This window comes from Streptomyces sp. NPDC041068 (assembly GCF_040647455.1).
In the GTDB taxonomy this organism is placed as follows: Bacteria; Actinomycetota; Actinomycetes; order Streptomycetales; family Streptomycetaceae; genus Streptomyces.
Genome location: NZ_JBEZCG010000006.1, coordinates 453603 through 511273, shown reverse-complemented (window position 1 = coordinate 511273; position 57671 = coordinate 453603). Strand labels below are relative to the sequence as shown.

48 protein-coding genes and 1 riboswitch (2 of these 49 cut by a window edge) are annotated in these 57671 nt (G+C 71.1%); of the genes, 18 read left to right on the top strand and 30 right to left on the bottom strand.

The genetic code is table 11. The features are described from left to right. The 5 genes from AB0B50_RS17040 to AB0B50_RS17020 all read right to left on the bottom strand — a co-directional run. Window positions 1-87, bottom strand: partial view of a hypothetical protein gene (locus AB0B50_RS17040; protein ID WP_362331555.1) — the 5' end (the start) only. The gene continues 1116 nt to the left of window position 1, outside the view; 87 of the gene's 1203 nt are visible here — the first part of the coding sequence; it begins with the start codon at window positions 85-87; the stop codon falls past the left edge of the window. A gap of 37 nt (window positions 88-124) precedes the next feature. Further along, a complete protein-coding gene (locus AB0B50_RS17035) occupies window positions 125-1162 on the bottom strand; it encodes an NlpC/P60 family protein (RefSeq protein ID WP_362331552.1) in 1038 nt (345 codons plus the stop codon). A 227-nt stretch (window positions 1163-1389) separates the two neighbouring features. Then, window positions 1390-2421 carry an NlpC/P60 family protein gene (locus AB0B50_RS17030; RefSeq protein WP_362331549.1) on the bottom strand — a complete coding sequence of 344 codons (1032 nt, stop codon included), beginning with the start codon at window positions 2419-2421 and terminating at the stop codon, window positions 1390-1392. A 431-nt stretch (window positions 2422-2852) separates the two neighbouring features. Further along, on the bottom strand, window positions 2853-4202 hold the full coding sequence (locus AB0B50_RS17025; RefSeq protein WP_362331546.1) for an NYN domain-containing protein: 1350 nt from the start codon (window positions 4200-4202) through the stop codon (window positions 2853-2855). 34 nt (window positions 4203-4236) lie between these two features. After that, complete coding sequence (locus tag AB0B50_RS17020; RefSeq protein WP_362331544.1) at window positions 4237-4476, bottom strand: hypothetical protein; 240 nt, start codon at window positions 4474-4476, stop codon at window positions 4237-4239. A 192-nt stretch (window positions 4477-4668) separates the two neighbouring features. Here AB0B50_RS17020 and AB0B50_RS17015 point away from each other — a divergent pair, with 192 nt between their 5' ends. The 7 genes from AB0B50_RS17015 to AB0B50_RS16985 all read left to right on the top strand — a co-directional run bounded on the left by AB0B50_RS17015 (window position 4669) and on the right by AB0B50_RS16985 (window position 11058). After that, window positions 4669-5400 carry a rhomboid family intramembrane serine protease gene (locus AB0B50_RS17015; protein ID WP_362331541.1) on the top strand — a complete coding sequence of 244 codons (732 nt, stop codon included), beginning with the start codon at window positions 4669-4671 and terminating at the stop codon, window positions 5398-5400. After that, window positions 5397-5678, top strand: a complete 282-nt coding sequence (locus tag AB0B50_RS17010; RefSeq protein ID WP_125512351.1) for an Lrp/AsnC ligand binding domain-containing protein — start codon at window positions 5397-5399, stop codon at window positions 5676-5678. The genes AB0B50_RS17015 and AB0B50_RS17010 overlap by 4 nt, the downstream gene beginning before the upstream one ends. A gap of 186 nt (window positions 5679-5864) precedes the next feature. Then, window positions 5865-6158 (top strand): small secreted hydrophilic protein, encoded by a 294-nt coding sequence (locus AB0B50_RS17005; RefSeq protein WP_362331538.1) that lies wholly within the window; start codon window positions 5865-5867, stop codon window positions 6156-6158. Beyond that, the gene (locus tag AB0B50_RS17000) at window positions 6145-7605 is read left to right on the top strand and encodes an ATP-binding protein (RefSeq protein WP_362331535.1); all 1461 of its coding nucleotides are present in this window, start codon (window positions 6145-6147) and stop codon (window positions 7603-7605) included. The genes AB0B50_RS17005 and AB0B50_RS17000 overlap by 14 nt, the downstream gene beginning before the upstream one ends. Next, window positions 7602-8264, top strand: coding sequence for a response regulator transcription factor (locus AB0B50_RS16995; RefSeq protein WP_362331532.1), 663 nt, complete (start codon window positions 7602-7604; stop codon window positions 8262-8264). The genes AB0B50_RS17000 and AB0B50_RS16995 overlap by 4 nt, the downstream gene beginning before the upstream one ends. Window positions 8265-8388: 124 nt before the next feature. Beyond that, window positions 8389-9801: an SLC13 family permease gene (locus tag AB0B50_RS16990; RefSeq protein ID WP_362331530.1), complete on the top strand. Its 1413-nt coding sequence runs from the start codon at window positions 8389-8391 to the stop codon at window positions 9799-9801. A 51-nt stretch (window positions 9802-9852) separates the two neighbouring features. Next, window positions 9853-11058, top strand: a complete 1206-nt coding sequence (locus AB0B50_RS16985; RefSeq protein ID WP_362331527.1) for a glycerate kinase — start codon at window positions 9853-9855, stop codon at window positions 11056-11058. On the opposite strand, the gene AB0B50_RS16980 is transcribed toward AB0B50_RS16985, so the two are convergent. From AB0B50_RS16980 to AB0B50_RS16955, 6 genes are all read right to left on the bottom strand, one after another. Further along, window positions 11010-12380, bottom strand: a complete 1371-nt coding sequence (locus AB0B50_RS16980; protein ID WP_362331525.1) for an aminotransferase class V-fold PLP-dependent enzyme — start codon at window positions 12378-12380, stop codon at window positions 11010-11012. The two genes, AB0B50_RS16985 and AB0B50_RS16980, sit on opposite strands and share 49 nt — an antisense overlap. Before the next feature lie 175 nt (window positions 12381-12555). Further along, a riboswitch (SAM riboswitch) is annotated at window positions 12556-12673 on the bottom strand. Window positions 12674-12766: 93 nt separating this feature from the next. Further along, a complete protein-coding gene (gene trpD, locus AB0B50_RS16975; RefSeq protein WP_362331522.1) occupies window positions 12767-13831 on the bottom strand; it encodes an anthranilate phosphoribosyltransferase in 1065 nt (354 codons plus the stop codon). 182 nt (window positions 13832-14013) lie between these two features. Beyond that, window positions 14014-15648: a cytochrome bc complex cytochrome b subunit gene (locus AB0B50_RS16970; protein ID WP_362331519.1), complete on the bottom strand. Its 1635-nt coding sequence runs from the start codon at window positions 15646-15648 to the stop codon at window positions 14014-14016. Continuing rightward, complete coding sequence (locus tag AB0B50_RS16965; protein ID WP_362331516.1) at window positions 15645-16739, bottom strand: Rieske 2Fe-2S domain-containing protein; 1095 nt, start codon at window positions 16737-16739, stop codon at window positions 15645-15647. Before AB0B50_RS16965 ends, AB0B50_RS16970 begins: the two co-directional genes overlap by 4 nt. Next, a complete protein-coding gene (locus AB0B50_RS16960) occupies window positions 16736-17545 on the bottom strand; it encodes a cytochrome c (protein ID WP_362331513.1) in 810 nt (269 codons plus the stop codon). The genes AB0B50_RS16965 and AB0B50_RS16960 overlap by 4 nt, the downstream gene beginning before the upstream one ends. 76 nt (window positions 17546-17621) lie before the next feature. Next, entirely contained in the window at window positions 17622-18242 is a 621-nt protein-coding gene (locus AB0B50_RS16955) for a heme-copper oxidase subunit III (RefSeq protein WP_362331510.1), read from the bottom strand. 195 nt (window positions 18243-18437) lie between these two features. Here AB0B50_RS16955 and AB0B50_RS16950 point away from each other — a divergent pair, with 195 nt between their 5' ends. Next, window positions 18438-18839 (top strand): hypothetical protein, encoded by a 402-nt coding sequence (locus AB0B50_RS16950; protein ID WP_362331507.1) that lies wholly within the window; start codon window positions 18438-18440, stop codon window positions 18837-18839. A gap of 83 nt (window positions 18840-18922) precedes the next feature. Here AB0B50_RS16950 and AB0B50_RS16945 read toward each other — a convergent pair whose 3' ends face one another. The 4 genes from AB0B50_RS16945 to coxB form a co-directional block, all read right to left on the bottom strand. Then, window positions 18923-20182 carry an Ig-like domain-containing protein gene (locus tag AB0B50_RS16945; protein ID WP_362331504.1) on the bottom strand — a complete coding sequence of 420 codons (1260 nt, stop codon included), beginning with the start codon at window positions 20180-20182 and terminating at the stop codon, window positions 18923-18925. Between the two features lie 138 nt (window positions 20183-20320). After that, a complete protein-coding gene (locus AB0B50_RS16940) occupies window positions 20321-20719 on the bottom strand; it encodes a cytochrome c oxidase subunit 4 (protein ID WP_362331502.1) in 399 nt (132 codons plus the stop codon). Continuing rightward, complete coding sequence (ctaD, locus tag AB0B50_RS16935) at window positions 20716-22452, bottom strand: cytochrome c oxidase subunit I (RefSeq protein ID WP_362331499.1); 1737 nt, start codon at window positions 22450-22452, stop codon at window positions 20716-20718. Before ctaD ends, AB0B50_RS16940 begins: the two co-directional genes overlap by 4 nt. Beyond that, a complete protein-coding gene (coxB, locus tag AB0B50_RS16930; protein ID WP_362331496.1) occupies window positions 22449-23411 on the bottom strand; it encodes a cytochrome c oxidase subunit II in 963 nt (320 codons plus the stop codon). The genes ctaD and coxB overlap by 4 nt, the downstream gene beginning before the upstream one ends. 346 nt (window positions 23412-23757) lie before the next feature. Between coxB and AB0B50_RS16925 the strand changes: the two genes are divergently transcribed. Next, window positions 23758-25134 (top strand): aminotransferase class V-fold PLP-dependent enzyme, encoded by a 1377-nt coding sequence (locus tag AB0B50_RS16925; RefSeq protein ID WP_362331494.1) that lies wholly within the window; start codon window positions 23758-23760, stop codon window positions 25132-25134. Window positions 25135-25137: 3 nt separating this feature from the next. Here the strand turns inward: AB0B50_RS16925 and AB0B50_RS16920 are convergent, their stop codons facing one another. Continuing rightward, entirely contained in the window at window positions 25138-26112 is a 975-nt protein-coding gene (locus tag AB0B50_RS16920; RefSeq protein WP_362331491.1) for a carbohydrate kinase family protein, read from the bottom strand. A 160-nt stretch (window positions 26113-26272) separates the two neighbouring features. Between AB0B50_RS16920 and AB0B50_RS16915 the strand changes: the two genes are divergently transcribed. After that, on the top strand, window positions 26273-26473 hold the full coding sequence (locus tag AB0B50_RS16915) for a hypothetical protein (protein WP_362331488.1): 201 nt from the start codon (window positions 26273-26275) through the stop codon (window positions 26471-26473). 150 nt (window positions 26474-26623) lie between these two features. Then, entirely contained in the window at window positions 26624-28120 is a 1497-nt protein-coding gene (locus AB0B50_RS16910) for a hypothetical protein (protein ID WP_362331485.1), read from the top strand. A 93-nt stretch (window positions 28121-28213) separates the two neighbouring features. Here AB0B50_RS16910 and AB0B50_RS16905 read toward each other — a convergent pair whose 3' ends face one another. Next, window positions 28214-28570: an iron-sulfur cluster assembly accessory protein gene (locus AB0B50_RS16905; protein ID WP_030933606.1), complete on the bottom strand. Its 357-nt coding sequence runs from the start codon at window positions 28568-28570 to the stop codon at window positions 28214-28216. Between the two features lie 256 nt (window positions 28571-28826). Between AB0B50_RS16905 and nadA the strand changes: the two genes are divergently transcribed. Together nadA and AB0B50_RS16895 are read left to right on the top strand one after the other, a co-directional pair. Beyond that, window positions 28827-30029, top strand: coding sequence for a quinolinate synthase NadA (gene nadA / locus AB0B50_RS16900; protein WP_362331482.1), 1203 nt, complete (start codon window positions 28827-28829; stop codon window positions 30027-30029). A gap of 168 nt (window positions 30030-30197) precedes the next feature. Then, window positions 30198-31406 (top strand): multidrug effflux MFS transporter, encoded by a 1209-nt coding sequence (locus tag AB0B50_RS16895; RefSeq protein ID WP_362331479.1) that lies wholly within the window; start codon window positions 30198-30200, stop codon window positions 31404-31406. A gap of 111 nt (window positions 31407-31517) precedes the next feature. Here the strand turns inward: AB0B50_RS16895 and AB0B50_RS16890 are convergent, their stop codons facing one another. The 5 genes from AB0B50_RS16890 to AB0B50_RS16870 all read right to left on the bottom strand — a co-directional run bounded on the left by AB0B50_RS16890 (window position 31518) and on the right by AB0B50_RS16870 (window position 38088). Continuing rightward, entirely contained in the window at window positions 31518-34673 is a 3156-nt protein-coding gene (locus AB0B50_RS16890; RefSeq protein ID WP_362331476.1) for an efflux RND transporter permease subunit, read from the bottom strand. 185 nt (window positions 34674-34858) lie between these two features. Continuing rightward, window positions 34859-35539 carry a response regulator transcription factor gene (locus AB0B50_RS16885; protein WP_362331473.1) on the bottom strand — a complete coding sequence of 227 codons (681 nt, stop codon included), beginning with the start codon at window positions 35537-35539 and terminating at the stop codon, window positions 34859-34861. Then, entirely contained in the window at window positions 35536-36804 is a 1269-nt protein-coding gene (locus AB0B50_RS16880; RefSeq protein WP_362331470.1) for a histidine kinase, read from the bottom strand. The genes AB0B50_RS16885 and AB0B50_RS16880 overlap by 4 nt, the downstream gene beginning before the upstream one ends. Window positions 36805-36984: 180 nt before the next feature. Continuing rightward, window positions 36985-37263, bottom strand: coding sequence for a hypothetical protein (locus tag AB0B50_RS16875; protein ID WP_362331467.1), 279 nt, complete (start codon window positions 37261-37263; stop codon window positions 36985-36987). A 27-nt stretch (window positions 37264-37290) separates the two neighbouring features. Continuing rightward, on the bottom strand, window positions 37291-38088 hold the full coding sequence (locus AB0B50_RS16870; protein WP_362331464.1) for a PspA/IM30 family protein: 798 nt from the start codon (window positions 38086-38088) through the stop codon (window positions 37291-37293). A 291-nt stretch (window positions 38089-38379) separates the two neighbouring features. Between AB0B50_RS16870 and AB0B50_RS16865 the strand changes: the two genes are divergently transcribed. The 3 genes from AB0B50_RS16865 (at window position 38380) to AB0B50_RS16855 (ending at window position 40942) form a co-directional block, all read left to right on the top strand. Beyond that, on the top strand, window positions 38380-39006 hold the full coding sequence (locus tag AB0B50_RS16865) for a DUF3043 domain-containing protein (RefSeq protein ID WP_362331461.1): 627 nt from the start codon (window positions 38380-38382) through the stop codon (window positions 39004-39006). Between the two features lie 74 nt (window positions 39007-39080). After that, on the top strand, window positions 39081-39788 hold the full coding sequence (locus AB0B50_RS16860) for a methyltransferase domain-containing protein (RefSeq protein WP_362331458.1): 708 nt from the start codon (window positions 39081-39083) through the stop codon (window positions 39786-39788). A gap of 89 nt (window positions 39789-39877) precedes the next feature. Then, window positions 39878-40942 carry a trypsin-like peptidase domain-containing protein gene (locus AB0B50_RS16855; RefSeq protein ID WP_362331455.1) on the top strand — a complete coding sequence of 355 codons (1065 nt, stop codon included), beginning with the start codon at window positions 39878-39880 and terminating at the stop codon, window positions 40940-40942. Between the two features lie 72 nt (window positions 40943-41014). Here the strand turns inward: AB0B50_RS16855 and AB0B50_RS16850 are convergent, their stop codons facing one another. Further along, complete coding sequence (locus AB0B50_RS16850) at window positions 41015-41239, bottom strand: hypothetical protein (protein ID WP_362331453.1); 225 nt, start codon at window positions 41237-41239, stop codon at window positions 41015-41017. Window positions 41240-41340: 101 nt separating this feature from the next. Between AB0B50_RS16850 and AB0B50_RS16845 the strand changes: the two genes are divergently transcribed. Continuing rightward, entirely contained in the window at window positions 41341-42555 is a 1215-nt protein-coding gene (locus AB0B50_RS16845) for a bifunctional adenosylcobinamide kinase/adenosylcobinamide-phosphate guanylyltransferase (protein ID WP_362331451.1), read from the top strand. Window positions 42556-42679: 124 nt separating this feature from the next. Next, window positions 42680-43471, top strand: a complete 792-nt coding sequence (locus tag AB0B50_RS16840; protein ID WP_362331448.1) for a class I SAM-dependent methyltransferase — start codon at window positions 42680-42682, stop codon at window positions 43469-43471. Window positions 43472-43543: 72 nt separating this feature from the next. Here the strand turns inward: AB0B50_RS16840 and AB0B50_RS16835 are convergent, their stop codons facing one another. The 7 genes from AB0B50_RS16835 to AB0B50_RS16805 form a co-directional block, all read right to left on the bottom strand. Beyond that, window positions 43544-44305: an SDR family NAD(P)-dependent oxidoreductase gene (locus AB0B50_RS16835; protein WP_362331445.1), complete on the bottom strand. Its 762-nt coding sequence runs from the start codon at window positions 44303-44305 to the stop codon at window positions 43544-43546. Then, window positions 44302-45372 carry a class I SAM-dependent methyltransferase gene (locus AB0B50_RS16830; RefSeq protein ID WP_362331442.1) on the bottom strand — a complete coding sequence of 357 codons (1071 nt, stop codon included), beginning with the start codon at window positions 45370-45372 and terminating at the stop codon, window positions 44302-44304. Before AB0B50_RS16830 ends, AB0B50_RS16835 begins: the two co-directional genes overlap by 4 nt. 69 nt (window positions 45373-45441) lie before the next feature. Then, entirely contained in the window at window positions 45442-46584 is a 1143-nt protein-coding gene (locus AB0B50_RS16825) for a glycosyltransferase (protein ID WP_362331439.1), read from the bottom strand. Continuing rightward, complete coding sequence (locus AB0B50_RS16820; protein ID WP_362331436.1) at window positions 46581-47393, bottom strand: alpha/beta hydrolase; 813 nt, start codon at window positions 47391-47393, stop codon at window positions 46581-46583. The genes AB0B50_RS16825 and AB0B50_RS16820 overlap by 4 nt, the downstream gene beginning before the upstream one ends. Next, the gene (locus tag AB0B50_RS16815) at window positions 47390-47728 is read right to left on the bottom strand and encodes a phosphopantetheine-binding protein (protein ID WP_362331433.1); all 339 of its coding nucleotides are present in this window, start codon (window positions 47726-47728) and stop codon (window positions 47390-47392) included. Before AB0B50_RS16815 ends, AB0B50_RS16820 begins: the two co-directional genes overlap by 4 nt. Continuing rightward, window positions 47725-52476 (bottom strand): beta-ketoacyl synthase N-terminal-like domain-containing protein, encoded by a 4752-nt coding sequence (locus tag AB0B50_RS16810; protein ID WP_362331430.1) that lies wholly within the window; start codon window positions 52474-52476, stop codon window positions 47725-47727. Before AB0B50_RS16810 ends, AB0B50_RS16815 begins: the two co-directional genes overlap by 4 nt. A gap of 5 nt (window positions 52477-52481) precedes the next feature. Continuing rightward, a protein-coding gene (locus tag AB0B50_RS16805; protein WP_362331427.1) for an SDR family NAD(P)-dependent oxidoreductase crosses the window boundary here: on the bottom strand, window positions 52482-57671 show its 3' portion. The gene runs 2193 nt beyond the window's last position; the window shows 5190 of its 7383 coding nt (coding positions 2194-7383); its start codon lies beyond the right edge, outside the window; it ends in the stop codon at window positions 52482-52484.

Sequence of the window (57671 nt, the reverse complement as noted above, 5' to 3'; positions counted from 1 at the left end):
CGGATCGCCGCCGCATCCGGCAAGCACGGCGAGGCAGAGCGCGAAGCACAGCGCCACCACCCACGACCCACGCCTGTGACCAGCCACGTTCCCGATCGTACGGGGAGCCGTGCGCCGGGGCTGCTCAGATCCGCGTCACGGATGACACCGGCATCATGCCGACGGGGTCGTAGCGCACGGGAGCTCCAGGGTACGGGGCGTGCACCACCTGGCCGTTGCCCATGTACATCCCGATGTGGCTGGCGTCGTCGCGGTAGGTCACGAGGTCGCCGGGCTGCGCCTCGGCCAGGGGCACCTGCCGCCCGGCGTAGCGCTGGGCCTGCGAGGTGCGCGGCAGTCCGACCCCCGCCTGGGCGTACGACCACTGGGTCAGGCCCGAACAGTCGAAGCCGGAGGGGCCGTTGGCGCCCCAGACGTAGGGGCGGCCGACGGCGGAGCGCGCGGCGGCGATGGCCGCGGCGGCCCGCGAGGAGGACGGAGCCGCGCTCCCGAGGTCCGGCATCTCGGTGCGCCCGGCGGCGCCGGAGCGGGACGACCTGTCGTACGCCTCGCGCTCCTCGCTCGGCAGCGAGTTCAGCAGCCGCCTGGCCTTGGCGAGCTTGTGCTCGACGGTGCGCTTGTGACGGGCGACGGTGGTGCGGCTCTTCTCCAGCTCGGCGAGCTTGCGGCCCGCCTCCGCGCGCTCCTGGGCGAGGCCGCGCTGGGCCCGCTGCAGATCGGCGAGTTCGCCCGCCTGGCGGCTGCTGATGCGGTCCAGGGCCGCGGCCTTGTCGAGGTAGCCGTCCGGGTCCGAGGAGAGCATCAGCTCCAGCGAGGGGTCGATGCCGCCGGAGCGGTACTGCGCGCCGGCCAGGGAACCGAGCGCGCCGCGCATGTGGTTGATCCGCTCCTGGCCGCGCGCGACGCTGTCCTTGGCCCGCTCGACCTGCGCGCGCAGCTTGTCCGCGCGCTCATCGGCCTTGTTGTAGGCCTCGGTTGCCTTCTCGGCCTGTTCGTACAGCCGGTCCACCTTGGCCCGGGTGTCGGACGGCTTGTCCTGCGGCGCGGCACCTGCGGGCGCGGCACCGAAGGCCGCCGCCGCGGTGGCCGCTGCCGCTGAAAGGACGGTCACGCGCGTGCTCCGGTCGAGGCCGGGCTGTGCGGGACGGCGATGGGACCCCACGGGAAGCCGCTCTCCCTTCCGCTGACGAACCCCCGGGCCGTCCCGGGGGAATGCGGGCCGACAGTAGCCGTGCGACTACGGAGGGACCAAAGACCCGACGGAGTGCGGAACGTGCGCGGAAAGACCGAAGCCCCGTCTCAGACGCAGGTCATCAACGGGGCGTGGGGTCAGCGGGAGTTGCCGGAATTCGCCCGTTTGGGCGGTGTCGGCAGCGCGTTGACGCGGGGTCAGGCGACGCGGACGCCGAACTGGAAGTTGCCGAGGTACTCCATCGCCTCGTAGCGCACCACGGCGCCGGGCTTGGGGGCGTGCAGCACCTGACCGTTGCCCGCGTAGAAGCCGACGTGCGCGAGGTTGTTGAAGAACACCAGGTCGCCGGGCTTGAGCTGGCTACGGCCGATCTTCGTGCCGTCGTTCTGCTGCGTGTACGTGGTCCGGGTTATGGAGACGTCGGCCTGGGCGTACGCCCACTGGGTGAGCCCGGAGCAGTCGTAGGAGTTGGGGCCCGAGCCGCCGGAGACGTACGGCTTGCCGAGCTGGGTGGCGGCGGCGGACAGGGCGGCGGCACCGCGGTTCGAGGCCGGGGCCTCCTTGCCGAGCTCCACGCGGTCGCCCGCGGCACGGCTCGCGCGCTTCTCCTTGGCGGCCAGCTCCTGCTTCTCCTTGGCGGTCAGCGTGTTGAGGAGCTTCTGCGCCTCGCCGAGCTTGCCCTGGACTTCCTTCTTCTTCCTGCCGAGCTCCTTGCGGGTGTCGGCGAGGTCGTCCAGCTTGCCCGCGGCCTCCTTGCGCTGCTGCGCGAGGTCCCGCTGCTTCTTCTGGATCTTCTTGAGCGCCTCGACCTGCTTGCCGCTCAACTGGTCCAGGGTGGACGCCTTGTCGAGGTAGCTGTCCGGGTCGGAGGAGAGGAAGAGCTGCAGAGAGGGGTCGATGCCACCGGAGCGGTACTGGGCGCTGGCCAGCGAACCGAGGCCGTCGCGCAGGTCGTTGAGCTCCTCCTGGCCGCGGGCGACCTTGTCCTGGAGGTCGTCGATCTGCTTCTCGAGCTTCTCCTGCTTCTCCTTGGCACCGTTGTACTTGTCGGTGGCAAGGCCGGCGTCCTCGTAGAGCTTGTCGACCTTGGACTTGACCTCGTCCTTGCTCGGCTTCGGCGCGGCCTGGGCGGCGCCCTGCGAGGTGAGCGCCACGGCAGCGGCGGCGGTCGCGGTGAGCACGGTCACGCGGGTGCGGCTCGGCTGCTTGGGTCGACGGTGGGACGCCACGAAGGCGGCTCCTTCTTCCTCCAGCCGCCTACCGAGACCCGGTGGGCGGGTACCGCCGCCGTCACCCCGGATGGGCGATCAACCGAGCGGAGGTTCGGGCGTGACCCTAGTGACCTTCTTGTGATCAGTTCAAATCCCATCGGCAAAAAACCGGCCGCCGAGCGCATTCTTTACCGATAACACACAGTCAGTGATGATCTTTTGACGCTACGTCGCGTGAGGGATCTCTCAATTCGGGCATAGGGCGCAGGAGTTGTCGAGTACCCCGTTAACCCCACGGAAGCGGCAGGCTTCAGCCCGCGCGAGATGCGCTGCGTCAGCCGCGCGAAGGGGTCTGGGGCAGCCTCGCGAAGGGGTCTGGGGCAGCCTCGCGAAGGGCTCTGGGGCAGCCTCGCGAAGGGCTCTGCGTCAGCCGCGCGTAAGGCTCTGGGTCAGCCGCGCGAGAGCCTCTTCAGGAGCACCGCCGACGCCACAGGGCGGGCGCCCGCCTTCGCGATGCCGTCGGCCACTTCTCGGTCGGTCGAGACGACGACCACGGGCCGACCCGGCGGCTCCGCGCGCACCAGCTGGCGGATCAATTCGTCAGCGGTGACACCGGGCTTGGAGAACAGCACGCGCACACCGCGCGGCGGCGCGAGGAGCACCGGGGCCGCCAGTTCCGCGCCGTCGAAGACACAGGTGACCTCGGCGCCCGACTGCAGGGCAAGCTGCGAGAGCGAGCCGAGCAGGCGCAGCCGCTGCTTCTCCAGCGGCATGGTGGGGTAGCCGGTCTTGGTGACGTTGTAGCCGTCGACGACCAGGTGCGCCTGCGGCAGCGCGAGCAGCTGGTCCAGGATGGCCGGATCGTTCTCGGACAGTGCCCGGGTAGCGATGTCCTTGGGCGACATCCGGCCCGGCTCGACGGCGTCCACGGTCTCCGCGGGCCGCACCGAGACGGGCGGCAGGGCCAGTTCGCGCCGCAGCCCCTGGGCCGCGTCGAGCACCGTGTCGAGCAGCAGCCGCACCCGCATGTCCTCGACGCTGCGACCCTCGCGCGCCGCTCTGCGGCTGGCCTCCAGGGCGGCCTCGGTCTCGCCGAGCCGCGCCTTGATCCGCCGCGTCTCGCTCTCGGCGGCGGACACCTGCGCCTGCCCCTCGGCACGCACGCTCTCCATCTCGGCGGCGGCCTTGCGCAGCGCGGCCTCGCCCCGCTTGACGTCACTGAGGGCCCCGCGCAGCTTGCGGTGCATCGATTCGGCTTCCCTGCGCGCCGATTCGAGCTCCGTGCGCAGCCGCTCGGTCTCGGCCTTGGTCTGGCCCCGGGCCGCGGCGAGCTCCTCGCGCAGCCGCTCCAGCTCGACCCTGGTCTCCTCGTCCGCGCGCTCGGCGTCGGCCCGCTGGGCCTCCTCGCCCGCGGCGGTGACCAGCTTGACCCAGCCCGCGGGGCGCAGGACATAAGCCGCGGCCGCCACGTCCAGCGGGTCGGCGGCCGGCGGCGGCGAGCCCGCGTCCAGGGCGCCCGCGAGCTCGGGCTGGGCCTCTCTGAGCCGTTCGCCGATGCGCTGGCGGAAGAGGGTGTCGCCCTCCAGCGCGGCCGCCATGGCGTTGCCCGCGAACTTCGCCCGCCGGGTGGGCGTGAAGCGGGCGTACTGCCGCAGCTGGGCGGGCAGTTCAGCCAGGGTGAGGCCGCCGAAGCCGTCCGAGACGATCTGGACGACCCGCCGGCGCACCCCGTCGGGCAGCGGACGGTCGAGCACCTCAGCGGCGCCGTCGTCCGGCTCCCCGCCTGCGCTCTCCACCATCCGTCACCCCACTAGCTGTGCGGGCACCACTCCCTCAGGAGTCGGCGCCCGGCCTGTCCACGAGTTCCACCTGATCCACTGCGTTGCACCAGCGGCAGCGCACCGACTCGATGGTCTCACTGACCACCTCTCGTTCCTCGACCTTCGACTCACCGGCCAGGTCGAGATGGACATACTCGACGACCTTCGAGGTGCGGGTCACGTCGAAACGCGTGAGATTGCCGCAGAGCGTGCAGCGCCACCGGGTGGTGGCGGTCGGCAGGGGAACCGTCATCGTGGCTGTTCGCTTTCTTCGGTGACTTGTTCGGTGCTTCATCGGCGACGTCTTCGGCGACCGTGGTGTCACCACGAGTTTCCGCGGTGCGCATTGCCCGTAACCCTAAGGCCTGTAAGGGGCGCGATGCGGCGGCCTCCGGAGCGGCATGGCGGTCTGGGCAGGTAGCACCCGTTACGTCATGCTCTGTTCATGATCAACACATGGGGTACGAAGGCGGGCCGACTGCTCAGGGGCCAGTCCGCCCCGGTGACGTACGCGCTGATCGCCGTCTGCTGCGTGGTCTTCGTGATCTCCCCGGTGTCCGGGCTCAACCCGGTCCACGGCAGCGGCGAGCAGCTGCTCGCCGCGCAGCAGACCTACTTCGAGCGGTGGGGCGTGGTGCCCGTCGAGCTCTTCGACGGTGTCCCCCGTGCCGCTCTCGGTCCGTTCACCGCTCTTTTCGTGCACGGAAGCTGGCTTCATCTGCTCGGAAACATGCTGTTCTTGTACGTATTCGGGGTCATGGTCGAGGAACGCATGGGGCACCTCCAGTACGCGTTCTTCTACGTCGGCTGCGGATACCTCGCCCTGTTCGCGTACGCCGCCGCGCACGCCGGCTCCGACAAGACCCTCGTGGGAGCCTCCGGCGCCATCTCCGCCGTCCTCGGTGCTTTTCTCTATCTCTTCCCGAAGGCGCGGGTCACCAGCCTCTTCCCGTTCCTCTTCTTCCTGCCGCTGCGGTTTCCGGCGTGGGTGGTGCTGCCGTTCTGGGTGGCGCTGCAGTGGCTGGCGGCGGGGCAGGGGGGCAATGGCACGGGAGTGGCGTACCTGGCGCACCTCGTCGGCTTCTCGCTCGGCTTTCTCTACGCGTGGGGCGTGTATGGGTGGAGGGCTAGAGTGAAAGGCACAGCACCGGCCACCGAGGGAGACAGTCAGCCGTGATCACCGCGATCGTGCTCATCAAGACCAGCGTGGACCGGATTCCGGAGATCGCCGAGTCGATCGCCGCGCTCGACTCCGTCAGCGAGGTCTTCTCCGTGACCGGCACGTACGACCTGATCGCGATGGTGCGCGTGCCGCGCCACGACGACCTGGCGGACGTGATCCCCGGCCGGATCAGCAAGATCCCCGGCGTCGAGGCGACGGACACGCACGTCGCGTTCCGCACCTACTCGCAGCACGACCTGGAGGCCGCGTTCGCGATCGGCCTCGACTCCTAGGCCGGTCCCGCGGGCGCAGGCCCGTTCCGCGGGCCCAGGCCTGTTTCCCAGGCGCAGGCCCGTTCCGCAAGGCGCAGGCGCGTTACGCAGGCGCAGGCCCGTTCCGCAGGCGGCCGTGAGCCGGATGAGCGTTTCTTCATCTTCGCCTCATCCTGCCGACGCGGTACGCCCACCACCCTCGCTGTCATGGTCTTCTCCCACCGCATGGCGGCCCTCGCGGCCGTCGTGGCGATCCCGCTCGGCATCGCCGCGACCAGCTACGCCCTCACCGACAACCCCGAGCCGCCCAAGTCCCCGCCGAAGGTGGAACTGGAGAGCGGCTCACCGTCCTCGACGCCGACCTCGCCCCGGCCCACGCCGAGCGACGAGAAGGTGTCACCGCCGCCGGTGAGCGAGAATCCCTCGGGCGATGACAACGACGACGACGGCAACGAAGGCCGGGGCGACAACGACGACGACGGCCCCGGTGACGACGGCTGAACCCCCGCGCCGCTGGATATCCGCCCGGGTCCGCATCCTGCTGTGGCTGCTCGTGGTGATGACCGTCGCGCTCGCCGCGGTCGCGGCCACCACACGCTCGGTTCTCCTGCGCGACGTCGACCACCGCATCGACCGGCTCCTGTCCCAGGAGACCGGGGAGTTCACCAACCTCGCGCGCGAAGGAGTCGACCCGCACACGGGCGAGCGGTTCACCGATCCCGACCCCCTGCTGCGGCTCTTCCTGTCACGGCAGTACGCCGACCCCGACGAGGAGCTCCTCGGCCTGATCGGCCGCGACGGCAGGGGGCCCGCCAAGAAGGAGCAGTCCCGCGAGCCGCGGATCGACCATCCGCTGGCCGAGGACCCCGCCTCGCTGCGGGCCGTCTTCGAGTCCCCCGACGCGACCGGCACGCTCTACCGCGACCGGGGCGAGGTCCGCTGGGCGAAGGTGGAGATCGGGGCGAGCGCGGGCCATCCGGCCGCGGCGTTCGTCGTGGCCTTCCACCCGGCCGGCGAACAGGCCAAGGCCGGCGACGTGTTCACCATGCTGCTTGCCATCTCCGGCGTCGCGCTCCTGTTGACGACGGGCATCGGCTGGGCGGTCGCCGGGCGCATCCTCAAACCGGTGCGCCTGGTGCGGACGACCGCCGCGCAGCTCACCGAGCAGGACCTGACCCGGCGGATCCCGGTGCAGGGCAGGGACGACGTCGCGGCCCTCGCCGAGACCTTCAACGGCATGCTGGACCGCCTGGAGCGGGCCTTCGCGGCCCAGCGCGAGTTCGTCGACGACGCGGGCCACGAGCTGCGCACCCCCATCACCATCGTCCGGGGTCACCTGGAGCTGATGGGCGACGAACCGGGCGAGCGCGAGGAGACGGTCCGCATCGTCATGGAGGAGCTGGACCGGATGAGCCGCATCGTCGAGGACCTGCTGCTGCTCGCCAAGGCCGAGCGCCCCGACTTCGTCACCCCCGGGCCGGTGCAGCTCGCCGAGCTGACCGCGGACGTCTTCGTCAAGGCGAGGGCGCTCGGCGAGCGCGACTGGAAGCTCGCCGAAGTCGCCGACGCCGAGGCCGAGTTGGACCCCCAGCGCATCACCCAGGCGATGGTGCAGCTGGCGCAGAACGCCGTCCAGCACACCCAGCCCGGACAGCGCGTCAGCATCGGCTCGCGGCTGCGCGAGGGACACATCGAGCTGTACGTCGCCGACAGCGGACCCGGGGTGCAGCCGCAGGACGCCGCGGTGATCTTCGAGCGGTTCCGCCGCGGCACCGCGCGGCGCGGCTCCCGCGCCACCGGGGCGGGCCTCGGGCTCGCCATCGTGAAGGCCATCGCCGAGGGCCACGGCGGGCGCGTCGAACTGCGCCCCACGGAGGGCGGCGGCGCCACCTTCGTCCTCGTACACGCACACGTACACACGCACTCGGAAGGGGCGGCGCAGCAGTGAACCGGCTACTGATCGTCGAGGACGAGGAGCGCATCGCCTCCTTCGTCGAGAAGGGGCTGCGCGCCAACGGCTTCACGACCACCGTGGTCGCCGACGGGGACACCGCCCACGACTACGCCCTGACCGGCGGCTTCGACCTGATCGTCCTGGACATCGGGCTGCCCGGCAAGGACGGCTTCACGGTCCTGCGCCAGCTGCGCGAGGCCCGTGTGACCACGCCTGTCATCGTGCTGACCGCACGGGACTCGGTGCGCGACACGGTGGCGGGCCTCGAGGGCGGCGCCGACGACTGGATGACCAAGCCCTTCCGCTTCGAGGAGCTCCTCGCCCGGGTGCGGCTGCGGCTGCGCACGGCGGCGCGGGCCCCCGAGGTGACGGTGCTGCGCAGCGGCGAGCTCACCCTCGACCTGCGGACCCGCAGGGCTCGTTCGGGCGAGCGGACGGTGGATCTGACGGCGCGCGAGTTCGTCCTCCTTGAGCTGTTCTTGCGCCACCCCGGGCAGGTGCTCTCGCGGGAGCAGATCCTCTCCCATGTGTGGGGATACGACTTCGACCCGGGGTCCAACATCGTGGACGTGTACGTCAGGGCGCTGCGCAAGAAGCTGGGCTCGGAGCGGGTGGAGACGGTGCGCGGCATGGGATACAGGCTGCCCGAGTGACGCGGTCGGGCCCGCGCTGCCGCCCCCTGCGCACGGCGCGCCCCGACCTCCTGCGCGCACTCGGTGAACTTCCTTTCATCTACGGCTCATTGAGGGCTCACGGCGCCGCACCACGCTGAACCGCGTGACCTTGAACCTGCGGCAAGCCGTGACCCTCTGCACCGCGCTCAGCATCTGCGCCCTGCTGCTGGTCCCCGGGAACTTCCCTGGCCTCGGCAGCGACGCCCGCCTCACGCTCGGCATCTTCGCCCTGGCGACGTGCGCCTGGATCGGCACCCCGATCGACGACACGTACATCGCGCTCGGCGCGGGTCTCGCCCTCACCGCGACCGGCGTGATCAGCAGCGACACACTGTTCGGCACCCTCGGCGACGAGACGGTGTGGCTGCTGATCTGCGCCTTCGTGCTCGCGGCCGCCGTGGCGCGCAGCGGGCTCTCGGGCCGGGCGGCGGCCTTCCTCGTCAGCGGGGCGCGCAGCGTACGGCAGTTGACGCATCTGACGACCGCGGCCCTCGTCGTGACGGCCTTCGCGGTGCCCGCCACCTCGGGGCGCGCCGCGCTCGCGCTGCCCGTCTTCCTCGCCCTCGCCAAGGTCCTCGCCGACCGGAAGCGACTGGTCGTGATGCTCGCGCTGCTCTTCCCGACCGTAATCCTTCTGTCCGCGGTCGCGACATTGATCGGCGCGGGAGCACATCTGATCACGGTGTCGGTCCTGTGGGAGGCGACGGGCGAGCGGATCGGCTTCACGCAGTGGCTGCTGCTCGGCCTGCCGCTCGCCATGGCGTCCTCCCATCTGGCGGCGGAGGCCGTCCTGTTGACGACCACGCGGCGCGCCGACCGCACGGGCCCGGTCCGCATCACCCTCGACCAGCTCCAGGAGCACAGCGAGCAGCCCGTCACCGGCCCCTGGGAGCCCGGCGAGACGCGCTGCGCCCTGCTGCTCGCCACGGTCGTCGCGCTGTGGTGCAGCGAGCCGCTGCACCAAGTCCCGCCCGCCGTCGTCGCGTTGATCGGCGCGGTCGTCGCCGCCTCCCCCGCCCTTGGCACCGTGCGTCTCAAGGATGCCCTCAAGACCGTCCCCTGGTCGCTGCTCCTGTTCATGGCCGCGACGATGGCGATGGGCGTCGCGCTCGCCGACTCGGGGGCGGCGAAGTGGCTGGTGTCCGGGCTGCCCCTGGACCTGTCGCCCTGGGTGTTCCTCACCGTCGTCGTCGCGGTCAGCACCGCCGCGCACCTCGTCCTGCAGTCCCGCTCGGCCCGCTCCTCGGTGCTCGTCCCGCTGGTCGTCGCTGCGGCCGTCGGGGCGGGCGTCAACCCGGTCGCCGCCGCCCTCGCCTCCACGGCCGCCGCCGGCTTCTGCCACACGCTGCCCGCCTCCGCGAAGCCGGTCACCCTCTTCGCCGAGATCCCCGGCACCCCCACCTACACCCCGCGCGACCTGCTGCGCCTCTCCGCGGTCCTGGCACCGCTGAGCGCCGCGCTCGTCCTGCTCTTCGCCGTGACGCTGTGGCCGCTGCTCGGCGTCCCCGTCCGCTGAACCGGAAGACCGCTGAACCGGAAGACCGCTGAACCACCCGAGGAGACCCTCATGCTGACCCGCTTCGCCATCGCCCCCAGCGGCTTCAAGGAGTCCCTGTCCGCGAGCTCCGCGGCCGACGCCATCGCCGCGGGCGTACGCCGCGTCGTCCCGCACGCCGAGACCGATCTGATCCCGCTGGTCGACGGCGGCGAGGGCACGGCCCGCGCGCTGGCGGCCGCGGACGGCGGACGCCTCGTCGCCCTCCCCGCGACAGGACCCGTCGGCCAGCGCATCGGCACGCACTTCGCCCTGCTCCGCGACGGCACGGCGGTCGTGGAGATGGCGGCCGTGGCCGGGCTCTCCCTGGTCCCCCGCGATCTGCGCGACCCGGGCACCACCACGACGTACGGAGTCGGCGAGCTGATCCGCGCCGCGCTCGACACCGGGGCGCGGCGCGTCCTGGTCGGCTGCGGCGACTCGGGCACCTCCGACGGCGGCGCGGGCGCCCTGCAGGCCCTCGGCGCCCGCCTCCTGGACGCCGACGGCTGGGAACTCCAGCGCGGCGGAAGGGAGTTGAAACGTCTGAGCCGCATCGACACCAGCGACCTCGACCCCCGCCTCGCGGACACCGAGATCCGTGTCGCCTGCAACCCCTTCAACGTCCTGTGCGGCGAGCGCGGCGTCGCCCGCGTCTTCGGCCCCCAGAAGGGCGCGACCCCCACGCAGGTCGAGGAGCTGTCGGGGGCCCTGGAGCGCTGGGCGGCCGTCCTCACCCGCGACCTGCACGTGCGGACCGACCTCTTCAAGGGCCCCGGCACCGGCGCGTCCGGCGGCCTCGGCGCCGGACTCGCCGCGCTCGGCGCCGCCCTGCTCCCCCGCTTCGACGTGCTGCTCGGCCAGCTCGACCTCGACGCCCGCCTGGCCCGCGCCGACCTCGTCATCACCGCGGAGGGCGCCCTGGACCACCAGACGCCGCGCGGCAAGGTCCCCGCCGAAGTGGCCCGCCGCGCCAAGCGGTTCGACCGCCCGGTCCTGGTGCTCGCGGGCACCATCGGCCACGGCGCCCACCAGGTGCGGGCGGCGGGCGTCGACGCCTACAGTGCGATCCTGCCCGCCCCCGTCTCGCTGACAGAGGCGCTCGGCCGGGGCGGCGAGTTCCTCACCGACGCGACCGAACGGGCCCTGCGGATGATCCAGCTCGGCTCACGGCTGCCGTCGCCGCGCACTCACGCGGCGGTGGTGTCGGGCACGCAACGCCCGTCCTCGGTGCGGTAGTTCCAGCGCGCGCCGTCCGCGACAAGCTCCTTGACGGCGCGCACGAAACGCTCGACGTGCTCGTCGGGGGTGCCCGCGCCGAAGCTCACGCGGATCGCGTTCAGGGACTTCTCGCCCGGCTCGGCCTCGGGGGCGCCGCACTCGCCGGGCTCGTCGGGCTCGCTGCCCAGCAGGGTGCGCACCAGCGGGTGGGCGCAGAACAGGCCGTCGCGCACGCCGATCCCGTACTCGGCGGAGAGCGCGGCGGCGAAGTGCGAGCTGTTCCAGCCCTCCACCACGAAGGAGATGACGCCCACGCGCGGCGCGTCGTCCCCGAAGAGCGAGAGGACCCGCACCTGCGGCACCTCGGCGAGGCCCTCGCGCACCTTGCCGATCAGGTACTGCTCCCGGGCCACGAGCTCGTCGAAGCCCGCGTCGGTGAGCGCCTTGCAGGCGGAGGCGATGGAGTAGACGCCGATGACGTTCGGGGAGCCGGCCTCGTGCCGCGCGGCGCTCTCGTGCCACTCCACGTCCACGCCGCCGTCGGCGCGCCGCGCCACCTTCCGCGACGCCCCGCCGCCCGCGAGGTAGGGCTCGGCGTCGCGCAGCCAGTCGGAGCGGCCCGCGAGCACGCCCGAGCCGAAGGGCGCGTACAGCTTGTGCCCGGAGAAGGCGACCCAGTCGACGTCCAACTCGGCGATGGAGACGGGGTGGTGGGGCGCGAGCTGGGCGGCGTCGAGCACGATGCGGGCACCGTGCGCGTGAGCGGCGGCCGCCAGTTCGCGCACCGGCCAGAGCTCTCCGGTGACGTTGGAGGCGCCGGTGACGCAGACCAGGGCGGGCCCGTAGGGGTCCCGGTCGGCGAGCGCACGCTCCAGCGTCCGCACCGCCTCTTCGGGGGTGCGCGGCGCGTTCAGGTAGGTCACCCGCGCGTCCCGCCACGGCAGCAGCGAGGCGTGGTGCTCGGTCTCGTAGACGAAGACCTGGCAGTCGGCGGGCAGCACGGCGGCGAGCAGGTTCAGCGAGTCGGTGGTGGACCGGGTGAAGACGACCTGGTCGCCCTCGCGGCAGCCGAGGAACTCGGCGACGGCCTTACGGGAGTTCTCGAAGAGGTCGGTCGACAGCTGCGACAGATAACCGGCCCCGCGGTGCACGCTGCCGTAGTACGGCGCGTACGCGGCCACGTCGTCCCAGACCCGCTGCAGCGCCGGCGCGCTCGCCGCGTAGTCGAGCGCGGCGTAGGTGACTTCGCCACCGGTGACCAGCGGAACGGTGACGTCCCTGCCGAGGACCGGCAGCGGGGCACAGACGGAGGCGTCGACGGCAACGGCGGAAACAGACATGGCGAACTCCCGTGAGAGGCAGGTGAATTCACCGCGCCGGAGCTGCTTCGAGAGCTGCTTCGACGGCGCGGGAGAAAGGTGAAAAGGGTGTGCGGAGGCGGGGCGTGGAAGCCCTGTCACATTCGCTTGCTCACGAGACTGCTCCCTTGAGGACCAGGACCCCAGGGTTGCGAGGGGTCCGCGCTTGCCATACGCCTTGCTGCGTACGGCCTGGTCTTCACCCGGGGCACCCCGCCACGGACGGAGGGTTGCCGGACAGCGGGCCGGGGCCGTAGTCGCTGTCACTCATGACCTGTGCAGCATCCTGCCACACGATCTTCGACGCGCAAGGCGCAGTCCGAAATCTGGACTGCGCCGTGCGTCACACTCGTCGCCCTTCGGCGGAGTCAGCGGTTGCTTGCCGCCACCCACCGCTCCAGGGCCTTCTTCGCCGCGCCGGAGTCGATCGACTCCGCGGCCCGGTCCATGCCGGCCCGGATCTGCTCCACGACGCTCCCCTCCCCCTGCGCGAGGGCCGCGAGCGCCGCCGCCGAGTTCAGCAGCACGGCATCCCGCACCGGCCCGGTCTCGCCGTCGAGGAGTCGCAGCGCCACCTCGGCGTTGTACGAGGCGTCGGCGCCCCGCAGCGCCTCGACGGGCACCAGGTCGATGCCCACGTCGCGGGGGTCGAAGGCCTCCTCGCGCACGACGCCGTCGCGCACCGCCCAGATCCGCGAGGTCGACGTCGTGGTCAGCTCGTCGAGCCCGTCGTCACCGCGGAAGACGAGGGAGGAGTTGCCGCGCTCGGCGAAGACACCGGCGACGACGGGCGCCATCCGCGCGTCGGCGACACCGACCGCCTGCGACCGCACCTGGGCCGGATTGGTCAGCGGGCCCAGCAGGTTGAAGACGGTCCTGATGCCCAACTGGCCGCGCGCGGCGCCCGCGTGCCGCAGCGCCGGGTGGAACTTCACCGCGAAGCAGAAGGTGATCCCGGCCTCCTCCGCGACCTCGACGACCCGCGCCGGGGTGAGCTGGAGGTTCACGCCGAGCTTCTCCAGGACGTCGGAGGCCCCGCTGGCCGAGGACGCGGCGCGGTTGCCGTGCTTGACGACCTTGGCGCCCGCGCCGGCGACGACGATCGCGGACATCGTGGAGATGTTGACGGTCTTGGCGCCGTCGCCGCCGGTGCCGACGATGTCGACGGTCTGGCCCGGCACCTCGATCACATTGGCGTGCTCGTACATCGCGCGCACCAGACCGGAGATCTCCTCAACGGTCTCGCCCTTGGCCCGCAGCGCCACGACGAAGCCCGCGATCTGCGCGTCGGTCGCCTCGCCGCGCATGATGCGGTCCATCGCCCAGGCGGTGTCGTCGGCGCTCTGGTCGCGCCCGTCGAGCAGGCCGTTCAGTACGTCGGGCCAGGACCGGCCCGCCGCGGTGTCGCCTCCTGCGGGGGTCACAGCGCTCATGGCCGCTCCTGGTGTTCGTCGATTTTTCGTCGATGTGGGTCGGTGTAGGAAGGAAACACCCCTACACACGGGGATGGCACCACCCTATCCAGCCCTGGGGACGGCAAAGAGCCCCGTCCATGCAATGGACGGGGCTCTCGCCGTGGCGACCTTGTGGTCAGAGCTCGATGAGCTTCAAGTGATCAGTGGTGGCCGTGGCCGCTGGTGATCTCCTTGTACTCCTCGACCGTGGGCTTGGGGATCTGGTTGTCCTCCCCGTAGTAGCCCTTGGAGAGCTTGGCCCGGAGCTTCTGCGAACCGGACACCTTGCGCTCGACACCGTTCTCGTCGACCGTCGGGCCGATCTCGAGCGGCTTGTACTGCTCGTGCGCGGTGAGGGTGTGCAGCTGCTCCTGGCTGAGCGGCTCGTGGACCTCGATGAACTCGCCGTGCGGCAGGCGCTTGATGATGCCGGACTCGCGTCCGTGCAGCACCTTGTCCTTGTCGCGCCGCTGCAGACCCAGGCAGATCCGCTTGGTGACGATGAAGGCGATGACCGGTCCGGCGAAGAAGAAGATCCGGACGAACCAGGTGATCGCGTTGATCGACAGGTGGAAGTGCGTGGCCCAGAGGTCGTTTCCACCACCGACGAGCATGATCATGTACGCCGTGATCCACGCGACACCGAAGGCCGTACGGGTCGGGGCGTTGCGCGGGCGGTCCAGGATGTGGTGCTCGCGCTTGTCCCCGGTGACCCAGGACTCGATGAACGGGTAGACCGCGATCGCCGCGAGGACCACCGGGAAGATGATCAGCGGGATGAACACGCCCAGGACCAGCGTGTGGCCCCAGAGGTTGATCTCCCAGCCCGGCATGACACGGATCAGACCCTCGGCGAAGCCCATGTACCAGTCGGGCTGGGCGCCGGTGGACACCTGGTCCGGACGGTAGGGGCCAAGAGCCCAGATCGGGTTGATCGAGGCGATCGCCGCGATGGCCGCGATGACACCGAAGACCAGGAAGAAGAAGCCTCCGGCCTTGGCCATGTAGACCGGAAGGAGCGGCATGCCGACGACGTTCTTGTTGGTCTTCCCGGGGCCCGCGAACTGCGTGTGCTTGTGGTAGAAGACCAGGATCAGGTGCGCCACCATCAGGCCGAGCATGATGCCCGGCAGCAGCAGGATGTGCACCGAGTAGAACCGCGCCACGAAGTCGCCGCCCGGGAACTCCCCGCCGAACAGGAACATCGACAGGTACGTGCCGATGACCGGGACGGACAGGATCGCGCCCTGCATGAAGCGGACACCGGTGCCGGAGAGCAGGTCGTCCGGGAGCGAGTAACCGGTGAAGCCGGTGAACATGCCGAGGACGAACAGCAGGAAGCCGAACAGCCAGTTGACCTCGCGCGGCTTGCGGAACGCACCCGTGAAGAAGACGCGCATCATGTGCACGAACATCGCCGCGAGGAAGATCAGCGCCGCCCAGTGGTGGATCTGCCGGATCAGCAGACCACCGCGCACATCGAAGGAGATGTGCATGGTCGAGTTGAACGCCTCGGACATCAGCTGTCCCTGCAGCGGGACGTAGCTGCCGTGGTACTCCACCTCGTTCATCGACGGGTGGAAGAACAGCGTCAGATACACACCCGTGAGGATGATGATGATGAAGCTGTACATGCAGATCTCGCCGAGCATGAAGGACCAGTGGTCCGGAAAGATCTTGCGCATGTTGGCCTTGGCCAGGGAGTAGATCCCAAGGCGGCCGTCGGCCCAGTCGGCCACCCGCTCACCGGCGGGTGCTTTCTGCCGCTTGTCGTTCGAAGAATTCGAGGTGCTCATCCGCGCTCCCAGAAGGCAGGACCGACGGGCTCTTCGAAGTCGCCGAGCGCCTCGAGGTAGCCCTCCTCGTTCACACCGATGCGCAGCTGCGGCAGGGCGTGACCGGCCGGGCCGAAGATCACTCGGGCACCGTCGGAGAGGTCGAAGGTGGACTGGTGGCACGGGCAGAGGACGTGGTGCGTCTGCTGCTCGTACAGAGAGATCGGGCAGCCCACGTGGGTGCAGATCTTGGAGTACGCCACGACGCCCTCGTGCGACCACTCGAGCTCGCGCTTGTCCTTGATGTTCTCCGGCTGAATCCGGACGATCATCAGGGCGGCCTTGGCGATCTGGGTCTGGAAGTCGTGGTCGTGCTCCGACATGCCCTCGGGCATCGCGAACGTCAGCGAACCGACCTGCACGTCCGAGGGACGCAGCGGCTCGTGCGTGTTCATGTTCACGAGCATCTTGCCCTTGGCCCACTTGGTGTGCCGGAGCTTGTCCTCGGGCAGCGGCCCGAGGTCACGCAGCAGGACGACACCGGAGAGCGGGACCAGGGCGAGCGCGCCGAACATCGTGTTGCGGATCAGCTTGCGCCGACCGAACTGCGACTCCTCGGCACCCGCCTTGAAGTCGGCCATGACCTTGGCCTTGACCTCGGGCTCGGCCTCGATGGCGTGACGGTCGTCGGCGACCTCCACGTCGGACATCAGGGTGCGGGCCCAGTGGACCGCGCCCGCGCCGATGCAGAAGAGGGCCAGGCCCAGGGTCAGACCCAGGGCGAAGTTCAGGCCGCTGATGTGACCGATCGGCCAGATGAACACGCTCTTGTCCGCCGGGATGGCGACGAACGAGGCGATGAAGCCGACCGTCGCCAGCATCGAGAGCGTGAACAGGAAGGCGATCGCGCGCTCGGAGCGCTTGGCCGCCCGCTCGTCGATGTCCTGGATGCGGTGCTCGTGGGGCGGAAGGCCCGGGTCGGCGAACGGGTTCTCGTCCGCGACCTCCCCCCCTCTCACCTTCGTTCGAGCGGGGGCGCCCCCCTCCGAGCCGTGCTCGGCGTCCTGCTCGCTGGGCAGGTTCTTCTCTTCTGGAATCTCTTGGCTACTCATGACTTCTTGGCCTTTGCGGTCCGAGCGGCGACCCACACGGCGACCGCGATCAGCGAACCGAGACCGAAGATCCAGGCGAAGAGGCCTTCACTGACCGGCCCCAGACCACCCAGCTTGAGACCGCCAGGGCTCTCGGTCTTCTCACCGTTGACCGCGTCGAGGTACGCGATGATGTCCTTCTTCTCCTTCTCCGGCATCGTCGTGTCGGGGAAGGACGGCATGTTCTGCGGGCCGGTCTGCATGGCCTCGTAGATGTGCTTCGGGGAGACATCCTCCAACGAAGGCGCGAACTTGCCGTGCGTCAACGCGCCACCTTCACCGGTGAAGTTGTGGCACTGGGCGCAGTTGGTACGGAACAGCTCGCCACCCTTGGCGATGTCAGCTCCGTCCGGGCTGTACTGCTTCTCGGTCGGAACCGAAGGACCGGCACCCAGCGACGAGATGTACGCCGCCAGCTGGTCGATCTGGGTCTGGTTGTAGATGACCTTCTTCTTGGGCGCCTGGGCGCCCTGCTGCTGGAGCGGCATACGGCCGGTGCCGACCTGGAAGTCGACAGCGGCGGCGCCCACGCCCACCAGACTCGGACCGTCGGACGAGCCCTGACCGCCGGTTCCGTGGCAGCTGGAGCAGCCCACGGCGTAGAGCTTCTTGCCCTCGTCGATGGCGAGGGACTGGGCGGTGTCATCGGCCTGCGCCTTGTCCGCCGGCGCGAACGCGGCGTACAGCCCCCCGGTGGCCGCCAGCGCGAGGAGTAGGACGACGACCGCCGCCAGCGGATGGCGTCGTCGTGCGGAGAGCTTTTTCACGGATTACCCCGGTGTCAGGATCTTCTGCGTCGATGCTTCTGGAATGAGTCGGTATGTCGCCGTAGCGACCCGCCGATTACTTGATCATGTAGATCGTGGCGAAGAGGCCGATCCAGACCACATCGACGAAGTGCCAGTAGTAGGACACGACGATGGCTGCGGTCGCCTGCTCGTGGGTGAACCTCCGGGCCGCATAGGTGCGGCCGAGGACCAGCAGGAAGGCGATCAGGCCGCCTGTCACGTGCAGTCCGTGGAAGCCGGTGGTCAGGTAGAAGACCGAGCCGTAGGGGTCCGACGAGAGCGAGAGGCCCTCGTGCTTGACCAGCTCGGTGTACTCGTACACCTGACCGCCGATGAAGATCGCACCCATGACGAACGTGACGATGAACCACATCCTGAGCTTCTTCACGTCACCGCGCTCGGCGGCGAAGACGCCGAGCTGGCAGGTGAGTGAGGAGAGCACCAGGATCGTGGTGTTCGTCGCCGAGAACGGGAAGTTCAGGGCCGAAGCCATTTCCTTCCAGTGATCGGGACCCGTCACCGATCGCAGGGTGAAGTACATCGCGAAGAGGGCCGCGAAGAACATCAGCTCGGAACTCAGCCAGATGATGGTTCCGACGCTGGTGAGGTTCGGTCGATTGACCGGCGGGTGCGCGTGCCCGGTATCTACTGTCGTTGCTGTCGCCACGACCGACATTATGTCGGTCGCTTATCCCGCCCTCACCCCGGGGGGTGCCGTTCGGAGTGTCTACGGGGTGTGTCCTGCCCGGATGGCCCATCGGAGGCCTGTCCGAACCGGTGTTGACGGGGTGTCGGGAGGAGTAGCATCCGCGCATCGGTTCCCGATTCCATGACGGCACAGCACAGCTCCGCTCGATGTTCTGGAGGAACAATGCAGCCGACCGCCACGGTGCTGGTCTACAGCGACAACGCGAGCACCCGCGAGCAAGTCCGGCTGGCTACCGGCCGCAGGCCAGCGACCGACGTGCCCGTCGTCGAGTTCGTCGAGTGCGCGACGCTGCCCGCGGTCCTCAAGGAGCTGGACAGGGGCGGCATCGACGTCTGCGTCCTGGACGGCGAGGCGGTGCCCGCGGGCGGCATGGGCGTGTGCCGCCAGATCAAGGACGAGATCTTCCAGGCACCGCCGGTGCTGCTGCTCATCGGGCGCCCGCAGGACGCCTGGCTGGCCACCTGGAGCCGCGCGGAAGCGGCGGTGACCCTTCCGGTCGAGCCGGTGGAGTTCGCGGACGCACTGGCCGCCCTGCTGCGCTCCAGGCTCGCCGTGGAGGCCTGACGGCGTACGGATCACGCGAAGAGGGGCCCGCGCCACCGCGCGGGCCCCTCTCTCGTGCCTCTGTGTGCCTCTGTGACGGGCCGCTAGACCTGCGGTCGCAGTCTGGCCGCGTCGACCGCCGCGGGGCCCTCCTCGGTCCCGGAGAGCAACGCGCTGCCCTCCCTCCACTTCTTCCAGCTCATGTTCCAGTCGCCGAGGCCGTTGCCGAACGTCGGCATGTCCTCGCCGTAGCTGTTGACGGTCCGGGTGATGTCGCCCTGGCGTACGGTCTCGAAGAACCAGGCGGCGTTGCCCGTGCTCATGCCGACGCAGCCGTGGCTGACGTTGGCGTAGCCCTGCGAGCCCACCGACCAGGGCGCCGCGTGCACGTATTCACCCGTGTCGGTGAGCCGCGTCGCGTAGTAGACCGGCAGGTTGTACGAGTCCCTGCTGCCCGCGGGGATGCCGATGCTGGTGCCGCGCATCCGTACGAAGTACTCCTTGCCCAGCACCACCTTGACGCCGTTGCGGGTGGAGTAGCCGGGCTTTCCGGTGGTCACCGGGATGGAGTTGATCTCCTCGCCGTTGCGGTAGACCGTCATCCAGTGCGACGAGGCGTCCGTCACAGCCTCGATGCGGTCGCCGATGGTGAGCCTGAGCGGCTTCGCGTCGCCGCCCCACAGCTTGTCGTCGACCTTGATGCCCTCGAGGTTGCTGGAGACGTTCACGGTCGCGCCCGCGGGCCAGTACTCCTTGGGGCGGTAGTGCAGCGTCTCGCTGTCCACCCAGTACCAGGCGCCCTCCGTGGCGGGCACCGTGCGGACCTTCAGGGCGCGTTCGACGATCGCCCTGGCCTCCTTGCCCTTCACCGGGGTGCTGAGCGAGGCCGTGACGGGCTGTCCGACGCCGTACTTGCCCTCCTCGGGCCCGAAGGTGACCTTCAGCTGCTTCTTCTTGGCGGCCGGAGTCGTGTCGAAGGTCATGACCTTGCGGCCGGGTGACCCCTCCTCGTCCTCGGTGCTCACCCGCACCGTGTAGTGGGCACCTGCCGCCAGTGGCGCGGTGCTGTGCCACCGGGCGCCGTCGGCGGAGAGTTCGCCCGCCACGTACCGCCCCATCACGTCGGTGGCCGTCACATCGGTGATGCGCCCCTCCTTGCCCTGGGCCGTGACTTCCAGGGGCTTGTCGGGGTCCGCCTTCTGGCTGCCCACGGGGCCGTTGAAGGCGATCTGGCCGGCCGCGTCGTACGGCTTCGCCGAGAGCGGGTGGCCGTCGGAGCTGCCGCATGCCGTGGCCCCCGCACCGAGGGCGGCCACCAGCATCGTGCAGCTCAGTACCGTGCGGATTCGCGGTGAGTGGCTCATACATCACACGGTATGAAGGTTCATCAGGTCCGGCGCGGCGGGTGACCCGTCCGAGGGGCACCCCCGACACGCCGAGGGGCCCGGACACTCCGTCAGGAGCGTCCGGGCCCCTCGGGCACGGGTTCGTGAACTACAGACTCACTGGGTCTGGTTCTCGCCGCGGTAGTACTCGAAGACCCAGCCCCACAGGCCGATCAGGATGATCGGGGCCGAGAAGTACAGCAGCCACCAGCCGAAGACGACGCCCAGGAAGGCGAGCGCGCCACCGACGGCCAGGGAGAGCGGCTGCCAGCTGTGCGGGCTGAAGAAGCCCACCTCGCCGGCCTCGTCCGCGACGTCGGCCTCCTTGTTGTCCTGTGCGGACGCGTCGACACGCCGGGCCGTGAAGGCCAGGTAATAGCCGATCATGATGCACAGGCCGAAGGCCAGGAAGAGCGCCGTGGTACCGGCCGGCTCCTTCGACCACACGCCATAGACGATCGCCATGGCGAGGACGAAGACGCTCAGCCAGATGAACATCTTGCCCTGGATCTTCACTTGCCGGCCTCCTTGCCGCCCGCGAGCGCCTTGTCCTCGTGACCGTGGGCCTCGAGGTGGTCGAGGGCCGCGATCTCAGGGTGGTGCAGGTCGAACGCCGGCGATTCCGAGCGGATGCGCGGCAGGGTGAGGAAGTTGTGCCGCGGCGGCGGGCAGGACGTCGCCCACTCCAGCGAACGGCCGTAGCCCCACGGGTCGTCGACCTCGATCTTCTTGCCGTACTTGGCCGTCTTCCAGATGTTGTAGAAGAACGGCAGGATCGACAGACCGAGCACGAACGAGCAGATCGTCGAGATCGTGTTCAGCGCGGTGAAGCCGTCGGCGGCGAGGTAGTCCGCGTAACGACGCGGCATGCCCTCGGCACCCAGCCAGTGCTGGACGAGGAAGGTGCCGTGGAAGCCGACGAACAGCGTCCAGAAGGTGATCTTGCCCAGGCGCTCGTCGAGCATCTTGCCCGTGAACTTCGGCCACCAGAAGTGGAATCCGGAGAACATCGCGAAGACCACGGTGCCAAAGACCACGTAGTGGAAGTGCGCGACGACGAAGTACGAGTCCGAGACGTGGAAGTCCATCGGCGGCGAGGCCAGGATGACACCCGTCAGACCACCGAAGGTGAAGGTGATCAGGAAGCCGACCGCCCACAGCATCGGGGTCTCGAAGGACAAGGACCCCTTCCACATCGTTCCGATCCAGTTGAAGAACTTCACACCGGTCGGGACCGCGATGAGGAACGTCATGAAGGAGAAGAACGGGAGTAGCACGCCGCCTGTGACGTACATGTGGTGCGCCCACACCGTCACCGACAGACCGGCGATCGCGATGGTCGCGCCGATCAGGCCCATGTAGCCGAACATCGGCTTGCGGGAGAAGACCGGGATGACCTCGGAAATGATGCCGAAGAACGGCAGGGCGATGATGTACACCTCTGGATGGCCGAAGAACCAGAAGAGGTGTTGCCACAACAAGGCGCCGCCGTTGGCCGCGTCGAAGATGTGGGCACCGAACTTGCGGTCCGCCTCCAGGGCGAACAGCGCGGCGGCCAGGACCGGGAAGGCCAGCAGAACGAGGACCGCGGTCAGCAGCACGTTCCACACGAAGATCGGCATGCGGAACATCGTCATGCCAGGCGCGCGCATGCAGATGATGGTGGTGATGAAGTTGACCGAGCCGAGGATCGTGCCGAAGCCGGAGAAGGCCAGACCCATGATCCACATGTCGGCGCCGATGCCCGGGGACCGGACCGCGTCCGAGAGCGGGCTGTAGGCGAACCAGCCGAAGTCGGCCGCGCCGTTCGGCGTGAGGAAACCGCCGACCGCGATGAGCGAGCCGAACAGGTACAGCCAGTAGGCGAACATGTTCAGCCGCGGGAACGCCACGTCGGGCGCGCCGATCTGCAGCGGCATGATCCAGTTCGCGAAGCCGGCGAACAGCGGCGTCGCGAACATCAGCAGCATGATCGTGCCGTGCATCGTGAACGCCTGGTTGAACTGCTCGTTCGACATGATCTGCGTGCCGGGCCGGGCGAGTTCGGCGCGCATGAAGAGCGCCATGACGCCGCCGATGCAGAAGAACGCGAACGACGTGACCAGATACAGCGTGCCGATCGTCTTGTGGTCAGTGGTGGTCAACCACTTGATGACGACGTTTCCCGGCTGCTTGCGCCTGACCGGCAGCTCGTTCTCGTACGAGTCTTCTGCTGCCGCGGCACCCTGGGGTTCGTTGAGGATGCTCACAGGTTGTTCGTCTCCCGGTTCTTCTCGTGGGGCGTCTGCTCGATGCCGGCCGGGATGTAACCGGTCTGGTTCTTCTTCGCCAGGTCCTCGAGGTGCTGCTTGTAGCGCTCGGGAGAGACGACCTTGACGTTGAAGAGCATCCGGGAGTGGTCGACGCCGCAGAGCTCGGCGCACTTGCCCATGAAGGTGCCCTCCTTGTTCGGAGTCACCTCGAAGGCGTTGGTGTGGCCGGGGATGACGTCCTGCTTCATGAGGAACGGCACCACCCAGAAGGAGTGGATGACGTCACGCGAAGTCAGAACGAAGCGGACCTTCTCGCCCTTGGGGAGCCAGAGGGTCGGGCCGGGGTTGCCGTTCTGGGGGTTCCGCTCGCCGGGCGTACCGACTTCGTAGACACCGTTGGCGTTCGCCGGGAAGTCCTTGCGGAACCTCTCCGGGATGGCCTCCAGGTCCTTGGACGTCTTGGCGTTCTCCTTGCCGGCGCCCGGGACGTTCTCGACGTAGTTGAAGCCCCAGCTCCACTGGTAGCCGACCACGTTGATCGTGTGGGCCGGCTTGTCCTCGAGAGCGAGGAGCTTCGACTCGTCACGAGCCGTGAAGTAGAAGAGCACCGAGACGATGATGAGGGGAACCACCGTGTACAGCGCCTCGATGGGCATGTTGTAACGCGTCTGCGCCGGTACTTCCACCTTGGTGCGGCTGCGCCGGTGGAAGATGACGCTCCACAGGATCAGACCCCAGACCAGCACGCCCGTGGCGAGCGCTGCCGCCCACGAGCCCTGCCAGAGGGAGAGAATCCGCGGAGCCTCTTCCGTTACCGGGGTGGGCATTCCAAGGCGGGGGAAATCCTTGTATGTGCAACCGGTGGCGGTTACCAGGATCAGGCCCGCAGTCAGCACCTGCGGCAGCTTCCGCCGCATCGGGCGCCGCGACGAGCGGTCGGAGCCGTTGGGACTCACGTAGCGCCTTCCCGAGAGTCTCGCCCGCGCGGTCGGCTGCGGCCTTCACGCTGGTCGGTCGCCGCCCTGCGGCGGGCAGGGGTTTGGATGTTTATGCGGACCAAACCCTACTGGACGCTATTTGGGGTCGCGCGGGGAGGGTGCCTAACGCGCCGCGGGTCACTCCGAAGGGTGGGCGCCCTGCCGTCCGTGGCTTTCTGACGGGGGGTCGGAACGCCCCAGGACTCGGCGGAATCTGCCGGTCCGCGACTGCGGGTTCGTCGTGGCTTGTCGCGCAGTTCCCCGCGCCCCTTCGGGGCACGCTCCCGCGGGGCGAGTCGGGACGTGGACGGCTTAGCGTTGGCGCGTGTCCTACTTCGATGTCGCTTCCTCCGCCCCCCTTCATCCCGTTGCCCGGCAGGCGCTGCAGGCCTCGCTCGATGAGGGGTGGGCCGATCCCGCGCGGCTGTACCGCGAGGGGCGGCGGGCCCGGCTGTTGCTCGACGCCGCGCGGGAGGCGGCCGCCGACGCGGTGGGGTGCAGGGCCGACGAGCTCGTGTTCACCTCGTCCGGGACGCGTGCCGTGCACTCCGGAATCGGCGGGGCACTGGCCGGGCGGCGGCGCGTCGGACGCCACCTGATCGTGTCAGCGGTCGAACACTCGTCGGTGCTCCATTCGGCCGAGGCCCACGAGGCGGACGGCGGGACGGTGACCGACGTGGCGGTGGACCGGGGCGGGGCGGTGGCCCCTCAGGCGTACGCGGACGCGCTGCGCGAGGACACCGCGCTCGCCTGTCTGCAGTCCGCCAACCACGAGGTGGGCACCGAGCAGCCGGTCGCCGAGGTGGCCGCGGTCTGCCGTGCCGCGGGGGTGCCGCTCCTCGTGGACGCCGCGCAGTCGCTGGCCTGGGGGCCGGTCGACGGGGACTGGTCGCTGCTGACGGGAAGTGCCCACAAATGGGGCGGTCCCGCGGGAGTCGGACTTCTTGTCGTACGTAAGGGAGTGCGCTTCGCCGTTCAAGGTCCCGTCGACGAGCGGGAGTCCGGGCGGGCCGCCGGCTTCGAGAACATTCCGGCGGTCGTCGCGGCGGCCGCATCCCTGCGGGCGGTGCGGGCCGAGGCCGCCGCGGAGGGCGCGCGGCTGCGGGAGCTGACGGAGCGGATCAGGGCGCGGGTGCCCGGACTCGTGCCGGACGTGGAGGTGGTGGGCGATCCGGTGCGGCGGCTGCCGCATCTGGTCACCTTCTCCTGTCTCTATGTCGACGGGGAGACGGTGCTGCACGAGCTGGACCGGGCGGGGTTCTCCGTCTCGTCCGGCTCGTCGTGCACCAGCTCGACGCTGACGCCCAGCCATGTGCTGCGCGCCATGGGGGTGGTGAGCGAGGGGAACGTACGGGTCTCGCTGCCCATGGGGGCCGAGGAGGCGGAGGTCGAGCGGTTCCTCGACGTGCTGCCGGGGATCGTGCGGGGCGTGCGGGAGACCCTGGGGGCGCCGGTCGCGGGCGGGGGCGGGCAGGCCGATGCCGTGACCGTCGACGCGCTCGGGATGAGCTGCCCGCTGCCGGTCATCGAGCTGGCCAAGGCGATCGGGAGGGTGCGCGTGGGCGGCACCGTCACCGTGCTCGCCGACGACGAGGTGGCGGCGGTGGACATCCCCGCGTGGTGCTGGACGCAGCAGCACGAGTACGTGGGTGAGCGGCCGGCGGACCACGGCGTTGCTCATGTGGTCCGCCGGAGCTCGTGACCCCTAGGACAGGTGCGGCCGCACCTCGCCGGCGGCCTCGTGGCCGTACGCCTTGGTGAAGCGGTCCATGAAGTTGCTGCGCTGCAGCTCGTACTCCTGCGTGCCGACGGTCTCGATGACCAGGGTGGCGAGCATGCAGCCGACCTGCGCCGCGCGCTCCAGGGAGACGCCCCAGGACAGGCCCGAGAGGAAGCCCGCGCGGAACGCGTCGCCGACGCCGGTCGGCTCGACCTTCGCCTCTTCCTCCGGGACGCCGACCTCGATCGGGTCCTGGCCGACGGACTCGATGCGGACGCCGCGCGAGCCGAGGGTCGTCACGCGGTGGCCGACCTTGGCGAGGATCTCGGCGTCGGTCCAGCCGGTCTTGGACTCGATGAGCCCCTTCTCGTACTCGTTGGAGAAGAGGTACGTCGCGCCCTCGAGGAGGGTGCGGATCTCGTCGCCGCCCATGCGGGCGATCTGCTGGGAGAAGTCGGCGGCGAAGGGGATCGCGCGGGTGCGGCACTCCTCTGTGTGGCGGAGCATCGCCTCGGGGTCGTCGGCGCCGATCAGGACGAGGTCGAGGCCGCCCACGCGCTCGGCGACCGCCTGGAGCTCGATCAGGCGGGCCTCGCTCATCGCGCCCGTGTAGAAGGAGCCGATCTGGTTGTGGTCGGCGTCCGTGGTGCACACGAAGCGGGCCGTGTGCAGCGTCTCGGAGATACGGACGGATGCGGTGTCCACGCCGTGCCGGTCCAGCCAGGCGCGGTACTCGTCGAAGTCTTCGCCCGCGGCGCCGACCAGGATCGGGGTGCCGCCGAGCTGCCCCATGCCGAAGCAGATGTTGGGGGCGACACCTCCCCTGCGGACGTCGAGGGCGTCGACCAGGAAGGAGAGGGAGACCGTGTGCAGCTGATCCGCGACCAACTGGTCGGCGAAGCGGCCGGGGAAGGTCATCAGGTGGTCGGTAGCGATGGAGCCGGTGACTGCGATACGCACGGCTGAATGCTCCTGGAGGAAAGATGAGGAGTTGACAGTTCACGCTACCGGGTCGAGCCCCCGCCCCTGAAGTGGCAAAACTACCCGATAGTAGGTCTTTTTTCGTCGCGGGCGGGATGCGTACGGTGCCGTTATGACCGTTATCCCGAAGGATGTCGCCATGAAGCGTCCCGTCGCCCTCCCCGTCGAGACCCCGGAGAGCATGGAGACGCTGCGCGGGGACTGCGCCCGCATGGCCCCGCACTGGGCGGTGTCGACCGCGGCCGCGACCACTCCCGTGCCGCCCTCGCTCATCCATGGGATCACCGTCCCGCCCTCTTCCGCGCGACTGATCGACGGAATGTCTGAATACGGAGACTGAGGGAGGCTGATTCCGGGACCCTGGCGCGTTCAGGGAACCGCGCGCTCCCCCGCTGCGTCCCATCGCCGTCCCCCGTAAAGGGGAACTGGGATACGACGAAGCCCACCCGTGGGTTTCCAGGGACAGTAGTGCAGTCGAAGGAGCGATGCGGTGAGCACCGAGCGATCCGTTCATGAGGCGGCCGAGCCGCAGCGGCGGCGGTCCCGCCTGGCCGTCGCCTCGGTCGCGGCCACCGTGCTGCTGATCGGCGGCGGTGGCGCGTACTTCGCGACGACCGCGTCCGGCGGTGGCGACGGCGGCAGCGACGGGGCCCCCGCGGGGGACGGCGGCGCTCCGCCGCCGCTCGCCCTGGACGGCCATACGGGCGGGGACCGGCAGGGCGGCGGCAGCGACGGCGGCCATGGCATCGCGCCGGGCGAGCCCGACCCGAACGGCACCATGTACAAGGCGACCGGCAAGCTGCCCGACGGCCCCGATTCCGCCTCCGTCTACCACGCGCGCGGCGAGGTCACCGCCGCCGAAGTGACCAGGCTCGCCAAGGCACTTGGCGTGAGCGGGACGCCCACGTCGCGGGACGGCGCCTGGAAGGTGGGCCAGGACAAGGACGGCTCGGGCCCCTCCCTCGAGGTGAACAAGCAGGCGCCCGGCACCTGGACGTACGCGCGGCACGGCATGGGCGGCACCGACAACTGCCCCAAGGGCAAGCCCTGTTCCGGCACGGCCACCGCGCCGAACGGCGACGCGGACGACGCCGTGGGCGAGCAGGCCGCCAAGGACGCCGCGGCGCCGGTCCTCAAGGCGCTCGGCCAGGACGACGCGAAGCTGGACGCGGGCCAACTCATGGGCGCCGTACGGGTGGTGAACGCCGACCCGAAGATCGGCGGCCTGCCGACGTACGGCTGGTCGACCGGCATCCAGGTCGGCTCGGACGGTGAAGTAGTCGGCGGCAGCGGCCAGTTGAAGGCGCCGGAGAAGGGTGCGACGTACCCGGTGATCGGCGCCCAGGAGACCCTGGACCGGCTGAACTCGACCGCCGGCGACGGCCGTGTCGGCATCGGCGGCTGCGCGACCCCGGTGCCGCACGTCGACGACAGCACGAAGACGGAGGGCGGCAGCGGCGCGAAGCAGAAGCCCTGCGGTCCTTCGTCCGCGCCGCCGAAGCCGCAGCCGGTCGCCGTCAGCGGGGCCACCTTCGGGCTCGCGACGCACTTCGTGGACGGCAGGCAGACCCTCGTACCGTCATGGCTGTTCGACGTGAAGCCGCAGGGCGCGCGGGACACCTTCACGGTGACGCACCCGGCGGTCGCCCCCAAGTACCTGACGTCGCCCAGCGATCCGGGCACGCCCACGCCCGAGCCCACCGAGAAGCCGGACGGCGGCACGGAGCGGGGCACGGCGCCCATCGAGTCCTACAGCTCCGACGGAAAGCAGCTGACCGTGCACTTCTGGGGCGGTGCGTGCAGCGAGTACTCCGCGTCCGCGAAGGAGGACGGCGACCGCGTGACGGTGACGGTCTCCTCGACGGAGGAGAAGGGCAAGGTCTGCATCAAGATCGCCAAGAAACTCTCGGAGACCGTCGCCCTGGACAAGCCGCTGGGTGACCGCACGGTCGTGGACACCGCGGGCGAGACGGTGCGGCGGAAGTAGCGCACGGACGCGCGCGGCGCATACGACGAAGGCGGCGGCCCCCCGAACTCTCGGGGGGCCGCCGCCTTCGTCGTATGCGTACTACCTACAGGCTCAGCTGAAGGAGTCGCCGCAGGCGCAGGAGCCGGTGGCGTTCGGGTTGTCGATCGTGAAGCCCTGCTTCTCGATGGTGTCCACGAAGTCGATGGAGGCGCCGCCCAGGTAGGGAGCACTCATCCGGTCCGTGACGACCTTCACGCCATCGAAGTCCTTGACGACGTCGCCGTCGAGCGAGCGCTCGTCGAAGAACAGCTGGTATCGCAGGCCCGAGCAGCCGCCGGGCTGAACGGCGACGCGCAGCGCCAGGTCGTCCCGGCCCTCCTGCTCCAGCAGGCCCTTCACCTTGGCCGCGGCGGCGTCCGACAGGAGGATGCCGTCGCTCACGGTGGTGGTCTCGTCCGATACGGACATCTGCTTCTCTCCCGGGTTGTACGGAGACTGCTTGCCGACGGTTGCAACCGGCGGGGCCGCGGATTCATTCCGGGCCGAGCGCTTACGTCTTACCCCTTCATGCTCGCACATGGCACAGCGAGGGACACCGGACCGTCGGACGGGGAATTCGTCACATCGACACTATGGCCATCGTCAAACTGACACGAAGCGGTTATGATAGATAACGTCAATTAGACGAAAAGGATCGTCTGCAGATTTAGAAAGGGTGCGTGTTGTGACCACCGCCCAGTCCCCCGTGGACCTCGACGTCCAGCCCACGCCCCTCGCCCTGCTGCTGCTCGGCCGCGAGGCCGACCCCAGGAGCGAGCGCGGCGTGGAGTGCCCCGGCGATCTGCCGTCCCCGTCCGACCCCGACCTCGTGGAACGCGCCCGCGCCGCCAAGGAGAAGCTCGGCGACAAGGTCTTCGTGCTGGGCCACCACTACCAGCGCGACGAGGTCATCCAGTTCGCGGACGTCACCGGCGACTCCTTCAAGCTGGCCCGCGACGCGGCCGCGCGGCCCGACGCGGAGTACATCGTCTTCTGCGGCGTGCACTTCATGGCCGAGTCCGCGGACATCCTGACGACGGACGACCAGAAGGTCGTGCTCCCCGACCTGGCCGCAGGATGCTCGATGGCCGACATGGCCACCGCCGAGCAGGTCGCCGAGTGCTGGGACGTGCTGACCGAGGCCGGGATCGCCGAGCAGGTCGTGCCCGTCTCGTACATGAACTCCTCGGCCGACATCAAGGCGTTCACGGGCAAGCACGGCGGCACCATCTGCACGTCGTCCAACGCCAAGCGCGCCCTGGAGTGGGCCTTCGAGCAGGGCACCTCCCAGTCGTCGACGAAGGTCCTCTTCCTGCCCGACCAGCACCTGGGCCGCAACACCGCCGTGCGCGACATGGGGATGTCGCTCGAGGACTGCGTGGTCTACAACCCGCACAAGCCGAACGGCGGCCTGAGTGCCGAGCAGCTGCGCGACGCGAAGATGATCCTGTGGCGCGGCCACTGCTCGGTGCACGGGCGCTTCTCGCTGGAGAGCGTGGAGGACGTGCGGGCCCGCATCCCCGGCGTGAACGTCCTGGTGCACCCCGAGTGCAAGCACGAGGTCGTGGCCGCGGCCGACTACGTGGGCTCGACCGAGCACATCATCAAGACCCTGGAGGCGGCGCCCGCCGGGTCCAAGTGGGCCATCGGGACCGAGCTCAATCTCGTACGCCGTCTGGCGAACCGCTTCGCCGCCGAGGACAAGGAGATCGTCTTCCTCGACAAGACGGTCTGCTTCTGCTCGACCATGAACCGGATCGACCTGCCGCACCTGGTCTGGACCCTGGAGTCCCTCGCCGAGGGCAACCTCGTCAACCAGATCGAGGTCGACCGGGAGACCGAGCAGTTCGCGAAGCTGGCGCTGGAGCGGATGTTGGCGCTTCCGTAGTCATGCCTTTTCCGTCGTAAGGGGCACCCGCAATTGCGGGTGCCCCTTACGACGTTCTAGGCTCCTCGCGCACATCCAGTACTCCACGTACTTCTCCCGGCGCTCGTCCGGACCCTCCCCCCTTCTTCTGTGCCCGCTCATCCGGCTGCCCAGGAGGGTCCCCGCGCCATGCCCAGTCCCCTGCTCACCGCCGCGCTCGCGCTGCTGTCGTTCGTCGGTCCGTTGTCGACCGACATGTATCTGCCCGCCTTCCCGCGGATGGCGCGGGAGTTGGGCACCGATGCCTCGGGGGTGCAGCTCACGCTCACCGCGTTCCTGGTCGGCATGACGGCCGGGCATCTCGTCTTCGGGCCGCTGTCCGACCGGTACGGCAGGCGCGGGCCGCTGCTCGCGGGGGCCGCCGTGTGCACCGTGGGGACCGCGCTGTGTGCCGTCGCGCCCTCGTTGGGGTGGCTGGTGGCGCTGCGGTTCCTGACCGGGTTCAGCGGGGCCGCGGGGGTGGTGATCAGCCGGGCCGTGATCGCCGACGTGGTCCAAGGGGCCGCCGCCGCGCGGCTGTTCGGGGTGCTGATGACGCTGGCCTCGATCGCGCCGGTCCTCGCGCCGCTGGCGGGCGGGGCCGTGATCGGGGGTGCCGGGTGGCGGGGCGTGTTCTGGGTGCTCGCCGGGGTGTCGCTGATCGTGGCGCTGGGCGTCGTGGTGGGCGTACCGGAGAGCCTGCCGAGGGAGCGGCGGCATACGGGTGGGGTGCGGCGGGCGGTCGCCTCGGCGCGGGAGGTCGTGGGCGACCGGGCGTACGTGGGATACACGCTCGCCTTCACCTTCGGGTTCGGGATGCTCTTCTGCTACATCGCCGGGTCGCCGTTCCTGCTGCAGAACGTCCTGGGGATGGGCGTCGGGGCGTCGTCCGTCGCCTTCTCCGGAGGGGCGGTCTTCGTGGCGGCCTCCAGTGCGGTGGGGGCGCGGATCGTGGGGCGGGTCGCTCCTGAAGTGCTGCTTCGGGTTGGGCTGTTGGCGATGCTGGGCGGGTCGTGCGTGCTGCTGGTGCTCGCGGTGGGCGGGCTGTTGACGGTCTTCGTCTGTCTGCCGTTGCTGGCCGTGGTGTGCGGGGGGTTCGGCCTGGTGACGGCGAACTCCGCGGCGTTGGCGCTGGCTCAGGTGCCGGCTGCCTCCGGAGGGGTGGGGTCGGCGGTCCTCGGTACGGCGCAGAGTGGGCTCGGGGCGGTGGTCGCGCCCCTGGTGGGGCTCGGGGGTGAGTGCACTGCCGTGCCGCTGTTCTTCGGGATGGCCTTGTGCAGTGGGGTTGCCGTGCTTTCGCTTCGGCTGTGCGTACGACGACGGGGTGCTCCTCTGGTCGAGGAGCACCCCGGGGTGTGACGTACCGGGCGCCTTGTTTATCGGCGCCCGGCAGTTGTGCGTTGTGCCCACCCGTTCCGCCGTGCGGAACGCCTGCCCACAACGGGGCGGGACGATGGCGCTGGCGAGCCGCTAGACCTTCGCGGGCTCCGGGTCGCCCGACTGGGCGTCGTCGGAGGACTGCGGCGGGATGCCCGCCTTCTTCGCCCTCTTCGCCGCCTTCTTCTTCGCTCGGCGGTCCTTGCGGAGCTCCACCATCGCGTACAGCGTCGGGACGAGGAGGAGGGTCAGGAGCGTCGACGTGATCAGGCCGCCGATCACCACCACCGCGAGCGGCTGGGCGATGAAGCCGCCCTCGCCCGTGATGCCCAGGGCCATCGGGAGGAGCGCGAAGATCGTCGCCAGGGCCGTCATGAGGATCGGGCGGAGGCGGTGGCGACCGCCCTCGATGACCGCCTCGACGATGCCGTACCCCTGCCTGCGGTACTGGTTGATGAGGTCGATCAGCACGATCGCGTTGGTGACCACGATGCCGATGAGCATCAGCATGCCGATCATCGCCGGGACGCCCATCGGGGTGTCCGTGGCGACGAGCAGGCCGATCGCGCCCGTCGCCGCGAACGGGATGGAGACCAGCAGGATCAGCGGCTGGACCAGCGAGCGGAAGGTCGCGACCAGGAGCATGAAGACGATCGCGATCGCCGCCAGCATCGCCAGGCCCAGGGAGGCGAACGCCTCGTCCTGGTCCTCGGAGACACCGCCGATGGACGCCGTGGCGCCGTCGGGCAGCTTCAGCGCGTCGAGCTTCTTGGTGAGGTCCGCGCTGACCGCGCCCGTGTTGTCCCCGGTCGGCTTCGCCGTGATCGTCGCGGCCCGCGAGCCGTCGATCCGGGTCATCGAGACCGGGCCGTCGACCAGCTTGACCTCGGCGATGTCACCGAGCTTCACGCCGGGGCCGAGCGGCAGCTTCTTCAGCTCGTCCAGGGTCTTCGCGGGCTTCGCCGACTTGATGACGACGTCGCGCTCGGTGTCGTCGAGGGTCGCCTTGCCGCTGGTGGTGCCGCGCACCGCCTGGGCGACGGCCTGACCGAGGGTGGTCTCGTCGAACCCGGCCTCGGCCGCCTTGGAGTTGGCCTTGACCGAGATCCGCGGGACGCTCTGCGAGAGGTCGCTCTGGACGTCGGTGACGTCGTCGAGCCTCGCGACCTCGTCGCGCACCTGGTCGGACGCCTTGCGCAGCACGTCCCCGTCGGCGGCCTTCACCACGACGCTCAGGTCCTGGCTGCCGAAGCCGTCACCGGCGGAGACCTTGGTCTGGCCGATGCCCGAGAGCTCGGCGAGCTTCTTCTCGACCAGGTCCTGCGTCTTCTCGTACGACGCCTTGTCCTTGAGGGTCAGCGTGTACGAGGCCTGGTTGGTGTCCGTGGATCCGCCGAAGGCGGCCATGAAGCCGGACGAGCCGACCGTGACCTGGTAGTCCTTGATCTCGTCGATGCCGGAGAGCATCTTCTCGATCTTCTTCGCCGCGGCGTTGGACGCCGCCAGGCTGGTGCCGGGCTTCAACTCCTGCTTGATGGAGAGGATTTCCTGCTCGCCCTGGTCGAAGAAGTTGGTCTTCAGCAGGGGCGCCATGCCGAAGGTGCCGACCAGGATCACGATCGCGATACCGAGGCTGGTCAGGCGGCGGCGCGTCGCGAAGCGCAGGACGGGGACGTAGATCCGCTGGAGCCTGCTGCGGGTCTCCTTCTCCTCGGCCTTGCGGCGGGCCTCCTCCGGGTCGACGCCCTGGATCGACTTGGGGGCGCGCAGGAACCAGTACGAGAGGACCGGCACGACCGTCAGCGAGACGAGCAGGGACGCGAGCAGCGCCGCCGTCACTGTCAGCGAGAACGAGCCGAAGAGCTCGCCCACCATGCCGCCGACCAGACCGATCGGCAGGAACACCGCGACGGTCGTCAGGGTCGAGGACGTCACCGCGCCCGCGACCTCGCGCACCGCCTTGAGGATCGCCTCCTGGCGCTCCTCGCCGTAGCCGAGGTGGCGCTTGATGTTCTCCAGGACCACGATCGAGTCGTCGACGACGCGGCCGATCGCGATGGTCAGCGCACCGAGCGTGAGCATGTTCAGGGAGAGGTCGCGGGTCCACAGCACGATCAGGGCCAGGACGACCGAGAGCGGGATGGAGACCGCGGTCACCAGCGTCGAGCGGATCGAGGCCAGGAAGACCAGGATGACCAGGACCGCGAAGACGAGGCCGAGCGCGCCCTCGGTGGTGAGGCCCTCGATGGACTTGGAGACGGCCGGGCCCTGGTCGCTCGCGACCGTGATCTCGGCGCCGGAGCCCAGGTCCTTGCGCAGGTCGGGGAGCTTGTCCTTGACCGCGTCGGAGATGGCGACGGCGCTGCCGTCGTGGTCCATCGTGACCGACACGGCGAGGCTGGGCTCGCCGTCGGTGCGGGTGATGGACGTCGCGGTCGACTCCTCCTGCTTGACCGTGGCGACGTCGCCCAGGCGCACCGGCTTGCCCGGCTGCTCACCCGGCTTGGCCTCGGGCGTGACCCGCAGCTCCTGGATCTGCTCGAGCGAGGTGAAGCCGCCGCCGACCTGGACGGTGCGGTTCTTGCCGTCCTCGTCGAAGGAGCCCGCCGGCAGCGTGGCGCCGCCCGCCTGGAGCGCCTTGGCGAGCGAGGCCGGGGTCAGGCCCGCCTTCGCCAGCTTCCCGTCGTCCGGGGTGACGTTGACCTGGAGGTCGCGCACGCCGTCGACGCTGACCTGGCCGACGCCGTCGATGTCCTTCAGGGCGGGGACGACGGTGCGGTCGAGCTGGTCGGCGAGCGCCTGCTGGTCCTTGTCGGAGGTGACGGACAGGACGACGGTCGGGATGTCGTCCGTGGAGCCCGCGATGACCTGCGGGTCCACGTCGTTCGGCAGTTGGGTGCGAGCACGGTTCACGGCCTGCTGGACATCGGCGACGAGCTGCTTGGAGCCGTTGCCGTAGTCGAACTGGGCCATGATCACGGCGTTGCCCTCGCTCGCCGTGGAGGTGATGCCGGTGATTCCGTCGACCGCCTCGATGTTGTCCTCGAGCGGCTCGACGACCTGCTTCTCGACCACATCGGGGGACGCGCCCTGGTAGGGGGCGAGCACGGACACCATGGGCAGCTCGATGGAGGGCAACAGCTGCTGCTTGAGCTGCGGTATCGCGATGGCGCCGAAGACGATCGCGATGATCGACATCAGCCCGATGAGCGCCCGTTGGGCAAGGCTGAACCTGGACAGCCAGGACATGGAGGTCTCTCTCTGTGGCGTACGCGGCAGGGGTGGCGACCGGCGTCCACGGCACCGGAAGACGTGCCTCCGGCCGACGCTCGTTCGCCCCTCACACCATCAGCCATGGGCAACGCCCGACGCCTCACTCCCAGGACCATTTCTTGAGCCGCGCATACTGCGGGCGCAGTACACCGCCTCTCGGGTCACTCCACCCTTGGACGTACCAGGCCCGATTCGTACGCAATGACGACGAGTTGAGCCCTGTCGCGCGCTCCGAGCTTGGCCATCGCTCGGTTCACATGGGTCTTCACGGTGAGCGGGCTGACCTCCAGGCGCTCGGCGATCTCGTCGTTCGAGTGACCGCCCGCGACCTGCACGAGGACCTCGCGCTCGCGGCCCGTGAGCGCCTCGAGCCGCTCGCCGCGCAGCGGAGTGTCGCCGTCCGAACCCTCGCCCTGCGCAAGGAACTTGGCGATCAGGCCCTTGGTGGCCACCGGGGAGAGCAGCGCCTCGCCGGCCGCCGCGATGCGGATGGCGCCGAGCAGTTCGTCGGGCTCGGCGCCCTTGCCGAGGAACCCGGAGGCGCCCGCGCGCAGCGACTGCACCACGTACTCGTCGACCTCGAAGGTCGTCAGCATCACCACGCGTACGTGGGTGAGGGCGGGGTCGGCGCTGATCATGCGGGTGGCCGCGAGACCGTCCGTGCCGGGCATGCGGATGTCCATCAGGACCACGTCGGCCCGCTCGGACTTGGCGAGCCTGACCGCCTCCGCCCCGTCGGACGCCTCGCCGACCACCTCCATGTCGGGCTCGGAGTCGACGAGCACCTTGAACGCGCTGCGCAGCAAGGCCTGGTCGTCGGCGAGCAGTACCCGGATCGTCACGCGGTCCCTCCCTTTGCCGTGGTGACGGGCAGGATCGCATGGACGCGGAAGCCGCCGCCGTAGCGGGGCCCTGCCGAGCAGCTGCCGCCGAGGGCGGTGACGCGCTCGCGCATGCCGATCAGGCCGTGGCCGCCGCCGACGTGCTTCTCGTCGTGCTTTTCATCGTGCTTCTCGTCGTGCTTCTCGTCGTGCTTCTCGTCGTCGGCCTTGTCGTGGCCTGGGCCGTCGTCGATGACGGTGACCTCCACGTTCGGGCCCACGCGGACGACGCTGACCTCGGCCTTGGCGCCGGGCCCCGCGTGCTTCTGCACATTGGTGAGCGCCTCCTGGATGATCCGGAACGCGGCGAGGTCGGCGGCCGCGGGCAGGTCGAGGCCGATCTGGCCGAGCGCCACCTCCACGGGCAGGCCCGCGTTGCGGAACGTCTCGACGAGTTCGTCAAGGCGGTGCAGTCCCGGTGCCGGTTCGGTGGGGGCCTCGGGGTCGCCGGTCTGCCGCAACAGCCCGACGGTGGCACGGAGTTCACCCAGCGCGGAGCGGCTCGCGTCGCGTACGTGCGAGAGGGCTTCCTTGGCCTGGTCGGGCCGCTTGTCCATGACGTGCGCCGCGACGCCGGCCTGCACGTTGACCAGGGCGATGTGGTGGGCGACCACGTCGTGCAGGTCGCGGGCGATCCGCAGCCGCTCCTCGGCGACGCGGCGCCGGGCCTCTTCCTCCCTGGTGCGCTCCGCGCGCTCGGCACGCTCCCTTATGGCGTTCACGAAGGCGCGGCGGCTGCGCACGGCGTCGCCCGCGGCGGCGGCCATGCCGGTCCAGGCGAAGATGCCGAGGTTCTCCTGGGCGTACCAGGGCAGGGGGCCCCTGAGCATCGCGACGCCGGTGAGGCCTGTCATGGTGACCACGCCGATCCGCCAGGTCGTGGAACGGTCGGTGGTGGCGGCGACGGTGAACAGCGCGATGACCGCGCACATCACGACGGGGGCGCGGGGTTCACCGGTGAGCAGCTCGACGAGGGCGGCAGCGCAGGTCGCCGCGAGGACGGCCCAGGGGGCGCGGCGGCGGAAGACCAGGGCGAGGGCGCCGAGCGCCATCAGGAGAAGGCTCGGGGCGTCGGGGGTGCGGGTGCCCCAGGTGGGGCCGTGCTCTCCGTAGGGCTCGACGAAGGAGCCGACGACCATGCAGACGAGGACGGCGGAGGCGAGCGCCGCGTCCACCGCCAGCGGGTGTGTTCTGGCCCAGCCACGGCCTCGCAGGAGAGTGGTCACCGCTCAACGGTACGGGGCCTTGGCAGGGGCCCTCACCAGAACTGGGGTCTCTGTGTCGGCTGCGGGCCGGTGGGGGCCTGTCGCGAGACATACGGTCTCTCGTCGACTGCGGGTTCGATGTGGCTCGTCGCGCAGTTCCCCGCGCCCCCTCACGGGGGCGCAGCTGCCGTGCGCCCCGTTTCAGCCCGGGATCAAGCCGTCGTCGCTCAGCATTTCTCGGACCTCGTCCAGGGACGCGTCCGGGGCCGGGAGGATCAGTTCCGAGGGCTCCAGGGCGTCGTCCGGAAGAGGCGTGCCGAGCTCCCGGACCTTGTCCAGGAGCGCGTGCAGCGTGCGGCGGAAGCCGGGCTCGTCGCCGCTCTCCATCTCCTCGAGCAGCTCGTCGTCCAGCTTGTTCAGTTCGGCGAAGTGGCTGTCGGCCAGCTTCACCTGCCCCTCCCCCATGATCCGTACGATCATGTCGTCCTCCTCAGGACGTGCGTAGGGCTACTGCTTGTCGAAGCGCGGGGTGTCCTGCGGCTGCTGCTGCGGCTGGGACTGTCCCTGGCCGCCTTCGATCGCCTGCTGCCCGCTGCTGGATCCGCCCGCGAGCTCCGCCTTCATGCGCTGCAGTTCCAGCTCTACATCTGTACCACCGGAGAGGCGGTCCAGCTCGGACTGGATGTCGTCCTTGGCGAGGCCGGAGGAGTCGTCGAGGGCACCGGAGGCGAGCAGTTCGTCGATCGCGCCGGCCCGCGCCTGGAGCTGCGCGGTCTTGTCCTCGGCGCGCTGGATCGCCATGCCGACGTCACCCATCTCCTCGGAGATGCCCGAGAAGGCCTCCCCGATGCGGGTCTGCGCCTGGGCGGCGGTGTACGTGGCCTTGATCGTCTCCTTCTTCGTACGGAAGGCGTCGACCTTGGCCTGCAGACGCTGGGCCGCGAGGGTGAGCTTCTCCTCCTCGCCCTGGAGCGTCTGGTGCTGCGTCTCCAGGTCCGTCACCTGCTGCTGGAGCGCGGCGCGGCGGGAGAGGGCCTCGCGGGCCAGGTCCTCGCGGCCGAGCGCGAGCGCCTTGCGGCCCTGGTCCTCCAGGGTCGAGGACTGCTTCTGGAGCTGGCTCAGCTGCAGCTCGAGGCGCTTGCGGGAGGTCGCCACATCGGCGACGCCGCGGCGCACCTTCTGCAGCAGCTCCAGCTGCTTCTGGTACGAGTAATCGAGGGTCTCGCGCGGGTCCTCGGCCCGGTCAAGGGCCTTGTTCGCCTTCGCGCGGAAGATCATCCCCATACGCTTCATGACACCGCTCATGGGCTTCGCGCGCCCCCTTCTGACGGACTTCCAGCTCCAGGTACTGCTCAGAACCCACAGTACGGGCCCTGCATCCATTACCGCACCGTTCGCGTGCGGATGCGCTCATCCCCAAGGACGACTGCGTCCGGCACCGCTCCGGCGTAAGGAGTAGGTGCACCCCTGTGAAGCGCCACCGAAGCGACCGGGCCGACACCGCCGGACCAGCCGCTTACCGCCTGCTACGTCCCCTTAGGCACGTAAATCAAGACGCCCGGTGTTGCCGGATCGTTCCCCACTCCCCTGGGGTCCATGCCCCCGCACCCCGTACCCTTGGTTTTTGTGTTCCGTAGCCGATCCAAGGAAGAGAAGGCCCCGGCCGCGCAGGCGCCGGTGACCGACTCCAAGCAGCCCCGTGACCCGCAGGCCCCCAAGGGCCGCCCCACCCCCAAGCGCGCCATGGCCCAGTCGCAGCGTCGCAGCGTGACGAACACGCCGACGACGCGCAAGGAGGCCGCCAAGCGGCAGCGCGACGAGCGCCGTGCCCAGATGGCCAAGCAGCGCGAGGCGCTGGCCAGCGGCGACGAGCGGTACCTGCCCGCCCGCGACAAGGGCCCCGTGCGCAAGTTCGCCCGCGACTTCGTGGACTCGCGCTTCTGCATCGCCGAGTTCTTCCTGCCGCTCGCGGTGATCATCCTCGTCCTGAGCATGGTCCGCGTGCCCCAGCTGCAGAACATCGCGCTGCTGCTCTGGCTCTTCGTGATCGTGCTGATCATCGTCGACTCGATCGCCACCGCGTTCCGCCTGAAGAAGCGCCTGAACGAGCGCTTCCCGAGCGAGAGCAAGAAGGGCGCCGTCGCCTACGCCCTGATGCGTACGCTCCAGATGCGCCGACTGCGTCTGCCGAAGCCGATGGTCAAGCGCGGAGAGCGGCCCTGAGCGGATTCTCCGGCGGGGCGGGGGCCTGGCTGTCGAAGCTGGGCGGCCTGCGTAACGTCGTACGCCAGGAACTGGTGGCCCGGCAGCTGGACGAGCAGATAGCCGCGCGCTTCCCCGTGGGGCAGCGGCTGCGGGTGCTCGACGTCGGCATGGGCCAGGGCACGCAGGCGCTGCGGCTCGCCCGTGCCGGGCACAAGGTGACGGGGGTCGAGCAGGACCCCGACATGATCGCCGCCGCACGCGCGGCGCTCGCCGAGGAGCCCGAGGGCATCCGGGGGCGGGTGCGGATCGTCGAGGGCGACGGACACCAGACCGGGGTGCACTTCCTGCCCGGCAGCTTCGACGTGGTGCTCTGCCACGGCGTACTGATGTACGTCGAGGAGCCCGATGCCCTGCTCGCCGGGCTCGCCCGGATGCTGGCGCCCGGCGGTCTCCTCTCGCTCCTGGTGCGCAACGGCGACGCGCTGGCCATGCGGCCGGGCCTCGCCGGGGACTGGGCGGGGGCGCTCGACTCCTTCGACTCCGTCGCGTACCGCAATCGGATCGGGGTGGACGCCCGTGCGGACCGGCTCGACGCGTTGACCGCCACCTTGGCGGGGATCGCGGCGCCGTTGCAGGTCTGGTACGGGGTGCGGGTCTTCACGGACACGGTGGGGGATGATCCGGCGTTGCCGTCGGATGCGGAGTTGGAGTCCTTGCTCGCGGTGGAGGAGCGGGCCGGGCGGCTTGATCCTTATCGGCGGGTCGCTGCTCTTCTGCATCTTTGTGGGGTGCGGGCCTAGGCGCCGCTTCGCGGCGACTTTTCCCACCCGCCCACCCGTTTGCCCTGCGGTGACGAGCAGTACGCAGGGGCGAAAACGACACTCGGGGCATGGATCTCTCCCGTACGCGCGTTCTCTCCGTGTCTCTCGTCTCCGCCCTCTCCGCCCTCGCCCTCGTCAGCGGGTGCTCCTCCTCCGGGTCCGCGTCCGGTGGCTCCGGCGAGGGCACCACTCAGGCCGCGCCCGCCGCCGCGAACGATCTGCAGGACGACTACCAGAAGGTGATCAAGGACGTCCTGCCGTCCGTCGTCCAGATCGACGCCGCCGACAGTCTCGGCTCCGGCGTCGTCTACGACGACAAGGGGCACATCGTCACCAACGCCCACGTCGTGGGCGACGAGAAGCGTTTCAAGGTCACCACCGCCACCGGCGAGCAGGCGCTCTCCGCCGAGCTGGTCGCCGCCTACCCCGAGCAGGACCTCGCCGTCATCAAGCTCGGCGAGGTGCCCGGCGGGCTGAAGGCCGCGAAGTTCGGCGACTCCGCCAAGGCCGAGGTCGGGCAGATCGTGCTGGCCATGGGCTCCCCGCTCGGCCTGTCGTCCAGCGTCACGCAGGGCATCGTGTCGGCCGTCGGGCGCACCGTCAGCGAGGGGCGCTCCGGCGGCGGGACCGGGGCGACCATCGCCAACATGGTGCAGACCTCGGCCGCGATCAACCCGGGCAACAGCGGAGGCGCGCTCGTCGACCTCGACGGTCAGGTCATCGGCATCCCGACGCTCGCCGCGACCGACCCCGACATGGGCGACAGCGCCGCGCCCGGCATCGGCTTCGCCATCCCGTCCTCCATGGTGAAGACCGTCGCCGACCAGATCATCAAGGACGGCAAGGTCACCGACTCGGGCCGGGCCGCGCTCGACATCACCGGACGCACCGTCCTCGGCGACGACTACCGGCCCGCGGGCGTGGCCGTCGTCGAGGCCCCGAAGGACGGCGCCGCGGCCGAGGCCGGGATCGAGGCCGGCGACATCATCACCCGGGTCGGGGACGAGGAGATCACCACCGTCAACTCACTCTCCGAGGTGCTCGCCTCGGCCAAGCCGGGCCAGAAGGTCCAGGTCACGTACGTGCGCGACGGGAACGAGAAGACCGCGGACGTCACTCTCGGCGAGATGTAGCCGGGCGCGTGACATGGGAGAGGGGCGGTGGCCGGGATTGCGCCACCGCCCCTCTCTCGCTCGACGTGCTCGCTACGCCGACGCGTCCTCCGCGTCCGCGTGCAGGCTCATCGGGCCGTAGATCTCGTTGGTGTCCTCGAAGAGTGTCACCTGGTCGGCGCCGCCCTCGGCCAGCGCCTTCCAGTACTCACCGACCCAGGACTCCGCGTCGCCCTGTGTGGTGAACTCCTCGGGCTGCACCGCGGGCTGGACCTCCGTCCCGTCCGCCTTCTCGAACCGCCACGTCCATGCCGCCATGTCAGCCTCCCGAAGGTCCCTTCGCGGCCTGAGAACCGCCTGAATCCGCTTGAAGCCTAGCCGGGCGCGCGGCGCTGGACCCGACGCGGGAGGATCTTCGTGTGGAACTGACTCTGCTCGGCACCGGTGCCCCCGGAGGACTGCCCCTCCCCGACTGCCCCTGCGCGGCCTGCGCGACCGCGCTCGGTGACGCGGCACGCGCCGCCACCGCGCTGCTCGTGGACGGCGTCCTGCTGCTCGACCTCACCCCCGGTGCCGCTTTCGCGGCCGCCCGCGCGGGGCACTCGCTCGGCGGAGTGCGTCAGGTGCTGCTCTCCCATCCGCACGACGGGCCCGCGGTCGAGGTCCCCGCGGGCCTGCCGCAGCCGGGGCGGGTCGCGGACGGCCGGGAGCTGGCACTGCTCACCGGGCACCGGGTGCGCGCGGTGGCCCTCGACGCGCCCGGCTCCGGGTACGAGGTGACGGGGCCCGACGGCGAGCGGCTGCTGTATCTGCCGCCGGGCGGCGCGCCCGCGGGGCTCTTGGAGGGGAACGGCGACGCCCGGCGGATTCCGTACGAGATGGTCGTCGCCGATGTCGTCGGGCGCCCCGACGGGCTCGCCCGGCTGCGCGCGGCGGGGACCGTCGGGCCCACCACGGACGTCATCGCGGTCCACATCGGCCACGAGGTGCCGCCCGGCAGGGAGCTGACGCGCCGTCTCGCGGCCGTGGGCGCGCGGGCCGTGCCGGACGGGACGACGTTGGCGGTCGGCGCCTACGAGGACGTACCGGACGTGCCGCGCCGCACCCTCGTCCTCGGCGGCGCGCGCTCGGGCAAGTCCGTGGAGGCCGAGCGGCGCCTGGAGGCGTTCCCCGACGTGCTGTACGTGGCGACGGGCGGAACCAGGAACGGCGACGCCGAGTGGGCCCAGCGCGTGAGCCTGCACCGGGAGCGGCGCCCCGGCTCCTGGCGGACCGCGGAGACCTGCGACCTGGTACCGCTGCTCGCGCAGGACGGGCCGCCGCTGCTCATCGACTGCCTGTCGCTGTGGCTGACCCACGTCATGGACGAGGTGAAGGCGTGGGACGACGCCGAGTGGGCGGGCGGCGGGGAGCGCGAGCTGCGGGCCCGGGTCGCCGAGCTCGCGGACGCGGTGCGCGCGAGCAGGCGCACGGTCGTCGCCGTCTCGAACGAGGTCGGCTCCGGCATCGTCCCCGCCACGGCATCGGGCCGCCGCTACCGCGACGAACTGGGCCGTCTCAACGCCGCGTTCGCCGCGGAGTGCGAACACGTGTTGCTGATCGTGGCGGGACAGGCCCTGCCGCTACGTGGCTGAACGTCGCTCGTGTCGGCTTGCCCGTCACCGGCGCGTGCTTTGAGCTGCCTTTATGACCATCGCCGAAGAACGCTCAGAGACATCGCAAGCAGCCGCGCCGAAAGTGCGGCCCCGGCTCGACGGGGTGCCCGAAACCCTGCTGTGGACCCTGTGGAACCGCGCCTGCGAGGCACGGCGGGCGGAATCCGTGCTGGAGGACCCCATGGCCGTGCGACTCGTCGAGGAGATCGACTACCCCTTCGAGGAGCGGCTCGGTCCGCCGCACCCGCTCTTCTCGCAGATCCAGGGGCTGCGCTCGCTCTGCTTCGACCGGGCCGTCCAGGAGTACGTCGCCGACCATCCGTACGCGACCGTCGTGGCCCTGGGCGAGGGCCTGGAGACCGGGTTCTGGCGCACCGACAACGGGCGCCTGCAGTGGCTGAGCGTCGACCTGCCCGAGGCCGCGGCGCTGCGGTCGCGGCTGCTCCCCGAGAACCCGCGCCATCACGTCGTGGCCTGCTCCGCCACCGACCTGAGCTGGCTGGACCGGGTGCGCGACCGCGACAACGGCGTCATCGTCACGGCGCAGGGCCTGATGATGTACCTCAAGCCGGGCGAGGTCCGCGACATCCTCGCCGCCTGCGCCGAGCGGCTGCCGGGCGGATCGCTTGTCCTGGACTCGATGCCGCGGTGGGTCGCCAAGGCGACGCGGGGTCGCCGACTTCGGGTCGGCGATCTCACCATTCCGCCCATGTACTGGGCCATGGCGGGCGACGAGCGGTACAAGTTGCGCTCCGCGCACCCTGGCATCGGAGAGGTGCGGGCTCTGACCATGCCCCGGGGGCGGGGGCGGCTCGGGCGGTTGATCGAGCGGCAGCACCGGGTTCCCCTGTTCCGGTCCATTTCGCCTGCTGTCAGTCAGGTCTGGTTTCGCTGAGGTCTGTGGGGAACTGCGAGACCTCTGTGACTGGTCGCGCAGTTCCCCACGCCCCGTACGGGGCTCGTCCTCTTACGGAGCTGTGTACGCGCCGTCCACCAAGTAGTGCGCGCCGTGCGTGAACGATGCCCTGTCCGACAACAGGAACGCCGTCACCTCCGCCACCTCCTCCGGTGTGCCGAGCCTGCCCGCCGGGTGCAGGGAGACCAACAGGTCGCGCACCCCCTGGTCGGCCCCGGCCAGCAGCGGGGTCTCGACGAAGCCGGGGCCGACCGCGTTGATGCGGACGCCCTGGGCGGCGTACTCGATCGCGGCGCTCTTGGTGAGGCCCACGACCGCGTGCTTGGCGGCGCTGTACGCGGCCGAGCCGAGGAAGCCGCTCACGCCGAGCACCGACGACATGTTGACGATCGCGCCGCCGCCCGCCGCGAGCAGCGCCGGGATCTCGTAGCGCAGTCCGTGGAAGACGCCGTGCAGGTTCACGTCCACCACGCGGCGCCACTCGGCCGGGTCGAGTTCGGCGGTGAGCACCGTGGGTCCCGCGACGCCCGCGTTGTTGACGGCGAGGTGGAGCGCCCCGAAGACCGACACGGTGGTGGCGACGGCGGCCTCGACCTGCGCCGGGTCCGTGACGTCCACCGTCACCGGGATGGCGTGCGCTCCCGACGAGGTCAGCTCGGCCGCGGCCTTCCCCGCGCCCTCCGCGTCCCGGTCGGCGCAGGCGACGGCGGCGCCGGCCGCGGCGAGGCGGCGGGCGACGGCGAGGCCGATGCCGGAGGCCGCCCCGGTGACCAGCGCGGTGCGGCCCGCGAACTCCCTTTCTCCGTACGTCACTTGTCGTCGCCTCTGCGTGCGATGACCCGGTAGGCGTTGGAGAAGCCGGTGCGGGTGAGCAGCGGCGGCAGGAACTTGTCGAGGCCGTACGCCACCGCGAACAGCGGCACCGACGCCCACCACGCGGCCTGCCGCAGCTTGAGCTGGAGCGGCGTCGCGGCCTTGGCGCGCCAGGGGGCGTCGGCCTTGGGCAGATGGCAGTTGAGGAACAGCGCGAGCGCTGTCGTCAGGTCGAACGGGATGTGGGGCTCGCGGCGCTCCTCGGCGACGACGGTGAAGCCCAGCCCCTCCAGCTCCTTGCGGAGGTTGGCGATCGGCACGAAGTGCAGGTGCTGCGGCTGGAAGTACGACACCCACCACTTGCCGAGCAGCTTGGTGTAGCGGGACTCGGGGTCAGGGACCTCGATCATCAGGTGCCCGCCGGGGCGCAGCACGGTCCGCGCCGCCTTGATCTCCTCGCGCGGGTCGAGGCTGTGCTCCAGGTAGTGGAACATGCTCATCGCGTCGTAGCGGCCCGCGAGGGACTCCGCGAGCTGGGTGAGATGGCCGCGGTGGCCCTCCTCGATGCGCCCGTGCCGCACGCCCTCCTCGACGCCGTCGCTCAGGTCGAGGCCGTCGAAGGACGTGTACGGCAGGACCTGCTTGGCGACGGCCGGGAAGTGCCCGTGGCCGGTGCCGACGTCCAGCCAGCACTCGGGCTCGTCGAAGACGCGCAGCGCGCGGGCGCTGGCGAGGTAGCGCTTGGTGCTCGACTCGGCGCCGAAGAGCTTCTCGGCCTCCTTGCCGCCGAGCCCGTCGTAGAAGTCCCGGTAGTAGAAGTCCAGGCCCTCGGGGGTGAGGCGGGGGTTCTGGAAGGAGTGGGCGCAGTCGCCGCACTGGTCGACCGTGAAGGTGCCCGGCTTGTGCTGGATCAGGTCGGTGGTGCGCAGCCGCACCCGCAGGCGCGCGGAGCCGCACCAGGGGCAGTCGGTGCGGCGCGGCTCGTGGAACCGTTCGGTGCCCTGGGCGAGTTCGGCGAGGTAGGCGGGGCGCCGGTCGGCGACCTGCTGGGCGGCATCCGTGGTCATGGTCGTGCTCCTGGAGTGTGGGGGGCTGTGAGGGCTGGGGCCGCGGAGGGCTTCATCCGGACGCGGGGGTCAGACCGCGAGCTTTTCGAGGTGCGCGGCGGCCGCCGGGGCGCCGCCCGCCGCGCGGAAGGCGTCGCGCACGCGCCGGGCGGCCGTGGCGTACGCCGGGTCGGTGAGCACGGCGTCGAGGGCCGCCCCCAGCTGTGCGCGTCCCGCCCGCCCGAACCGCACGCGCACGCCCGCGCCCGCCGCGGTGACCTGGGCGGCGATCACCGGCTGGTCGTCGCGGATGGGGGCGACGACCAGCGGGACGCCGTGCCACAGCGACTCGGCGACGGTGTTGTGCCCGGCGTGGCAGACCACCGCAGACGCCCGCTCCAGGAGCGGGAGTTGGGGCACCCGGGAGGCGATCAGGACATCGGCGTCGGAGCCCGTGTCGAGGACGCCGCCGGGGTCGACGAGCACCGTCTGCAGCCGTCCCGCGCGCTCCCGCACCGCGGCGGCGCACTCGGCCAGGAAGCGGCCGCCGGTGTCGGTGTTGGCGGTGCCGAGCGAGACGAGGACGAGGGAGCGGGCGGGGTCGAGCCACTCCCAGGGGAAGTCCGGCGCGGGCCGTTCGGCGATCGCGGGGCCGACCCAGCGGGCCTGCGGGGCGTCGCAGCCGGCGAGCTCGGGGGTGCTGAAGGCGATCTGCAGGTGCGGCGAGAAGCGCGGGTCGTGGGTCGCCGCGGGGTCGCCGAGGCGTGCGCGAAGGCCGCCGACGATCCCCTCGATCCACTCGGCCACCTTCGGCATGCCCTCCAGGGCGCCGCTGAACTCGGCGGTCGTGGTGGCCGACGTGGCGTACGGGATGCCGCGCCGCTCGGCGACCAGGGCGCCCGCCAGCGCCTGCTGGTCGGCGACGACGACATCGGGACGGAACGCGTCGACCGCCCGCTCGACGCCGGGCGCCATGGCATCGGCGAGGGGGCCGAAGCACTTCTGCCACAGGAACTGCAGGGCCGCGACGCCGCGCAGTTCGGGCGGTCTGGTCAGCTCCTGCGGGGTCGCGCAGGCGTACGACTCGGCCTCGGGGCCGACCAGTTGGGCGATCGGCTCCGGGTGGCCCGCCCAGGCGACGCGGTGGCCGCGGGCCTCCAGTTCGGCGGCGACGCCGACCAGCGGGTTGATGTGCCCGACGAGCGGCGGCACGACGAGGAGGAAGCGGCTCATGACGACGCCACCCCGCTGCCGCTGCGGGCGAGCTCCCTGTGGCCCTCGCCCACCCAGTCCAGGAGGAGCGGCCCGACGGTCTCCGGGGTGCCGACGAGGACCGAGTGCCCGTGCCCCTCGACCTTGAGGGTGCGGCACAGCGGCAGGAGCTCCTCCAGCCAGGGCGCCATGTCGGCGAGGTCGGAATTGGCGCCGTAGACCGCGAGGACGGGGATGTCGAGGGAGCGCCACAGGTCCTCGTCCGGGATGCGGCTCGCGGCGATGTCCTCGGCGATGCTGGTGCCGTGCAGGATGCGCTGCGCCCACCGCACGAGACGGGCCTCGTGGCGTCCGTACGTCTCCTCGATCCACGGCAGCGTGCGCTCGTCGCGCAGTTTGTACGCGGAGCCGGCGAGCAGCCCGCTCATCTTCTCGGCCCAGGCGGCGGTGGGCGGCTCCGACTCGACCATGAGGACACTGGCGACCCGGTCGGGGTGGTGCAGGGCCAGGTCGAGGGCGACGGTCCCGCCGAAGGAGTTGCCGACGAGGTGGACGGGGCGGCGGATGTCGAGGGCGTCGAGGAGCGCCGCGAGGTCGGCGGTGAACTCCTCGACCCGGTAGCCCTGTTCGGGCCGTGCGCTGCGGCCGTGGCCGCGCTGGTCGTACATCACGACGTCGTATCCGGCGGCCGCGAACTCGGGCGCGACGGTGAAGTAGTAGCTGGTGAGGTTGTCCGTGGCGATGCCGTGCACAAGCACGACGGTCTCGCCGCCCGCCTGACCGAGCCGCTCGACGTTGAGGCGGGCACCGCCCGCTTCGACGAGCGTCACCGCAGCTGCCCGCTCACGTAGCGGACCACCTGGCCGACGGAGAGCCCGATGATCTCGGAGAGTTCGAGCGAGGCGAAGAAGGCGGGGAAGTCCACGCGGTCGCCGTAGCGGCGGCGCAGCTCGCCGGTGAGGGTGACCAGGTCGATGGACTCCAGGTCGAGGTCCTCGACGAAGCGGGTGTCCATGGTGATCGGTGTCGCGTCGAGCTCGGCCTCGTCGAGCACGGAGCGCAGGGCGTCGGTGAGACCGGCGAGGACGGCGCTCTCGTCGGCGACCGGGTCGGTGGCGGGGGTGGTGGCGGGGCCGGTGACGGGAGTCGTGGCGGGGGTGGTCATTCCGGGTTCTCCTCGGTCGGGTCGGACGAGTCGGTCCAGGCGACGACATAGCCGCGGGGCGGCAGGCCCGGCGGGTTCGCGGTCTCGGCGATGCGGACGCGATGGGCGCGGGCCGCGGGCGTCCGCACGGTCAGGGCGCCGTCCTCGGCCGCGGTCACCGTGAAGTCGCGCGGGCGGCCGCCCATGCCGGTGCCCTCCGCCTTGGCCGCGGCCTCCTTGGCGGCCCAGAAGCGGGTCAGGGTGCGGGCCCGGTCGCCGTCGCGGGCGGCGAGACCGTCGAAGAGGGCGCGTTCGGACGGGGCGAGGACGGCGTCGTACGTGGTGTCAGGGCGCTCGGCGATCTCCTCGATGTCGATGCCGACGGGGCCCTCGCCGGGCGGGCGCACCAGGGCGACGGCGGCCTCGGCGCAGTGCGCCAACGAGAGCTCCAGGGGCGGGATCTCGCGTCCGTGCACGCCTTCCGGGCGGGGTCTGCCGCTGTCCTCGTTGCGGACGCGGACCTCGCCGGGGAAGACCGGGCCCTCGCCGTGCCGCCACAGGTGCCTGCGGATCGCGTCCTTCGCGGCGATCCGGCCGAGGAACCACTGCCGTTTGCCGCGCGGCGGGTGCGCGGCGTACTGGCGGCGCTCGTCCCCCGCGAGCTGGTTGCGCATCATCAGGTCCCGCGAGGCGGGGTCGGGCCAGTACTCGAAGACGAGCTGCCAGCCGCCGGGCTGCTCGTCGGAGAGGGTGTTCTCCTCGGGCCTGCGCTTGACCGGGTCGATGCGGGCCGGGGAGTCGAAGCGGCGGTCCTGCCAGCCGCGGATCTCGGCCCACACGGTGCGGTTGTGGCCTTCATGGCCTTCATGGCCTTCGTGGCCTTCATGGCCTTCATGGCCTTCGTGGCCTTCGTGGCCTTCGTGGCCTTCGTGGCCTTCGTGGCTGAGCTGTACGTCGGCTTCCAGGACCGTCTCGGTCAGGGCCGTGACACGGATGTCGCAGCGCAGCTCCGTGCCGGGCGCCGGGTGCGGCCCGTGGAAGCGGGCCTCGCGGATGCCGACGGGGAAGACGACGGTGCGGTCGGTGTGGGTGGCCATCAGCCAGTAGCCGAGGAGCTGGCCGACGTTGTCGAGGAGTGCGCCGGGGGCGGGCGGCGCGGTGAGGACGCCGCGTACGTGACGGTCGCCGAGGGCGTCGATGCGGGTGACGCCGCGGAAGAGGGGCCCGTGGAACATCCACCGCTCGTCGTACATCTCCTGGGCGGAGACGGTGGGCGGGCGCTCGGTCGCGGGGACGGGCCAGGGGGTGGGGGCCGGGGGGTATGCGGCGGCCGTCTCGACGGTGGCTCTGGCGTGCCGTCCGAAGTTCACGTCGTACCGGCCGGGGGCCTGCGTCTCGACCGTCAGGTCGACCTGGGCCGCGGGCTCGGCGACGACCCACTCCAGGAAGCGGGCGTCTCGGACGGTGACGGGGAGGTCGCCGCCGGGCGCCGCTCCTTGGGGAACGACGTCCATCATCAGCTGGACGAGGGTGGTGGCGGGGACGACCGGCCAACGGTCCGCCACGTCCGGCCAGTTGGGGGGCTGCTTGAAGAAGCAGTGGTCCAACAGGTGGGGCATGGTGGTGACGTTGATGTGGAGGGGGTGGGTTGTTTGGATTGCAGGGGTGGGGACAGGAGCCGAGGTGCGGGTTTGCCCACCGTCGGGGGCTGCTTCTCTTGCTGGGGCCGGCGGTTGCCCACCCCGGGTGGGGGCCGCCTGGGGTGCGGGGGCGGGCTGCTGCGGAGTGACGGGCGGGCGGGTGGGAGACGTCTTTGCGGTGTGCCCGGTGAACAGTTCGGCGGCCAGTGACGCCGTGGAGTCGAGCAGGGCCCGCAGCTCCCCCGCCGCCGGGAACCGGGCGGCGACCGGGGCGAGGACGTCGTGGCGGGCACCCGTACGCAGGGCCGAACGAAGCCGGTCCCTGGTCGCGGGGGCCAGGGAGACCAGTGCGGCGCCCAGGGCCACGGGTACGGCACCACTGACCCCCCGGCGCCCGGCGAGCGCCGAGAAGTCCGGCTCCGCCCCGCACGCCCACAGCCCCGCGGCAACTCTCCGAAGCTGCGACATCCCGTCCCGCCGGGGCGAGTTCGCGCTCACCGCGAGGTGGTCCCGCGAGGCCAGCGTGTCGCCGACCAGGGCCGGCAACTGACCCGAGCCGAGCTGAACGAACGCCCGTACCCCATCGGCGTACAAAGCCTCCACGAGCTGTCGGAACCGCACGGGTTCGAGCAGGTGCCGCACGAACAGCGCCCGCACCTCCCGCTTCTCCTCGGGGAACGGCGAGGCGGTCGTCCCCGACCACACCGGCACCGTCGCCCCGTGCAGGGTGAACCGCTCGCTCGCCTCCTGGATGGGCGCGAGGTACGGCTCCAGCATCGGCGTGTGGAAGCCGGACTCGAACGGCAGCACTTGTCCGAGCACGCCGTCCGCTCTCAACTGCTCGGCGAGCGCCTCCACTTCGGCGTACGGGCCACAGGCGACGGACTGGCGGGGGGCGTTGTCGTGGGAGAGGACGACTCCGGGGTACCGCGCGAGTGCCGCCGTCACCTGGGCTGCGGGGGCGCCGAAGGCGGCGAAGGCGAGGCCGGGGACGCGGAGCACGGAGGGGTCGAAGTCGCCGAGGAACGCGTCCACTTCGTCGTCCGCGAACATGCCGCCCGCGACCATGGCCGTCCATTCGCCGACGCTGTGGCCCGCGACGGCGTCCGGGGTGATGCCGATGCGGGACAGGGCGGTGGACAGGAGGCGGCCCACGCGGACCACGGCGGCGCCGTGTTCGGCCACGTCGCCCACGCGGGCGTCGAGGCCGTCCGGCCTCGGGAGGCCGAAGTGGCGGGCGATGTCGTCGACCTGCGGGGTGAACTCGGCCTCCAGGCCGGGGAAGAGGAAGGCGGTTTTGCCGTGGGCGTGCGGGGTGAGGAGGGGCTCGGGGGCGCACCATACGTCGCTTCGGCCGCCCCAGAGCTTTGCCTTGGCGGCGGCGGATCTCGCCAAGGCGAGGCGCTTGGGGGTGGGATCGAGGATGGCCACGCGGGCTGGGCCTCGGCCTGGGTCTCCTCGCTCGGCACGGAGCTCGATGTCCTCGGCATCCAGCAGCTCTGCGAGCTCCTGCGGAGTGCGGGCGGCCAGGCGCAGCAGGAGTTCGGGCTCGTCGACCGAAGTAGCGCCTCGTTCACGGTGCCCGGCGGTGGAGGCTGTGCCCACCCTTCCCCAAGCTCTCGACTCCGCTCGGGCAGGGGAGACCTCACTCGCCGTGCGGAACGCCTGCCCACAGCCGGAGCGGGACAGGGCGGGGGAAGCTGCGCGCACCCCCTGCCCGCGCCCCGGGCCACCGGTCGGCATCGGAGGCTGCTCCAAGACCACATGCGCGTTGATCCCGCCGAAGCCGAAGGCGTTGACCGCCGCGCGGCGCACGTCCGTCTCCCAAGGTCTTGCCTCCGACAGGGGGCGGAACCGGGTCGGGAGGAGGTCGGGGTGGGGGTCGTCGCAGTGGGGCATCGGGGGGAGCACACCGTGGTGGATGGCCAGGGCCGCCTTGACCAGGCCCGCCACGCCCGCCGCCGGCATCGTGTGGCCGATCTGCGACTTGACCGAGCCGATGACCGCGTCCGGCTCGCGCGCGGCTCCGAACACCTCGGCCAGCGTGGCCATTTCGGCGCCGTCACCGTTCGGCGTGCCCGTGCCGTGCGCCTCCAGGAGGCCGAGGGAGCCGGGGGCCGTCGGGTCGAGGCCCGCCGCCTGCCAGGCGAGGCGGACGGCCCGCGCCTGCCCGCCCGGGTCGGGGTTGACCAGGGAGGCGGCGCGCCCGTCACCGGCGATGCCGACCCCTCGTACGACCGCGTAGACCCTGTCTCCGTCCCGCAGGGCGTCGTCGAGGCGCTTGAGCACCACGACGCCCGTGCCCTCGCCCATCAGGACGCCGTCCGCCTCGCGGTGGAAGGGGCGGATCCGCTGCGACGGGGACAGGGCGCGGAGCTGGGCGAAGACCGACCAGAGCGTGATGTCGTGGCAGTGGTGGACGCCGCCGGCGAGCATCATGTCGCAGCGCCCCGAGGCGAGTTCCGTCACCGCCTGGTCGACCGCGACCAGGGACGAGGCGCAGGCGGCGTCGACCGTGTACGCGGGGCCGCGCAGGTCGAGGCGGTTGGCGATGCGGGACGCGGCGAAGTTCGGGACGAGGCCGATCACGGACTCGGGGGTGCGCGGCCCGCCGACGGCCTCGCAGAAGGCCTCGCGGACCTCCGCCAGACGGTCCTCGCCGAGGTCGGGCAGCAACTCCCGCAGCGTGCGGATGAGTTGGCCGGACGTACGGACGCGCTGGTCGAGGCGGGCCAGGCCGTCCGTCAGATAGCCGCCCCTGCCCAGGACCACGCCGACCCGCGCGGGGTCGGGGGGCGGTCCGCCGCGTCCCGCGTCGGCGAGGGCGGCGGCCGCGGTGCGCAGCGCGATCAGCTGGTCCGGTTCGGTGGCGGGGACCGAGCCGGGCATGATGCCGTACGCGGTCGGGTCGAAGGCGGCGAGTTCGGGCAGGTCGTCGACGAAGCCGCCGCGGCGGCAGTAGATCGCGTCGGGCCGGTAGTACTCGTCCTGGTCCCAACGGGCGTGCGGGACCTCGGAGATGGCGTCCGCCCCCGTACGGACGTTGTGCCAGTACGTGTCGAGGTCGGCGGCCCCCGGGAGGGTGACCGCCATGCCGACGATCGCGACGGGCGGCGGCTTTCGCAGCACCGCGGTCACCAGCCCGACGCGGTGTAGACGACCTCGTCGGTCTCCGCGTCGCCCCAGGCGAGTTCCCGCAGGAGGGCGAGGACGCCTTCCTCGGGGTCGATGAGGGAGATGCCGCGGCGGGCGTACTCGCGGCCGAGCTCCGGCGAGACCATGCCGTCGTGCGCCCCCGTCGGCGCCCACGGCCCCCAGTGGACGGTGAGGGCACGGCTGCCTGTGGCATCGCGCCAGTGCCGGCCGAGGGCGGCGAGGGCGTCGTTGGCGGCGGCGTAGTCGATCTGGCCGCGGTTGCCGTAGACGGCGGAGATGGAGCCGAACAGGACGGCGAAGCGAGGCAGTTCGGGCAGCCGGTGGACCGCGGCGAGCAGGGCCTTGGCGCCGTCGACCTTGGTGCCGTAGACGCGGGTGAAGGAGTCCGGGTCCTTCTCGGTGACGAGCCGGTCCTCGATGATCCCGGCGGCGTGCACGATGCCGTCGACGCGGCCGTGGCGCGCCTGGATGTCCTTGACCGCCTGCTGCACGGCTTCGGCGTCGCGCAGGTCGAGGGCGCGGTATCCGGCGGTGCCGCCCGCCGCGCGGATCTCGGCGAGGGTCTGGGCGACCTCGCGGGCGGCGAGGACGCGGCTCGCCTCGCGCTCGATCCCTGCGGGGCGCAGGCCGCCGCGGGCGGCGAGGGCGGCGCGCAGGGCGACCTTGTCGCGGGCCTCGGGGAACGGGTCGCCGCCGTCGGGGAGTTCGGTGCGGCCCAGCAGTTCGACGCGGCAGCGGGACGCGGTGGCGAGGGCGACGGCGAAGCGGGCGGTGATGCCGCGGGCGCCGCCCGCCAGGACGACCACGGAGTCGGGGCCGAGCCCGAGGACGGCGGCCTCCGCGGCCCCGTCTCCGGCCGGTCCCGCCCCGCCGCCACCGAGCAGACCGAGTCCGCTCTCGTACGTCTCGATGCCGCGCCGCGCGCCTTCGGTGCGGAGCACGACCGGCTCGCGGTCGGGGGCGAGGAGTTCCTCGACGAGGGCTTCGGCCTGGTCGGCGGGCGACCAGGAGGCGTCCAGGTCGACGACGCGGGAGAGGGTGTCCGGGTACTCGCGGGCGACGGTGCGGAAGAAGCCGCTCAGGCCGTTGGCGTCACCGGGGTAGCGGGCGCACAGCAGCCAGCGGGGGGCGCGTCGGAGCAGCCCCTTGAACACCGGGAACTGTCCCGGCAGCAGGGCCTCGCCGACGGGCGCGAGGGCACCGACGTGCAGCACGCCGTCGAGCGGCGCGGCATGCCCTTCGAGGTCACCGCTGCCGCGTACGGCACTGGCCCCGAGCACGGTGAGCCGGGTGACCAGCGCCTGTGCCACGGCCGTCCCGTCCCCGACGACGAGGAAGTGCTTCCCCCGCAGATCCTGCTCGACGGAGCCGGGGGCGGGAGCGGGGGTGAGCGACACCGGCCGCAGGAGGTGGCGCTTGGGGGCGGTCCCGGTGAGGGGGGCGACTTCGCCGCCGGGCACAGCTTCGGCCGGGGCCGCGGTCTCGACGAGGGGCGCGGCTTCGGCGGGAGACGTCACCGAGGCGGCGGCCACCGTCGGCACCGCGGGAGCGGTCGCCGCGCCGAGACCTTGCGCGTGCGCCTCACCGGCCGCCGAAGCCGAGGCGGCGGCGGGCGCCGACGAGACCTGCGGGGCCTGAGGGGTCTGAGGGGCCTGGAGGGTCTGGGAAGCCTGAACAGCTTGGGAAGCCTGAACAGCACGGGAAGTCCGCACAGCCCGGGAAGCCGAGGAGACCTGGGAGTCGGTGTCCTCCCCCGCCGATACGCCCGTCTTCCGCCCCAGCCACTCCGCGATGCCGGATGCCGTGCGCGCCCGCGTCAGCTCCTCCAGCTCCGCGTCCGGCAACGACCGCAGATCCACACCCGAACCCAGCAGCCGCTTGCCCAACTCCCCCGCGATCTCCGTCCGCTTGATCGAATCGACGCTGAGATCCGCCTCCAGATCCAGATCCGGCTCGATCATCTCCACCGGATAACCCGTACGCTCGGCAATCACCGCGAGGACCGTCCCGAGCACATCCAGTTCGGCGGGGGCCTCGGCGGTCCGCGAGGGCGGCGCGGCACTCGTCGCGCCCTCCACCCTCGGCGTCAGCCACTCCGCGATGCCGGATGCCGTGCGCGCCCGCGTCAGCTCCTCCAGCTCCGCGTCCGGCAACGACCGCAGATCCACACCCGAACCCAGCAGCCGCTTGCCCAACTCCCCCGCGATCTCCGTCCGCTTGATCGAATCGACACTGAGATCCGCCTCCAGATCCAGATCCGGCTCGATCATCTCCACCGGATAACCCGTACGCTCGGCAATCACCGCGAGGACCGTCCCGAGCACATCCACCTCACGCTCGCGCTCGGGCGAAGCCTCCGGCTCAGGCGAAGCCTCCCGCTCAGGCGAAGCCCCCGGCCGCGGAGCCACTTCCAAGGCGACGGCGGCCGCAGGGGCCACAGCCGCCGCGGCAACCGGCGCCGCAGGCGTCACCGGCACTCCGCCCGACCCGAAGTACGTCATGAGTACGTCCCGCTGCGCCGCCACCATCTCGCGGCTGCTGCGCAGGAATTCGTGGAGCAGGGCGTCCCGGTCCACCGGGGCCCCCGTCGTGTTGTCCGTACCGGAACCGGTCACAGTCGTCGTCTCCGTGATGAGTCGGGAAAGCCCTGGGATGCGCCGCGCGGGGTGCAGAGCCCCCGGCAGCAGGTCACCGCCCGCCGTGCGGACCACATGGCCGTCGACCGTCCAACCGGGCCGCGCGGGGACCGTCGAGGCGTCGACGGCGGCCGCGTCGCGCCCGGCGAACAGCCGCGTCGCCGCCACCGGGACGCCCGCCACCGCGAGCCCCGCGACGCACTCCAGGAAGCCGCGGAGCCCGGCGTCGGGGCGGGGTTCGAAGGGCAGCGCCAGGTGCGGGCGCTCGCCGAGGACCTTGCCGACCAGGCCGGTCAGTACCGTGCCGGGCCCGGCCTCGACGAAGATCCGCGCCCCGGCGTCGTACATCGCCTCGATCTGCTCCGCGAAGCGGACGGGCGCGCCGATCTGCTCGGCGAGGTGGCCCCGTACGTCCTCCGGAGCGGAGGGATAGCGCGTGCCCGTGAGGTTGGCCCACACCGGGAACTCCGGCGCCCGCACCGGCGTGCGGCCGAGCGCCTCGGCGAAGCGGGGCACCGCCCCGGCGACGAGCGGGCTGTGGAACGCGCACGCCACGGGCAGCGCACGGGCGCCGAACCCGGCCGCGGTGAGCGCCTCGACCGCCCGGCCGACCGCCTCCGTGGGGCCGGAGATCACCGTCTGGGAGGGCGCGTTGTGATTGGCGGCGACGACCTCGCGTACGAGATGCGCCTCGGCGAGGACCCGCGCCACGTCGTCGGCGGACGCGGCGACGGCCGCCATGGTCCCGGGGTCGCCGTCGGCGTGGGACGAGGTGGCCGCGAGGATGGCCTCGGCCCGCTCGCGGCTGAGCGCGCCGAGCCCGGTGGAGTCGAGGGCGCCCGCCGCGCACAGGGCGACGAGCTCGCCGTAGGAGTGGCCGGCGGCCATGTCGGGGCGCACGCCGAGCCCGCTCAGCACGTCGTACGCGGCGAGCGACACCGCGCCGAGCGCGGGCTGCGCGCACCGCGTGTCGGTGAGGCGGGCCCGCTGGGCGGCGCGCTCGGCGTCGTCGAAGGCGGCGGGCGGGAACAGCGCGTCCACCGGCGCGTCGCGCAGGTGCCGCTGCGTCTCGGGGAACGCGGCGAACAGCTCGGCGAACATGCCGGGGCGCTGGCTGCCCTGTCCGGGGAAGAGGAACGCGACCTGGCCGCCGCCGTCCGCGCCGGACCTGAACACCCCGGGGGCCGACTCGCCCGCCAGCAACTTCCGCAGCAACTCGGGAAGTTCGCGCAGCGAATCGGCCACCACGGCCGACCGGACAGGGCCCGCTCCCGCCCCCTGCTCCGCCCTGCGCGCCGCGCTCAGCGCGAGGTCGCGCAGGCGCCAGGGGCGGCCCGCCCGCTCCCCCGCCTCGCAGAGTTCGAGGAGCTCCTGGACCGCGCCGTCCGAGCGGAAGAGGAACAGCTCGGCGGGCCAGGCGTCCGCGCCGTGCCGGGGCGGGGCCCCGCCCTCGTACCCCTTCATCACCACATGGAAGTTGGTGCCGCCGAAGCCGAACGCGCTGACGCCCGCGACCCGTTGCCCCGCGGGCTCGGCCCACGGCAGGGCCCGGTCGTGGAGGGCGAAGGGGCCATCGGGCGTCCACGCGGGGTTCGGCGCGGTGACGTGGAGCGTGCCGGGGCGGACACCGGTGTGCAGGGCGAGGGCCGTCTTGATGAGTCCGGCGAGGCCCGCCGCGCACTTGGTGTGGCCGATCTGGGACTTGACGGAGCCGACCACGCAGCGGCCCGCCGCCGCGCCCGCCTCCTCGAACACCCCGCTCAGCGTGGCGAGTTCGGTGCGGTCGCCGACGACGGTACCGGTGCCGTGCGCCTCGACGAGTCCGACCTGGGAGGGCGAGATGCGGGCCTGTGCGTACGCGCGCTCAAGGGCGGCCCGCTGCCCCTCCGGTCTCGGCGCGGTCAGGCCGAGCGAGCGGCCGTCGCTCGCGCTGCCGACGCCCTTGATCACGGCGTACACGCGGTCGCCGTCGCGCTCGGCGTCCGCGAGCCGCTTGAGGACGACGCAGGCGACGCCCTCGCCGAGCGCGATGCCGTCGGCGTCCGCGTCGAAGGTGCGGCAGCGGCCCGTCTTGGACAGGGCGTGGACCGAGGAAAAGAGGATGTAGTCGTTGATGCCGTTGTGCAGGTCGGCGCCGCCGCACAGCGCGACGTCGGCGGCGCCCGACGCCAGCTCCTTGCAGGCCACGTCGACGGCCGTCAGCGAGGAGGCACAGGCCGCGTCGACCGTGTAGTTGGCGCCGCCGAGGTCGAGGCGGTTGGCGATGCGCCCGGAGATGACGTTGGCGAGCATGCCGGGGAAGGAGTCCTCGGTCAGCTCGGGGAGTTGGCCCGCGAGTTCTTCGGGGAGGCGTCCGACGTACGAGGGAAGGACGGTCCGCAGCGTCGTCGCGTTCGAGGTGTCGCTGCCCGCCTCGGCGCCGAAGACGACGCAGGTGCGCTCGCGCGGGAACTCGCGCCGGTCGTAGCCCGCGTCGGCGAGCGCCCTGCGCGCGGCCTCCAGGGCGAGCAGTTGCACGGGCTCGATGCTGGC

Bases quoted from the DNA above. Each gene is read 5' to 3' on its own strand.
- AB0B50_RS16985 (WP_362331527.1), top strand. From the start codon at position 9,853: ATGCTGACCCGCTTCGCCATCGCCCCCAGCGGCTTCAAGGAGTCCCTG.
- AB0B50_RS16945 (WP_362331504.1), bottom strand. From the start codon at position 20,182: ATGAGCCACTCACCGCGAATCCGCACGGTACTGAGCTGCACGATGCTG.
- AB0B50_RS16905 (WP_030933606.1), bottom strand. From the start codon at position 28,570: ATGTCCGTATCGGACGAGACCACCACCGTGAGCGACGGCATCCTCCTG.
- AB0B50_RS16870 (WP_362331464.1), bottom strand. From the start codon at position 38,088: ATGAGCGGTGTCATGAAGCGTATGGGGATGATCTTCCGCGCGAAGGCG.
- AB0B50_RS17015 (WP_362331541.1), top strand. From the start codon at position 4,669: ATGATCAACACATGGGGTACGAAGGCGGGCCGACTGCTCAGGGGCCAG.
- AB0B50_RS16965 (WP_362331516.1), bottom strand. From the start codon at position 16,739: ATGAGTAGCCAAGAGATTCCAGAAGAGAAGAACCTGCCCAGCGAGCAG.
- AB0B50_RS16950 (WP_362331507.1), top strand. From the start codon at position 18,438: ATGCAGCCGACCGCCACGGTGCTGGTCTACAGCGACAACGCGAGCACC.
- AB0B50_RS16815 (WP_362331433.1), bottom strand. From the start codon at position 47,728: ATGACCACCCCCGCCACGACTCCCGTCACCGGCCCCGCCACCACCCCC.
- AB0B50_RS16915 (WP_362331488.1), top strand. From the start codon at position 26,273: ATGAAGCGTCCCGTCGCCCTCCCCGTCGAGACCCCGGAGAGCATGGAG.
- AB0B50_RS16970 (WP_362331519.1), bottom strand. From the start codon at position 15,648: ATGAGCACCTCGAATTCTTCGAACGACAAGCGGCAGAAAGCACCCGCC.
- AB0B50_RS16825 (WP_362331439.1), bottom strand. From the start codon at position 46,584: ATGAGCCGCTTCCTCCTCGTCGTGCCGCCGCTCGTCGGGCACATCAAC.
- AB0B50_RS16980 (WP_362331525.1), bottom strand. From the start codon at position 12,380: ATGTCTGTTTCCGCCGTTGCCGTCGACGCCTCCGTCTGTGCCCCGCTG.
- AB0B50_RS16895 (WP_362331479.1), top strand. From the start codon at position 30,198: ATGCCCAGTCCCCTGCTCACCGCCGCGCTCGCGCTGCTGTCGTTCGTC.
- AB0B50_RS17020 (WP_362331544.1), bottom strand. From the start codon at position 4,476: ATGACGGTTCCCCTGCCGACCGCCACCACCCGGTGGCGCTGCACGCTC.
- AB0B50_RS16830 (WP_362331442.1), bottom strand. From the start codon at position 45,372: ATGACCACGGATGCCGCCCAGCAGGTCGCCGACCGGCGCCCCGCCTAC.
- AB0B50_RS16875 (WP_362331467.1), bottom strand. From the start codon at position 37,263: ATGATCGTACGGATCATGGGGGAGGGGCAGGTGAAGCTGGCCGACAGC.
- AB0B50_RS17025 (WP_362331546.1), bottom strand. From the start codon at position 4,202: ATGGTGGAGAGCGCAGGCGGGGAGCCGGACGACGGCGCCGCTGAGGTG.
- AB0B50_RS16955 (WP_362331510.1), bottom strand. From the start codon at position 18,242: ATGTCGGTCGTGGCGACAGCAACGACAGTAGATACCGGGCACGCGCAC.
- AB0B50_RS16865 (WP_362331461.1), top strand. From the start codon at position 38,380: ATGCCCCCGCACCCCGTACCCTTGGTTTTTGTGTTCCGTAGCCGATCC.
- AB0B50_RS17005 (WP_362331538.1), top strand. From the start codon at position 5,865: ATGGTCTTCTCCCACCGCATGGCGGCCCTCGCGGCCGTCGTGGCGATC.
- AB0B50_RS16890 (WP_362331476.1), bottom strand. From the start codon at position 34,673: ATGTCCTGGCTGTCCAGGTTCAGCCTTGCCCAACGGGCGCTCATCGGG.
- trpD (WP_362331522.1), bottom strand. From the start codon at position 13,831: ATGAGCGCTGTGACCCCCGCAGGAGGCGACACCGCGGCGGGCCGGTCC.
- AB0B50_RS16850 (WP_362331453.1), bottom strand. From the start codon at position 41,239: ATGGCGGCATGGACGTGGCGGTTCGAGAAGGCGGACGGGACGGAGGTC.
- AB0B50_RS16855 (WP_362331455.1), top strand. From the start codon at position 39,878: ATGGATCTCTCCCGTACGCGCGTTCTCTCCGTGTCTCTCGTCTCCGCC.